The organism is Pseudomonas sp. UV AK001 (assembly GCF_046097675.1).
In the GTDB taxonomy this organism is placed as follows: Bacteria; Pseudomonadota; Gammaproteobacteria; order Pseudomonadales; family Pseudomonadaceae; genus Aquipseudomonas; species Aquipseudomonas kribbensis.
This window is the reverse complement of sequence record NZ_JBJUVZ010000001.1, coordinates 1,712,887-1,770,557: the sequence shown is the minus strand read 5'-3', so window position 1 is coordinate 1,770,557 and position 57,671 is coordinate 1,712,887. Positions and strand designations below refer to the sequence as shown.

At 60.4% G+C, this 57,671-nt stretch carries 48 protein-coding genes (2 of these 48 only partly in view); 22 read left to right on the top strand and 26 right to left on the bottom strand.

Features of this window, described 5'->3' with window-relative positions:
* Positions 1-1,061: the 3' portion of a macrolide transporter subunit MacA gene (gene macA / locus ACKLNA_RS07990; RefSeq protein WP_119426608.1), read on the top strand. Its footprint begins 88 nt before the window's first position; only the last 1,061 of its 1,149 coding nucleotides appear in the window; its start codon lies beyond the left edge, outside the window; it ends in the stop codon at positions 1,059-1,061.
* Positions 1,062-1,063: 2 nt separating this feature from the next.
* The gene (locus ACKLNA_RS07985; protein ID WP_408985532.1) at positions 1,064-3,022 is read left to right on the top strand and encodes a MacB family efflux pump subunit; all 1,959 of its coding nucleotides are present in this window, start codon (positions 1,064-1,066) and stop codon (positions 3,020-3,022) included.
* 63 nt (positions 3,023-3,085) lie between these two features.
* Here ACKLNA_RS07985 and ACKLNA_RS07980 read toward each other — a convergent pair whose 3' ends face one another.
* From ACKLNA_RS07980 to ACKLNA_RS07950, 7 genes are all read right to left on the bottom strand, one after another.
* Entirely contained in the window at positions 3,086-3,859 is a 774-nt protein-coding gene (locus tag ACKLNA_RS07980) for a helix-turn-helix transcriptional regulator (RefSeq protein WP_408985531.1), read from the bottom strand.
* 926 nt (positions 3,860-4,785) lie between these two features.
* Positions 4,786-6,018 (bottom strand): glycolate oxidase subunit GlcF, encoded by a 1,233-nt coding sequence (glcF, locus tag ACKLNA_RS07975; RefSeq protein WP_408985530.1) that lies wholly within the window; start codon positions 6,016-6,018, stop codon positions 4,786-4,788.
* Positions 6,019-6,021: 3 nt separating this feature from the next.
* Entirely contained in the window at positions 6,022-7,086 is a 1,065-nt protein-coding gene (gene glcE, locus ACKLNA_RS07970) for a glycolate oxidase subunit GlcE (RefSeq protein WP_408985529.1), read from the bottom strand.
* Entirely contained in the window at positions 7,086-8,570 is a 1,485-nt protein-coding gene (gene glcD / locus ACKLNA_RS07965) for a glycolate oxidase subunit GlcD (protein WP_408985528.1), read from the bottom strand. Before glcD ends, glcE begins: the two co-directional genes overlap by 1 nt.
* Before the next feature lie 38 nt (positions 8,571-8,608).
* Entirely contained in the window at positions 8,609-9,448 is an 840-nt protein-coding gene (yghU, locus tag ACKLNA_RS07960) for a glutathione-dependent disulfide-bond oxidoreductase (protein WP_408985527.1), read from the bottom strand.
* 129 nt (positions 9,449-9,577) lie between these two features.
* Entirely contained in the window at positions 9,578-11,077 is a 1,500-nt protein-coding gene (gene proP, locus ACKLNA_RS07955) for a glycine betaine/L-proline transporter ProP (protein WP_085708563.1), read from the bottom strand.
* 142 nt (positions 11,078-11,219) lie between these two features.
* Complete coding sequence (locus ACKLNA_RS07950) at positions 11,220-12,065, bottom strand: helix-turn-helix transcriptional regulator (protein WP_408985526.1); 846 nt, start codon at positions 12,063-12,065, stop codon at positions 11,220-11,222.
* A 95-nt stretch (positions 12,066-12,160) separates the two neighbouring features.
* On the opposite strand from ACKLNA_RS07950, the gene ACKLNA_RS07945 reads away from it, so the two are divergent.
* The 3 genes from ACKLNA_RS07945 (at position 12,161) to ACKLNA_RS07935 (ending at position 16,497) form a co-directional block, all read left to right on the top strand.
* Positions 12,161-13,117, top strand: a complete 957-nt coding sequence (locus ACKLNA_RS07945) for a threonine dehydratase (RefSeq protein ID WP_408985525.1) — start codon at positions 12,161-12,163, stop codon at positions 13,115-13,117.
* Positions 13,118-13,219: 102 nt separating this feature from the next.
* Positions 13,220-14,764, top strand: a complete 1,545-nt coding sequence (locus tag ACKLNA_RS07940) for a class I SAM-dependent methyltransferase (RefSeq protein WP_408985524.1) — start codon at positions 13,220-13,222, stop codon at positions 14,762-14,764.
* Between the two features lie 197 nt (positions 14,765-14,961).
* Complete coding sequence (locus tag ACKLNA_RS07935) at positions 14,962-16,497, top strand: diguanylate cyclase (protein WP_408985523.1); 1,536 nt, start codon at positions 14,962-14,964, stop codon at positions 16,495-16,497.
* 48 nt (positions 16,498-16,545) lie between these two features.
* Here the strand turns inward: ACKLNA_RS07935 and ACKLNA_RS07930 are convergent, their stop codons facing one another.
* Together ACKLNA_RS07930 and ACKLNA_RS07925 are read right to left on the bottom strand one after the other, a co-directional pair.
* Complete coding sequence (locus ACKLNA_RS07930; RefSeq protein WP_408985522.1) at positions 16,546-17,667, bottom strand: alkene reductase; 1,122 nt, start codon at positions 17,665-17,667, stop codon at positions 16,546-16,548.
* 107 nt (positions 17,668-17,774) lie between these two features.
* The gene (locus tag ACKLNA_RS07925; RefSeq protein ID WP_408985521.1) at positions 17,775-18,452 is read right to left on the bottom strand and encodes a type 1 glutamine amidotransferase domain-containing protein; all 678 of its coding nucleotides are present in this window, start codon (positions 18,450-18,452) and stop codon (positions 17,775-17,777) included.
* A 211-nt stretch (positions 18,453-18,663) separates the two neighbouring features.
* On the opposite strand from ACKLNA_RS07925, the gene ACKLNA_RS07920 reads away from it, so the two are divergent.
* Positions 18,664-19,248 (top strand): TetR/AcrR family transcriptional regulator, encoded by a 585-nt coding sequence (locus tag ACKLNA_RS07920; RefSeq protein WP_408985520.1) that lies wholly within the window; start codon positions 18,664-18,666, stop codon positions 19,246-19,248.
* Positions 19,249-19,252: 4 nt separating this feature from the next.
* On the opposite strand, the gene ACKLNA_RS07915 is transcribed toward ACKLNA_RS07920, so the two are convergent.
* On the bottom strand, positions 19,253-20,509 hold the full coding sequence (locus ACKLNA_RS07915; protein WP_408985519.1) for a PucR family transcriptional regulator: 1,257 nt from the start codon (positions 20,507-20,509) through the stop codon (positions 19,253-19,255).
* A gap of 248 nt (positions 20,510-20,757) precedes the next feature.
* Between ACKLNA_RS07915 and ACKLNA_RS07910 the strand changes: the two genes are divergently transcribed.
* From ACKLNA_RS07910 to ACKLNA_RS07900, 3 genes are read left to right on the top strand one after another with little or no spacing between them, the layout of a single operon-like run.
* On the top strand, positions 20,758-21,027 hold the full coding sequence (locus tag ACKLNA_RS07910; protein ID WP_408985518.1) for a YtcA family lipoprotein: 270 nt from the start codon (positions 20,758-20,760) through the stop codon (positions 21,025-21,027).
* A gap of 9 nt (positions 21,028-21,036) precedes the next feature.
* Entirely contained in the window at positions 21,037-22,089 is a 1,053-nt protein-coding gene (gene mdtN, locus ACKLNA_RS07905) for a multidrug transporter subunit MdtN (protein WP_408985517.1), read from the top strand.
* Positions 22,086-24,095: an FUSC family protein gene (locus tag ACKLNA_RS07900; RefSeq protein WP_408985516.1), complete on the top strand. Its 2,010-nt coding sequence runs from the start codon at positions 22,086-22,088 to the stop codon at positions 24,093-24,095. The genes mdtN and ACKLNA_RS07900 overlap by 4 nt, the downstream gene beginning before the upstream one ends.
* Here ACKLNA_RS07900 and ACKLNA_RS07895 read toward each other — a convergent pair.
* Together ACKLNA_RS07895 and ACKLNA_RS07890 are read right to left on the bottom strand one after the other, a co-directional pair.
* The gene (locus ACKLNA_RS07895; protein WP_408985515.1) at positions 24,092-25,030 is read right to left on the bottom strand and encodes an AraC family transcriptional regulator N-terminal domain-containing protein; all 939 of its coding nucleotides are present in this window, start codon (positions 25,028-25,030) and stop codon (positions 24,092-24,094) included. The genes ACKLNA_RS07900 and ACKLNA_RS07895 overlap by 4 nt on opposite strands.
* A 21-nt stretch (positions 25,031-25,051) precedes the next feature.
* On the bottom strand, positions 25,052-25,885 hold the full coding sequence (locus ACKLNA_RS07890) for an oxidoreductase (protein WP_408985514.1): 834 nt from the start codon (positions 25,883-25,885) through the stop codon (positions 25,052-25,054).
* Between the two features lie 188 nt (positions 25,886-26,073).
* On the opposite strand from ACKLNA_RS07890, the gene tspO reads away from it, so the two are divergent.
* Both tspO and ACKLNA_RS07880 read left to right on the top strand, forming a co-directional pair.
* Positions 26,074-26,517 carry a tryptophan-rich sensory protein TspO gene (gene tspO, locus ACKLNA_RS07885; RefSeq protein WP_085708550.1) on the top strand — a complete coding sequence of 148 codons (444 nt, stop codon included), beginning with the start codon at positions 26,074-26,076 and terminating at the stop codon, positions 26,515-26,517.
* 10 nt (positions 26,518-26,527) lie between these two features.
* A complete protein-coding gene (locus ACKLNA_RS07880) occupies positions 26,528-27,511 on the top strand; it encodes an alpha/beta hydrolase (protein WP_408985513.1) in 984 nt (327 codons plus the stop codon).
* 515 nt (positions 27,512-28,026) lie between these two features.
* On the opposite strand, the gene ACKLNA_RS07875 is transcribed toward ACKLNA_RS07880, so the two are convergent.
* The 5 genes from ACKLNA_RS07875 to ACKLNA_RS07855 form a co-directional block, all read right to left on the bottom strand.
* Positions 28,027-29,376 carry a serine protease gene (locus ACKLNA_RS07875; RefSeq protein ID WP_408985512.1) on the bottom strand — a complete coding sequence of 450 codons (1,350 nt, stop codon included), beginning with the start codon at positions 29,374-29,376 and terminating at the stop codon, positions 28,027-28,029.
* Positions 29,369-30,151, bottom strand: coding sequence for a CHAP domain-containing protein (locus ACKLNA_RS07870; protein WP_408985511.1), 783 nt, complete (start codon positions 30,149-30,151; stop codon positions 29,369-29,371). Before ACKLNA_RS07870 ends, ACKLNA_RS07875 begins: the two co-directional genes overlap by 8 nt.
* A 396-nt stretch (positions 30,152-30,547) precedes the next feature.
* Positions 30,548-31,318 (bottom strand): hypothetical protein, encoded by a 771-nt coding sequence (locus tag ACKLNA_RS07865; protein ID WP_408985510.1) that lies wholly within the window; start codon positions 31,316-31,318, stop codon positions 30,548-30,550.
* Positions 31,319-32,645: 1,327 nt separating this feature from the next.
* Complete coding sequence (locus tag ACKLNA_RS07860; protein WP_408985509.1) at positions 32,646-33,296, bottom strand: hypothetical protein; 651 nt, start codon at positions 33,294-33,296, stop codon at positions 32,646-32,648.
* A gap of 222 nt (positions 33,297-33,518) precedes the next feature.
* Complete coding sequence (locus ACKLNA_RS07855) at positions 33,519-33,971, bottom strand: hypothetical protein (RefSeq protein ID WP_408985508.1); 453 nt, start codon at positions 33,969-33,971, stop codon at positions 33,519-33,521.
* A 549-nt stretch (positions 33,972-34,520) separates the two neighbouring features.
* Here ACKLNA_RS07855 and ACKLNA_RS07850 point away from each other — a divergent pair.
* Complete coding sequence (locus ACKLNA_RS07850) at positions 34,521-34,883, top strand: DUF6124 family protein (protein WP_102621811.1); 363 nt, start codon at positions 34,521-34,523, stop codon at positions 34,881-34,883.
* Positions 34,884-35,020: 137 nt separating this feature from the next.
* Here the strand turns inward: ACKLNA_RS07850 and ACKLNA_RS07845 are convergent, their stop codons facing one another.
* Entirely contained in the window at positions 35,021-35,977 is a 957-nt protein-coding gene (locus tag ACKLNA_RS07845) for a GlxA family transcriptional regulator (protein ID WP_408985507.1), read from the bottom strand.
* Between the two features lie 106 nt (positions 35,978-36,083).
* On the opposite strand from ACKLNA_RS07845, the gene ACKLNA_RS07840 reads away from it, so the two are divergent.
* Together ACKLNA_RS07840 and ACKLNA_RS07835 are read left to right on the top strand one after the other, a co-directional pair.
* Positions 36,084-36,878, top strand: coding sequence for an SDR family NAD(P)-dependent oxidoreductase (locus tag ACKLNA_RS07840; protein ID WP_408985506.1), 795 nt, complete (start codon positions 36,084-36,086; stop codon positions 36,876-36,878).
* 189 nt (positions 36,879-37,067) lie between these two features.
* The gene (locus tag ACKLNA_RS07835; RefSeq protein WP_408985505.1) at positions 37,068-39,950 is read left to right on the top strand and encodes an ATP-binding protein; all 2,883 of its coding nucleotides are present in this window, start codon (positions 37,068-37,070) and stop codon (positions 39,948-39,950) included.
* Here ACKLNA_RS07835 and ACKLNA_RS07830 read toward each other — a convergent pair.
* The 3 genes from ACKLNA_RS07830 to ACKLNA_RS07820 all read right to left on the bottom strand — a co-directional run bounded on the left by ACKLNA_RS07830 (position 39,937) and on the right by ACKLNA_RS07820 (position 42,598).
* Positions 39,937-40,551: a response regulator transcription factor gene (locus ACKLNA_RS07830; protein ID WP_134827209.1), complete on the bottom strand. Its 615-nt coding sequence runs from the start codon at positions 40,549-40,551 to the stop codon at positions 39,937-39,939. The two genes, ACKLNA_RS07835 and ACKLNA_RS07830, sit on opposite strands and share 14 nt — an antisense overlap.
* Before the next feature lie 77 nt (positions 40,552-40,628).
* Positions 40,629-41,000 carry a response regulator gene (locus ACKLNA_RS07825; RefSeq protein ID WP_085733930.1) on the bottom strand — a complete coding sequence of 124 codons (372 nt, stop codon included), beginning with the start codon at positions 40,998-41,000 and terminating at the stop codon, positions 40,629-40,631.
* Positions 41,000-42,598 (bottom strand): PAS domain-containing protein, encoded by a 1,599-nt coding sequence (locus ACKLNA_RS07820; RefSeq protein WP_408985504.1) that lies wholly within the window; start codon positions 42,596-42,598, stop codon positions 41,000-41,002. Before ACKLNA_RS07820 ends, ACKLNA_RS07825 begins: the two co-directional genes overlap by 1 nt.
* Before the next feature lie 331 nt (positions 42,599-42,929).
* Between ACKLNA_RS07820 and ACKLNA_RS07815 the strand changes: the two genes are divergently transcribed.
* Positions 42,930-43,895 carry a quinone oxidoreductase family protein gene (locus tag ACKLNA_RS07815; RefSeq protein WP_408985503.1) on the top strand — a complete coding sequence of 322 codons (966 nt, stop codon included), beginning with the start codon at positions 42,930-42,932 and terminating at the stop codon, positions 43,893-43,895.
* Here the strand turns inward: ACKLNA_RS07815 and ACKLNA_RS07810 are convergent.
* Complete coding sequence (locus ACKLNA_RS07810) at positions 43,882-45,111, bottom strand: MFS transporter (protein WP_408985502.1); 1,230 nt, start codon at positions 45,109-45,111, stop codon at positions 43,882-43,884. The genes ACKLNA_RS07815 and ACKLNA_RS07810 overlap by 14 nt on opposite strands.
* A gap of 216 nt (positions 45,112-45,327) precedes the next feature.
* Between ACKLNA_RS07810 and ACKLNA_RS07805 the strand changes: the two genes are divergently transcribed.
* The 4 genes from ACKLNA_RS07805 (at position 45,328) to ACKLNA_RS07790 (ending at position 49,152) form a co-directional block, all read left to right on the top strand.
* Positions 45,328-46,674 (top strand): epoxide hydrolase family protein, encoded by a 1,347-nt coding sequence (locus ACKLNA_RS07805; RefSeq protein ID WP_408985501.1) that lies wholly within the window; start codon positions 45,328-45,330, stop codon positions 46,672-46,674.
* 150 nt (positions 46,675-46,824) lie between these two features.
* Positions 46,825-47,817, top strand: coding sequence for an alpha/beta fold hydrolase (locus ACKLNA_RS07800; RefSeq protein ID WP_408985561.1), 993 nt, complete (start codon positions 46,825-46,827; stop codon positions 47,815-47,817).
* Positions 47,818-47,841: 24 nt separating this feature from the next.
* Positions 47,842-48,351: a cytochrome P460 family protein gene (locus tag ACKLNA_RS07795; RefSeq protein ID WP_408985500.1), complete on the top strand. Its 510-nt coding sequence runs from the start codon at positions 47,842-47,844 to the stop codon at positions 48,349-48,351.
* Between the two features lie 24 nt (positions 48,352-48,375).
* Positions 48,376-49,152, top strand: a complete 777-nt coding sequence (locus ACKLNA_RS07790; RefSeq protein ID WP_408985499.1) for an alpha/beta fold hydrolase — start codon at positions 48,376-48,378, stop codon at positions 49,150-49,152.
* 46 nt (positions 49,153-49,198) lie between these two features.
* Here ACKLNA_RS07790 and ACKLNA_RS07785 read toward each other — a convergent pair whose 3' ends face one another.
* Positions 49,199-50,410 carry a CynX/NimT family MFS transporter gene (locus tag ACKLNA_RS07785; RefSeq protein ID WP_408985498.1) on the bottom strand — a complete coding sequence of 404 codons (1,212 nt, stop codon included), beginning with the start codon at positions 50,408-50,410 and terminating at the stop codon, positions 49,199-49,201.
* 134 nt (positions 50,411-50,544) lie between these two features.
* Between ACKLNA_RS07785 and ACKLNA_RS07780 the strand changes: the two genes are divergently transcribed.
* Together ACKLNA_RS07780 and ACKLNA_RS07775 are read left to right on the top strand one after the other, a co-directional pair.
* Positions 50,545-51,360, top strand: coding sequence for an AraC family transcriptional regulator (locus tag ACKLNA_RS07780; RefSeq protein WP_408985497.1), 816 nt, complete (start codon positions 50,545-50,547; stop codon positions 51,358-51,360).
* 134 nt (positions 51,361-51,494) lie between these two features.
* Positions 51,495-52,244 carry a creatininase family protein gene (locus tag ACKLNA_RS07775; protein WP_408985496.1) on the top strand — a complete coding sequence of 250 codons (750 nt, stop codon included), beginning with the start codon at positions 51,495-51,497 and terminating at the stop codon, positions 52,242-52,244.
* Positions 52,245-52,314: 70 nt separating this feature from the next.
* Here ACKLNA_RS07775 and ACKLNA_RS07770 read toward each other — a convergent pair whose 3' ends face one another.
* From ACKLNA_RS07770 to ACKLNA_RS07760, 3 genes are all read right to left on the bottom strand, one after another.
* Positions 52,315-53,748: a catalase gene (locus tag ACKLNA_RS07770; RefSeq protein WP_408985495.1), complete on the bottom strand. Its 1,434-nt coding sequence runs from the start codon at positions 53,746-53,748 to the stop codon at positions 52,315-52,317.
* A 151-nt stretch (positions 53,749-53,899) separates the two neighbouring features.
* On the bottom strand, positions 53,900-54,316 hold the full coding sequence (locus ACKLNA_RS07765) for an organic hydroperoxide resistance protein (protein WP_408985494.1): 417 nt from the start codon (positions 54,314-54,316) through the stop codon (positions 53,900-53,902).
* A 21-nt stretch (positions 54,317-54,337) separates the two neighbouring features.
* The gene (locus ACKLNA_RS07760) at positions 54,338-54,763 is read right to left on the bottom strand and encodes a hypothetical protein (RefSeq protein WP_408985493.1); all 426 of its coding nucleotides are present in this window, start codon (positions 54,761-54,763) and stop codon (positions 54,338-54,340) included.
* A gap of 815 nt (positions 54,764-55,578) precedes the next feature.
* Here ACKLNA_RS07760 and ACKLNA_RS07755 point away from each other — a divergent pair.
* Positions 55,579-57,671, top strand: the 5' portion of a protein-coding gene (locus tag ACKLNA_RS07755; protein ID WP_408985492.1) for an amino acid adenylation domain-containing protein. The gene runs 6,907 nt beyond the window's last position; the window shows 2,093 of its 9,000 coding nt (coding positions 1-2,093); the start codon lies at positions 55,579-55,581; its stop codon lies beyond the right edge, outside the window.

Sequence of the window (57,671 nt, the reverse complement as noted above, 5' to 3'; positions counted from 1 at the left end):
CCGAAGCACCGCAGTACCTGACCGCCACGGTTGAACGCGGTGATATTGAAAACGCGGTGCTGGCCACCGGATTGCTGGAAGGCATCAAACAGGTGGACGTCGGTGCCCAGGTCTCGGGGCAGTTGAAGTCGCTGAAGGTCAAGGTCGGCGACAAGGTCAAGAAGGGCCAGTGGCTGGCGGAAATCGACCCGCTGGTGCTGCAGAACACCTTGCGTCAGGCGCAGGTCGACGAGGAAAACCTGCAAGCCCAGCGCCGGGCGACTCAGGCTCAGTTGCGCCAGACCAAGGCAATCTACGAGCGCTATCAAAATCTGCAGGAAGACGCCTCGATCTCGCGGCAGGATTTCGAAACCGCGCAATCGAACTACGAGGTGCAGCAGGCCAACCTGTTATCGCTGGACGCGCAGATCAAGAGCGCGCATATCCAGATCGACACGGCCAAGGTCAATCTGGCCTACACGCGGATCGTCGCGCCCATCGACGGCGACGTGGTGGGCATCGTCACCCAGGAAGGCCAGACCGTGATCGCCAACCAACTGGCGCCGATCCTGCTGAAACTGGCGGACCTGGACACCATGACCGTCAAGGCTCAGGTGTCGGAGGCTGATGTCATTCATATCGCGCCGGGGCAGGAGGTGTATTTCACCATTCTCGGCGAGGACAAGCGTTACTACGGCAAGCTGCGCGGCACCGAGCCGGCGCCGCAGAACTTCCTCGAAACCCCGCCCGCCGGCACGCCGAAACAGAACACGGCGGTGTTCTACAACGCGCTGTTCGAGGTGCCCAACCCGGATCATCGCCTGCGTATTTCCATGACGGCGCAGGTGCGCGTGGTGCTCGACACCGCCAAGTCGGTGCTGACGATTCCGGTGGCGGCACTCGGTCCGCGCAACAACGATGGCAGCTTCCCGGTGCGGGTGCTGGACGCCAAGGGCCAGGCGCAGTCGCGCAATGTGCAGACCGGGATCAACAACAACGTCAAGGTGCAGGTCAACGACGGTCTGGCCGAAGGCGACCGGGTGGTGATCGGTGATCCGGTGGCGAAAGTGGCAGGGGCATGAGCATGACCGAACCTCTGCTGCATCTGAGCGGCATCAGCCGCAGTTTCACCGCTGGCGACCGTGAATTTCTGGCGCTGAAGAACATCGACCTGACGATCCATGCCGGGGAAATGGTGGCGATCATCGGCGCCTCGGGTTCCGGCAAATCGACTCTGATGAACATCCTCGGCTGCCTCGACTACGCCACGGCCGGCAGCTACAAGATCAACGGCCGGGAAACCCGTGATCTGGACAACCAGGCGCTGGCCGAACTGCGACGCGACTATTTCGGCTTCATCTTCCAGCGCTATCACTTGCTGCCGCATCTGAGCGCGATGCACAACGTCGAGATGCCGGCGATCTACGCCGGCACGCCAGAGCCGCAGCGACACGCCCGGGCCCGTGAGCTGTTGGCGCGCCTGGGGCTGGAAGGGCACCTGACGCATCGCCCCAGCCAGCTCTCTGGCGGCCAGCAGCAGCGGGTGAGTATCGCCCGGGCCTTGATGAACGGCGGTGAAGTGATCCTCGCCGACGAGCCCACCGGCGCCCTCGACACCACCAGCGGCAAGGAGGTGATGCGCATTCTGCTGGAGCTGCACGCCGCCGGGCACACGGTGATCCTGGTGACCCACGACCCCAAGGTCGCAGCCAACGCTGAACGCATCATCGAAGTCAGCGACGGCGAAATCCTCAGCGACCGCCGCAATGAGCGCGACACCACGGCACTGACCAACGAAGACGCCGTGTCGCGCAAATCCGGTGCGGCACGACGTCTGGTGGCCAGCTTCGGCCTGTTCAAGGAAGCGTTCAACATGGCCTGGGTCGCGCTGATCTCCCATCGGATGCGCACCTTGCTGACCATGCTCGGGATCGTTATCGGTATCACCTCGGTGGTGTCGATTTCGGCCATCGGCGAAGGGGCCAAACGCTATGTACTCAAGGACATTCAGGCCATCGGCAGCAACACCATCGATATCTATTCCGGCACCAGTTTCGGCGACAGCCGTTCGGCGGCCATCGAAACCCTGGTGCCGGCGGATGTCACCGCACTCAATCAGTTGTACTACGTCGACAGTGCCACGCCGGTGGTCGGGCGCAACCTGTTGCTGCGCTATCGCAATATCGACCTCGATGCGCAGGTCAACGGCGTCAGCGATCTGTATTTCCAGGTGCGCGGAATCAAGATGGAGTCGGGCATCCCGTTCAGTGAAAGCGATGCCCGGCGTCAGGCGCAGGTGGTGGTGATCGATCACAACACCCGCCATCGGTTGTTCGGCGAGGGCGTCGATCCATTGGGGCAGGTGATCCTGATCGGCAACCTGCCATGCACCGTGATTGGTGTGGCGGCGGAGAACAAGAACATCTTCTCGTCGAGCAAGTCGCTCAATGTCTGGGTGCCCTACGAAACCGCAGCCGGGCGGCTGTTGGGCCAGCGTTATCTGGACAGCATCAGTGTTCGGATCAAGGACGGCCAGCCGAGCAAAGTGGTGGAAGACAACGTCAACAAACTGATGCTGCAGCGCCACGGCACCAAGGATTTCTTCACCAACAACCTCGACAGCGTGATGCAGACCGTACAGAAAACCAGCCGCTCGCTGGCCTTGCTGCTGTCGCTGATTGCTGTGATTTCGCTGGTGGTGGGCGGTATCGGCGTGATGAACATCATGCTGGTGTCGGTCACCGAGCGTACCCGTGAGATCGGCATCCGCATGGCGGTCGGGGCGCGGCAGTCGGACATCCGACAGCAGTTTCTGGTGGAGGCGGTGATGGTCTGCCTGCTCGGTGGCGCTATCGGCATTTCCCTGTCCTACGCCATCGGCCACCTGTTCTCGCTGTTCATCAAGGAATGGGAAATGGTGTTCTCGCTGACCTCGGTACTGACTGCCGTGATCTGCTCGACCCTGATCGGCATCGTGTTCGGCTTCGTGCCGGCACGCAATGCGTCGCGTCTCGATCCGATCGAGGCGCTGGCCCGGGATTGAGGTCGGCACGAAAAAACCGCCGTCCTTTGCAGGAAGGCGGTTTCGTCAGAGATGTGTGAGCCTTCAGGCCGCATTCGAAGGGCCGCAGGCTGTCGGGCAGTCCTGCGGCGAATACATCCAGCGCATCAGCGAGTGACGTCCGCTGATGCCCAGTTTGATGGCTGCGCGTTTGAGGTAGCTTTCCACGGTATTGACCTTCAGTTGCAACTGTTCGGCCAGTTCAGGCGCGGTGCGCCCGGCCAGCAGGCCGACACACACTTCCATTTCGCGGTTCGACAGGCTCAGCCCCAATTGCTCCACTCGTTCGCAAAAGCGCAGGCGCAGGGTTTCCAGGCCCAGCAGGGTGGAATCCGATTGTTCCTGGGATTGTCCCAGGACGTCAGTGTTTGCCGGTTGCAGGGCGTTGATGTGTTTTTCCACCATCGGCAGCAGCACTGGGGAAATGTCTTGCAACAAACTGCGCTCGTGAGCGGAGAAGCGTTTTGCCGGACCGCAACGGTAGACCGAGATCACATAGCGGTAACCGTCCTTGCGTCGGGTCAGGTGCAATTGCGAGGCGTCGGTGACCGTCGAGGGTTCGGGAGCGGGCAAATCATTGGCACTCGGCAGGGTGCTCAGTTCGGAATACACCGTTTCAGCCGGCAGTGGCGCTTCCTTGATGCATTCGGGTTCGCTGCGCGGTTGCGTGCGTCCGACCGGTTCCACGCGCATCTGCCGGATGTGTGTGGCATCCACCGCCAGTTGGGTCAGGATCAGGTCATGCAGCATCCGTGGGAAATGTCGGCTGCCAGTGCTGGCGATGACCTTGCCAATGTGAGGAAACAGCTGTGAGTTCATGTCGTTCATCCATGAGTTGCAGTGTGGTACTCGTGTTCCTGAACCACCGGAAAACAGCTCCATGCCCGGCGACAGCGAATCAGGAAATTGGATCCTATCCTAGTACAACGTTTCAGCGACGGTTTAATGAAGGCGCTATTAGCTCATAACTGACGGTGAGGAGGATGTCGGGATGACAGGTGTCAGAGAAATGCCTTACAGCTGAACAGGATCAATTTTGTAAAAAATCCTACAAATGACAGTGTTTGTGAACAAAAAAAGCCCGTTTCAGCCGAAGCCAAAACGGGCTTTTTCCCGCATCGACAACCGTTATTTCAGGTTGTCAAAGTGGTCTCGCAGGAACTCGTAAAAGCGAAACGCTTGAAACGATCTCCATACGAGGCTCAGCGTACGCAGCAAAAGCTTCATACGTTTTGGCCTCCAGGTCGGGGGCCAGACCTCCAGCGCACTTACCGGACCATGCGTGCCTTCGGACATGCACGTCAATGTTGTCCATGAGGCGGCCGGTTGTGATCCCTCCGAGCCATCATTCCGGCACGGGTGCAAAACCGTGTCGAAGGGCATGAAACCGTTATGGTTCCAGCCAAACCTCATGGACGCACTGGCGAGTGAGCGTCGGCATATTAACCTGTCTTGTGACGTGATTCTGAGGGGTATGGATAAAGACTCAATGAGTTTTGTAATTCGTTGTTTCTGTCAGTATTATCTCGGTCTGTCAAAGCCTCGTCAGGGCTGACCTTGTCATTGCATGACGTCATTCAACACACACAAAATAACGTTGCAACGAATACCAAAGATTAATAGTATTTCCGCACGTCAGTGTTGTCCGTGAGACACCAGGCCCCAGCCGCAAACTGAGGCCTACCGAAAAACCGCCCCGCTAAGGCGGTTTTTTTTCGCCCATCGTTTGACCACCGCCAGCAATCCTACGCGTCTCGCACCAAGGGCATCGCGGCATCCACCAGCTCGATCCAGTGCCTGACCGGCGTGCGTCCCGCGCCGTCGAGGTGGGCCTGGCAGCCGATATTGGCGGTAGCGATGGCATCCGGATGACCGCTTTCCAGTGCATTGAGTTTTTGGTCGCGCAATTGTCGGGCCAGTGCCGGCTGCGTTATCGAATAGGTGCCCGCCGAGCCACAGCACAGATGGGCGTCCGGCACGGTCGTGAGGTTGAAGCCCAGCCGGGTCAGCACCGACTCCACCGCACCGCCAAGTTTCTGTGCGTGTTGCAAGGTGCAGGGGCAGTGGAAAGCCAGGCGCTGATCGGCATGGATGCCAAGGGATTCGAGCGGTTCCTCACGTAACACTTCCACCAGATCCTTTGCCAGCTCACTCACGGTTTTTGCCTTCTCGGCATAGGCTGGGTCGGTGCAGAGCAGATGCCCGTAATCCTTGATGAACGCACCGCAGCCGCTGGCGGTCTGCACGATCGCTTCGGCGCCTTGCTCGATGGCCGGCCACCAGGCGTCGATGTTCTTGCGGGCGCGCTCAAGTCCTTTGGCCTGGGCGTCGAGGTGATAGTCCACGGCGCCGCAGCAGCCGGCATTCAGCACCGGAGTAATGCTGATTCCCAATCGATCCAGCACCCGTGCTGTCGCGACGTTGGTGTTGGGCGACAAACCCGGTTGCACGCAGCCTTCGAGCATCAGCACCTTGCGGGCATGCCGCGCTACCGGACGGGGTGCGATTGCAGAGGTGCTGCGCGGCAGTTTTGCTTGCAGAGTCTCGGGTAGAAGCGCGCGGAAGATCCGGCCAGCACCGAGCAGTCCCTTGAACAGAGAGGCATCGGGCGCCACCGCGCGCAAACCTTCGCGCAACAAGCGTTGGCCGATGGGCCGCGGCACAGCGGCATCCACCACGGCGCGGCCGATATCGAGCAGGTTGTGGTAATCCACCCCTGACGGGCAGGTGGTTTCGCAATTGCGGCAGGACAGGCAACGATCCAGATGCAGTTGGGTTTTGCGGGTGACCTCGTTGCCTTCCAGCACTTGCTTGATCAGGTAGATGCGGCCCCGTGGGCCATCGAGTTCATCGCCGAGCAACTGATAGGTCGGGCAGGTCGCGTTGCAGAAACCGCAGTGCACGCAGGTGCGCAGGATGCTTTCGGCTTCTTCGGCGCGGGGCAGTTGTCGGGCTTCTTCGCTGAGAGTGGTCTGCATGGCTCAAAGCTCCGCGTACAGGCGACCGGGGTTGAAGATGCCCTGAGGGTCGAGCCGCTGCTTGAGGCAACGGTGATAATGCAGGAGGGCGGGTGGCAGCGGATGAAACGGCGCGTCGATCAAACCATGGCTGTAGCAGGTCGCATGCCCGCCAACAGCCGAAACCACCTGGCGAATCAGAGCAGCTTCGGCCCCTGATTTCAGCCAACGCTGGGCGCCGCCCCAGTCGAGCATTTGTACACCGGCCAAGGCCAGCGGCGGGGTGTTGTTCGGCACCGACAGGCGCCACAGGGGCTGGTCCTCATCAAAAAAATCCAGGCGCTGTTCATTCAGATCTGACCAATAGGCGCCATCAAGCAGTTCGCCACCGAGACGATCACGGGCCGCCGCCACCGAACCTTCGCCACCTTCCAGACGCAAGTGCAGCCGCTGGCCATCGTGGCAGGCGGCGCTGATCGGCAACGGTTGTTGGCCCCATTCCGCCAGGCGCTGCAAGGCACGCTCGCTGTCTATTTCCAGGCTGATACTCAGGCACTCTCGCGGTTTGGGCAGGACCTTGAGTGAGACCTCGGTAATCACTCCCAGCGAACCGTAACTGCCGGCCATCAGCCGCGACAGGTCATAACCGGCGACGTTTTTCATGACTTCACCGCCAAAGCGCAGGTGTTTGCCATGACCCGTGATGATCCGCGTACCCAGCACGAAATCCCGCACCGACCCCGACCACGGGCGCCGCGGGCCGGACAGTCCGCTGGCGATCATCCCGCCCACCGTCGCATCGTCGGCGAAGGCCGGTGGTTCGCACGGCAACATCTGTTGTGAAGCGTCCAGCACCGGAAGCAGTTCGCTCAGCGGTGTGCCGCAACGTGCGGTGATCACCAGTTCCGTCGGGTCGTAGCTGACGATGCCGCGATGGGTGCGAGTGTCGAGGATTTCTCCGGCGACAATGCGCCCCAGAAATGCCTTGCTGTTGGCGCCCTGAATCCGCAGGGGCGTGGCGTCCTGCAATGCCTGATTGACTTGATCGAGCAGCGCGGCGCTGTCGTCGACATCCTTTTCTCGGACCATCAAAAACGCTCCAGCTCGGGGAAGGGCAGTTGCCCGGCGTGAACATGCATGACGCCGAATTCGGCGCAGCGGTGCAGGGTCGGGATGTTCTTGCCCGGATTGAGCAGGCCGTCGGGGTCGAACGCCGCTTTGACGGCGTGGAACAGGGTCAGCTCGTCGCTGTTGAACTGCGCGCACATCTGATTGATTTTCTCCCGGCCCACGCCGTGCTCGCCGGTGATGCTGCCGCCGACCTTCACGCACAATTCGAGGATTTTGCCTCCCAGGGTTTCGGCGCGTTCCAGTTCGCCAGGCTGGTTGGCGTCGAAAAGAATCAACGGGTGCATGTTGCCGTCGCCGGCATGGAACACGTTCGCCACCCGCAGGCCGTATTCGGCGGATAACTGCGCAATGGCTTGCAGCACACCGGGCAGTTCGCGGCGCGGGATGGTGCCGTCCATGCAGTAGTAGTCCGGTGACAAGCGGCCCACGGCCGGAAAGGCATTCTTGCGACCGGCCCAGAAGCGCACGCGCTCGGCTTCGTCCCTGGCCTGGCGCACTTCGCTGGCGCCGGCGTTTTCCAGCACCTGGCGCACGCGAATGCAGTCATCGTGGACGTCGGCTTCAACGCCATCGAGCTCACAAAGCAAAATCGCTTCGGCATCCACCGGGTAGCCGGCGCGGATGAAGTCCTCGGCGGCGCGGATGGCCAGGTTGTCCATCATTTCCAAGCCTCCGGGGATGATGTCAGCCACGGCGCGGCAGGCGTTTTCCACGGAATCGAATGCGGCCAGCAAGACTTTGGCGGTCTGTGGCTTGGGCAGCAGTTTGACCGTGACTTCGGTGATCACGCCCAGCAGGCCTTCGGATCCGGTGAACAGCGCCAGCAGATCGAAACCGGGAGAATCGAGCGCATCGGAGCCGAGCGTGAGGTGTTCGCCCTCGACGGTCAGGATCTCGACCTTGAGCAGGTTATGCACGGTCAGGCCGTACTTGAGGCAATGCACGCCGCCGGCGTTTTCCGCGACATTGCCGCCGATGGAGCAGGCGATCTGCGAGGAGGGATCCGGCGCGTAATACAGGCCGAACGGAGCGGCAGCCTGGGATATCGCCAGATTGCGCACCCCTGGCTGAACCCGCGCAGTGCGGGCAGCCGGGTCGATGTGCAGAATATTGTTGAAGCGCGCCATCACCAGCAGCACGCCTTTTTCCAGCGGCAACGCGCCGCCGGACAACCCGGTGCCCGCACCCCGTGCGACCACCGGCACGTTCATCTCATGACAGGTGCGCAAGATGCCCTGCACCTCATCCAGATGCCGGGGCAAAACCACCAGCAGCGGCGTGGTGCGATAGGCGGACAAACCGTCGCATTCATACGGGGCGAGATCCTCGCGCTGGTGCAGGATTTCCAGTGCCGGACACCGGGTTTGCAGCGCCTGCAACAGCGCGGTTTTATCGACGCCCGGCAGGGGGCCGTCGATCTGTTCGTCGTAGAGAATGTTCATGCGGGCGCCCCTTGGTTTTTGTTATCGGGTGCGAGCGATCAGTCGAGATCAGCAGCCTCATGTCGTTCCGGCACCTGGCTCGCCTCATCGCCCCAGGTACGGTTGACGCGTTGCCCACGAATGACCGCAGGCCGTTTGGCGATCTCCTCGGCCCAGCGTTGCAAATGGGTGTATTCGTGCGCCGAAAGAAATTCGGCCGCGCCGTACACGTTATTGCGCACCAGTTGCCCGTACCACGGCCAGACCGCGATGTCGGCGATGGTGTAACTGTCGCCGGCAAGGTAAGGACTCTCGGCAAGACGCCGGTCGAGCACATCCAGCTGACGCTTGGCCTCCATGGTGAAACGGTCGATCGGGTATTCGAGTTTCTCCGGCGCATAGGCATAAAAATGCCCGAAACCGCCGCCCAGGTAGGGCGCCGAGCCCATTTGCCAGAACAGCCAGTTCAGGGTCTCGGTGCGGCCGGCGAGGTCGGTGGGCAGGAAGGCGCCGAATTTTTCGGCGAGGTAAAGCAGGATCGAGCCCGACTCGAAAACCCGGATCGCCGGCTCGGCGCCGCGATCAAGCAGCGCCGGGATCTTGGAGTTCGGATTGATCTCGACAAAACCGCTGGAAAACTGATCGCCTTCACCGATACGAATCAGCCAGGCATCGTATTCGGCCCCGGCATGCCCCAGCGCCAGCAACTCTTCCAGCAGGATGGTGACCTTCACACCGTTGGGCGTGGCCAGCGAATACAGCTGCAACGGATGCTTGCCGACGGGCAGGGTCTTGTCGTGGGTCGGCCCGGCAATCGGGCGATTGATGTTGGCGAACTGGCCGCCGGACGGAGCGCTGTGTTTCCAGACCTTGGGTGGTACGTAAGGCGTTTTGCTCATGAAACGAACCTCATCGTCAGCTGCTGAACAGGCGTGAGCCGGCAGAAAAAACCACCGGCTCCTGACGAACAGAACACCACAGAAGGGCGTTTGAATTCCACCCCGTTGTCCCATCAACTCTTTATATCGTTATTCGATTCGCGGGTGCTGCTGCACGAGGTGCTCGCGTTTGGCTTCCAGCTCGGCGATTTCGGCGTCGATGTCTTCGATCTTCTGTTCGATGTTGTCGTGATGTTCCTGCAGCAGTTCCCTGGCTTCCTCGATATCGGACGCTGCAGGTGCTGCGCCGCGCAGCGGTTTGTTGGCGGTTTCTTTCATGGTCACACCGGTGATCAGCCCGATGACGGCGGTCACCATCAGGTAATAAGCCGGCATGTACAGGTTCTGCGTGCTTTCCACCAGCCAGGCCACAACGGTCGGCGTCACACCGGCGATCAGCACCGAGACGTTGAAGGCACTGGCCAGCGCGCTGTAGCGGATATGAGTCGGGAACATCGCCGGCAGCGTAGACGCCATGACCCCAATGAAGAAGTTGAGCACCACGGCCAGTATCAGCAGGCCGGAAAAGATCAGGCCGATCTTGCCGCTGTTGATCAGCATGAACGCTGGAATGGCGAGGATGAACAGACCGATGCTGCCGAAGATGATGAAGGGACGACGGCCGATCTTGTCACTGATGAAGCCGATGGCAGGCTGCACGAACAGCATGCCGACCATGATTGCGATGATGATCAGCACCCCGCGATTTTCGCTGTAGTGCAGGTTGTGCGACAGGTAGCTCGGCATGTAGGTGAGCAGCATGTAATAGGTGACGTTGGTGGCAGCCACCACGCCGATGCAGGTCATCAGGCTGCGCCAGTGCTTGGTCGCGACTTCCTTGAACGACACTTTCGGGCCGCCGGCCAGGCCTTCGCGGTCGCCTTGTTCAAGCTTTTCGACATGCTGCTGGAACGCCGGCGTCTCTTCGAGCGCATGGCGCAGGTAGAGCCCGATCATGCCCAGCGGCAGGGCGAGGAAGAACGGCAGGCGCCAGCCCCATTCCTGGAATTTTTCTTCGCCGATGATCGCGGAAATCAGCACCACCACACCGGCACCGAGAACGAAACCGGCGATGGAACCGAAGTCCAGCCAACTGCCGAGGAAACCGCGTTTGCGATCCGGCGCGTACTCAGCGACGAAGATCGAAGCACCGGTGTACTCGCCTCCGACCGAAAAGCCCTGGGCCATTTTCGCCAGCAGCAGAAGGATCGGCGCCCAGATGCCGATCGAGGCATAGGACGGGATCAACCCGATGGCAAAGGTGCTGAGCGACATGATCACGATGGTTGCCGCGAGGACTTTCTGCCGTCCGTACTTGTCACCCAGCGCACCGAAGAACAGTCCGCCCAGCGGCCGGATCAGGAACGGCACCGAGAAGGTCGCCAGTGCTGCGATCATCTGTACGCCGGGATCGGCGCCGGGGAAGAAGACCTTGCCCAGCACATAGGCGACGAAGCCGTAGACGCCGAAGTCAAACCACTCCATCGCGTTGCCCAGCGCGGCGGCCGTAATGGCTTTGCGCATCTTGGCATCGTCGACAATGGTGATGTCTTTCAGTCCGATCGGGCTGACGCTTTCCTTTGATTCCATGGGATTCACTCTGCATCTGATCTGTCTTTGTGCAAACCGCGAGGCCCGGTGAGGCTTGAGTCAGCGCGGTTTGCCGTGACCGATGCCATCTCTGTGATGGCACGGCTTCTTCCTGATCAGATACAAGTGGACACGAAAAAATTCACCACTGATTTGGTTTTTTGCCAATGGCCGGATTATGACGCGATCCTGCGCGCAATTGCGCCGGACTCACGCCAAGTCGCTGCTTGAACGCACTGGTCATGTGCGCCTGGGAATTGAAACCGCAGGCGAGGGCGATTTCCGCCAGGCTGGCCTTCGAGTCACGCATCAGTGCCCGGGCCCGGGCCAGGCGGCGGTCGATCAGGTAACTGTGGGGACTTTTGCCGGTCGCCTGCTTGAAGGCTCGAGTGAAATAGCCTTCGGACAGTTCCAGCAGTTGCGCCATGGTGTGTAGGCCGAGCGGGCCGTCGAGACCGGCGTCGATGAACTCGTCGAGCAGGCGCATCCGGTTGCCGGTGATCGAGCCCTGGAGCGGCAAGGTGTCTTTGCCTGCGGTGCGCTCGGCCAGGGCGAGCGCCCAGGTTTGCCAGTCATCGTCCACCGAGGCATTCAACAAGGCACAGCGCATCCGCGAGGCGAGGTGGATGGCCTGTGGGTCGATGCGATTGTTGAACGCGTACTCACCAGCCAGTTCGATGCCGTCGGTGCGGATCACCCGCAGGTATTCACCGCCCATGGGCGATTCGGACATCACGTCACAGCCGGCAGGCACAAACGCCAGGCCATTGGGCATGGCATCGAAAGGGCGCACCCGGTCGCTGCCGATCGCGTGTACGCCGCGCTGGCTGTCGAAGGCGAAACCGATCGCAGACTGGCTCGCCACATATCGGGTGGCGTAGGCGGCGCCGGGCAGCAATTCGATCGCCCATGGGCCGGCCTCGATACGACGGACCGGTTCCGGGACGACGACTGGCTGCTGACGGTTTCGATGGCTCATGAGCGCCATAGTAGTGAAGAGTGCAGGTGAAAGTCAGGTCAGTTTTTTGAAAGCCGACGTGATGTGCCTGTGCCTAGACTGGGGCCAGGCACAAGGAGATTCCCATGCATTCACTCACTCGCGAAGAAATCGAACAGGCTGCCCGTCAGGTTTATCAGGTGATGCCGGCCACCGCTCAATATCGCTGGCCATTGCTGGCCGAGCGGCTGGGCTGCACGGTGTGGGTCAAGCACGAAAACCACACCCCGACCGGTGCGTTCAAGGTACGCGGCGGCATCACCTTCATGCACTGGCTGCGGCGCGAACATCCCAACGTCAAAGGCATTGTCTCCGCGACGCGTGGCAATCACGGGCAAAGCCTGGCGCTGGCCGCGCAAGCGGTAGGGTTAAAGGCGTTGATCGTGGTGCCGCTGGGCAATTCGCTGGAGAAGAACAACGCCATGCGCGGCTTTGGTGGCGAAGTGGTCGAGTACGGACGTGATTTCGACGAGGCCCGCGAGGAAGCGGCGCGTCTGGCGCTGGAACATGGACTTTATCTGGTGCCACCCTTCCACACCGAGCTGGTCAAGGGCGTAGCGACCTACGCGCTGGAACTGTTCAGTGCGGCGCCGGATCTGCACACCGTCTACGTTCCCATCGGATGCGGCTCGGGCATTTGTGGCGTGATCGCTGCCCGCGATGCGCTGGGCCTGGATACCCAGGTGGTGGGCGTGGTGTCCACGGAAGCGGCCGCCGCCAAGCTGTCCTTCGAGGCGAAAACGATCTGCGAGACCGCCTCCGCCAATACCTTTGCCGATGGCCTGGCCGTGCGCAAACCGATTGCCGAAGCGTTCGATGTCTATGGGGCCGGCGCTGCACGAATCGTGTCCGTCAGTGAGGACGAAATCGCCGAAGCCATGCGCGTGTATTACACTGACACCCACAACCTCGCCGAAGGTGCCGGAGCAGCGGCACTCGCGGCATTGATGCAGGAACGGGACAGGATGCAGGGCAAAAGGGTGGGGGTGATTCTGTCCGGGGGCAACATCGACCGGGCTGTGTATGCGCGGGTTATTGGCTGATAGACGACGGCTGGCGGCGGGGCGCCGCTTTTCCGCTTGTGATTCGTCCTGACTACCCCTTATAAGATCGGCTTTCACTTTCGATATATAAGGGTGTCACGCATGAGCAATGCCTGGAACGAAGGTTATTTCACGGACGAAGGCTACACCTACGGGTATAGCCGCGAGATCAATCCGGTTTTCCAGCGCTATTGTTTGTTGTTGCGTGGTTTCGCCACGCTGGAGGGCACCGACGGTTATCACTGCGAGCTGGGTTTTGGTCAGGGCGTTTCGATCAATATCCATGCGGCGGGTAATCCGGGCACCTACGTCGGTACGGATTTTCATCCCGGCCAGGCCGCCCATGCCATCGGGCTGGCGAACGACTGGGGCAGCGATGCTCGGCTGTATGACGACAGCTTCGAGCAGCTGCTGGCCCGCCATGACCTGCCGCAGTTCGACAGCATCAGCCTGCACGGCATCTGGACCTGGGTCAGCCGTGACAATCACAAGCTGATCGTCGAGTTCATCCGTCGTCATCTGAAGCCGGGCGGTCATGTGTACATCAGCTACAACTGCTTCCCGGGCTGGTCGCCCATGGCGCCGTTGCGCCAGTTGTTCAGCCTGCATGATCGTTTTGCCACACAGACTTCGGCACGCCCGGACCAGCGGATCGACGCCGCGCTGCAATTCTCCGAAGCGCTTCTGGCCGCCAACCCCAACTACGCCAATTCGGTGCCGGGTCTGGACGCGAAGCTGCAGAGCATCAAGGGCCAGAACCGTCAGTACGTTGCCCACGAATACTTCAACCGCGACTGGAATTGCATGTACTTCACCGATGTGGTCGAAGCCATGGCCCCGGCCAAGCTCGACTACGCCACCACTGCCGTGCCTCTGGATACAGTGGACCCGCTCAACCTGAGCGCCGAAGGCATGGATTTTCTGGAAGGCATCGAGCATCCGGTCATGCGTGAGCAAGCGCGCGATTACTTCGTCAATCAGAACTTCCGTCGGGACCTTTACGTGCGTGGCGCCAACCGGTTGTCCGCCTCCGAACACCGCGAGCGCATGCTCAGTACCCGATTCGTTCTGATGCAACTGGCGGACAGTGTCGCGGGCAGCGTCACGGGCCCGGCAGGCTCCGCGACGTTGCAGGCAGATATTTACGGCCCGGTGCTGGACGCGCTGGCCGATGATGCCTACGTACCGAAGACCTTGCGCCACTTGCTGGAAGCTTCGCCTTCATTGGGCTATGGCGATGTGGAGCAGGCTCTCAACGTGCTGATCGGGATGGGCGCCGTGGCACCGTGCCAGAGCGAAGCGGCCGAGAAGCTGGCACAGGCACGCTGCAACACCCTCAACCTGCAACTGTGCAGACGCTCGCTGTTCGATCACAAGATCCAGGTGCTGGCCAGCCCGGTCACCGGGGGTGGCGTAACGGTCAGTCGCTTCCAGCAGTTGTTCCTGATTTCGATCAAGCAAGGCAAGACCCGTCCGGCCGAGTGGGCATTGCTGGCGTGGGGCATCATTGGTGGTCAGGGTGAAGGTCTGCTGAAAAACGGCAAGGCACTGACCACCGCCGAAGAAAACATTGCCGAACTGACCGAGCAGGCCGAGGCATTTGCCGAGCGTTCGCTGGTCATTCTCAAGGCCCTGAAAATCGTCTAGCGGCAAAAAGTCTTTTGGGGTCCGGTTTTTTCATCGAACCGACCGATCAGCGAACACTTCATCGAGGGCCCGACACGCCGTTGCTGCGTCTTCGATGGACTGCTTGTATCCTGCGCGGCCCGGGACATACGGTCGCTGTTGTGGCCCCGGTCCGACAACGGCCGTGACGGAAAACGGACTTTCCAAAAGGTACTGATGTGAAGCGTGATACCCACCTCGTGATGTTGTTGCTGTTGGTGATCGGCTGCTCCCTGGCGTCGCTGACCATCTGGAAGGTGCTGGGCTCTCGGGAGCGGGCGCTGGACGAGGTGAACGTCCACGGGTTGAACCTGACCCAGGCGCTCGCGACCTATTCCGAAGGCATCGTCCGGCAGAGCTCGCTGCTCTTGCTCGGGCTCGTCGAACGTCTGGAAACCGAGGGCAGCGGCCCCGCGCAGATCGAACGGTTGAATGCGCTGGTCAACCGTCAGCAGCCACTGATGCCGCAGCTCAGTGGCATCACCGTCTACGATAATCGCGGCCACTGGCTGATGTCCTCCAACCGACCGATTCCGGCCGGGGTCAACAGCAGCGACCGGGACTATTTCATCCATCACCGTGACGATCCTTCCCGCGAGCCCTTCATCGGCCCGCCCATCCGTAGCCGTTCGAATCAGGAGTGGGTGATTACCGTCAGCCGCCGCTTCAATGACGCGCGCGGTGAGTTCGCCGGCGTGGTGGCGGTCACCCTGGGAGTCGAAAACTTCCTGCGACTGTTCGGCAAGCTCGACGTGGGGCAGGAGGGTGCCATCGGTCTGTCCTACACCGACGGTACGTTGCTGGTGCGATATCCCTTTCGCGAACAGGACATGGGGCGCAACTTCTCCAAGTCGCCCATTTATGCGAAGTACCTGGTGGACCAATCGGTGGGCACCGCGTCCTTCACGTCCAGCCTCGACGGCGTGGAGCGGCTCTACGCGTTTCGCAAGAGTGAAAAGCTGCCGCTGATCACCACGGTCGCGCTCGGCAAGCGCGAAGCATTGGCGGCGTGGCGATTGGAAGCGCTGCTGTCCATCGTGGTGGTCGCATCGCTGCTGGGGCTCACTGGCGTGATCGGCTGGTTTCTCATTCTCGATATACGTCGGCGGACCCAGGTGGAAGGGGAGTTGCGGCTCACTCAACAGCAGTTGCTCGGATCAAACCGGCAGCTGGAATTGCTGGCGATGAAGGATGCGCTGACGGGCCTGGCCAATCGCCGCTGTTTCGATGAAACACTGGCCATGGAAGCGCGCCGGGCTCAGCGGGACGGGGTTTCGCTGGCCTTGCTGATGATCGATATCGACTACTTCAAGCTGTTCAACGATTCCCAGGGACATGTTGCCGGCGACGCCTGCCTGCAACGGGTGGGGAAGGTGCTTGAGGCCTGCGTGCGGCGACCGTCGGATCTGGTGGCGCGCTATGGCGGGGAAGAGATGGCGATCATCATGCCCGACACCGATGGCGAGGGGGCGGCGGTCGTGGCGCAGCTGATTCTGGAGCGACTGACGCAAGAGCACATTGCTCATCCGGCGAGCCCGTTCGGTCGGGTGACGGTCAGTATCGGCGTCACCGCGGCGGCTGGCCCGCAACTGGCCGTGGTGCAAGCGCTGATCGAGACGGCAGATCAGGCGCTGTACCAGGCGAAGACCACAGGGCGGAACCGGATGGCAAGGAAAGCTCCCGGCGACAGCATCCCTTCAGCACAGCCAGTGTGAGCGGTGCTGAAGGGGCGGGTGTCGCGCCTTACCGAGTATCGGCAGTCATCACGCGTACTCGGGGTAATCCACATACCCTTCGGCATTGCCACCATAGACCGTGGCCGGATTCAGTGAATTCAGCGGCCAGTCATTGGCGATGCGCGCCGGCAAGTCCGGGTTGGCCATGAACGGACGACCGAAAGCCACGAAATCCGCCAGCCCGGAATCAAGCAACTGCGCACCGGATTCTGCGGTGTAGCGCCCGGCGTAAATGATCGCGCCACTGAAGGTGTCGCGCACTGCCTGACGGAACGTGAGTGGCATCGCCGGCGCATCGTCCCAGTCGGCTTCGGCGATGGACAGATAAGCGATGCCCACGTCCTGCAGCACCTTGATCGCTTCGATGTAAGTGGTGTGCGGATCTTCCTCGACCATACCCAGGTAGGTGCGCGCCTCGTCGGTGGTGGTGAACAGCGGGGCGAAACGCACACCGACTTTTTCACGACCGATGCACTCGGCAACACCGGCCACCACTTCACGCAAAAAGCGCAGGCGATTGTGCAGCGAGCCGCCGTACTGGTCGGTGCGCAGATTACTGTGGGCCGAGATGAACTGGTTCACCAGATAGCCGTTGGCGCAGTGCAATTCGATCCCGTCGAAACCTGCTTCCATGGCATTGCGCGCGGACTGGATGTACAGCTGAATCAGTTCCTGCACTTCATCGGTGGTCAGTGCGCGCGGGGCGGACGGTGGCACCAGGGCGCCAGCGCCGGGCGCGGTTTCGATGAACACGCTGACCCGGTCGGTGGCCACCGCAGAGGCCGAAACCGGTGCGGCACCGTCGGGTTGCAGAGCCGTATGGGACACGCGCCCCACATGCCAGAGCTGAGCGAAGATCACGCCGTCCCGCGCATGGACAGCCTCGGTGACTTTGCGCCATCCGGCAATCTGCTCCGGGGTATGAATGCCCGGCGTCCACGCATAACCCTGGCCACGCGGCTCGATCTGCGTGCCTTCCGTCACCAGCAGACCGGCGCCGGCGCGCTGCTGGTAATACTCGGCCATCAACGCGTTGGCGATGTTGCCCGGTTGTGTGCTGCGCTGGCGGGTGAGGGGCGGCAGCACGATGCGGTTTTTCAGGGTGTGACGGCCCAAAGTGCCGGGTTTGAAGAAACTGCTGTGATTCATGGATGTGCCTTGATTGGGGTTTAATAGACCAGTCGACTAGTTGCCGGGCCAAAAAAAGACGCCGTGCAACACGCGCACGGCGTCCGGGTGGATGACGGCTGAAAATGTCAGCCGAGCAGGTTCAACAGTTTCTCGGCGACAGCGGCGGAACTGGCCGGGTTCTGGCCGGTGACCAGTTTCCCGTCAGTCACCACGTGCACCTGCCAGTCGGCGACTTTGGAATAACGGGCGCCGAGGCGCTGGAACTCGTCTTCAACCAGGAACGGCACCACATCCGTCAGACCGACCGCCGCTTCTTCGGAATTAGTGAAGCCGGTGACGTCACGATCCTTGACCAAGGCTTTGCCGTCAGCGCTGAGCACATGCCGCAGCACGCCCGGGGCGTGGCAGACGAAACCATGAGGCTTGTTGCTGCGGGCGAAGGCCTCGATCAGGGCGATGGAGTGTTTGTCTTCGGCCAGATCCCAGAGCGGGCCGTGGCCACCTGGATAAAACACGGCATCGAAATCCTCGGCGCTGGCATCGGTCAGGCGCCCGGTGTTCGCCAGCGCCTGTTGCGCCGCCGAATCCTTGCGGAAGCGGTCGGTTTCGGCGGTCTGGGCGTCGGGTTCGTCGCTTTTCGGATCAAGCGGTGGCTGGCCGCCGGCGGGCGAGACCAGCGTGATGTCGGCGCCGGCGTCTTTGAAGGCGTAGTAGGGCGCGGCGAATTCTTCGAGCCAGAAGCCGGTTTTCTTGCCGGTGTTGCCGAGCTGATCGTGGGAAGTCAGAACCATCAAGATTTTCATAGAGCACCTTGGTTGGGTCGGGTGTCGTGGCTGTGCGAGGGATTCGCACACGATCGACACCGGCGAAAAGGTTTGTCGGGGCGCAGCATAGATTCCAATTAGACCAGTCGTCTAGTAATTTTTTATCCGCATGTTTTTCATGGACCGGTGTGGCAAACTCCCGTTCCTTCGAGTTAAACGACTGGTCTATTGCCTGGTAATCTGCGCCCCGATGAAACCGACCTACGACGACACCCGCCAACACCTGCTCGACACCGGCCACCGGATGATGGCCGAAAAGGGCTTCACCAGTGTCGGCCTGAACGAGATCCTGCAAACCGCCGGCGTGCCCAAGGGCTCGTTCTATCACTACTTCAAATCCAAGGAGCTGTACGGCCAGGCGCTGCTCGAGGATTACTTTGTCTGTTACCTCGCCGACATGGAACGACGCCTGACGCTGCCCGACCTGAATGCCCGCGAGCGGCTGATGGACTACTGGCAGGGCTGGCAGGATCGCTGCACGCTGGAAGGGCACGGTGACGAATGTCTGGTGGTGAAACTCAGTGCCGAGGTGGCCGATCTGTCCGAAGCCATGCGCCTGACTTTGCGCGATGGCGCCGAGCGAGTGGTGGCGAGCATCACTACTTGCATCGAGCAGGGCCAGGCCGATCATTGCCTGCCCGACGGCGATGCCCGGCAACTGGCGGAAACCCTGTATCAGCTTTGGCTGGGGGCCAGTCTATTGAACAAGTTGCAACGGACCGGGCAGTCGCTGGACACGGCGATGGCGACCACCAGGCGATTGTTGGACGCCTGAACTTTCAGCGCTCCTGCCCCTTGCTGATCGAATGCCGGCGAAGTTTCAGGGCCGTGTCGAGCCGGCTCACCCAGTTGATGTCATTGAGATCCGCCCCCAGCAGATTCTCGATGCGTCCGGTCCGGTAATTGAGGGTGTTCGGGTGGATGCCGAGAGTCTTGGCGGTCTGCGCGCGGTGACGGCCGCTTGAGAAAAACGCTTCCAGTGTCAGCAGCAGGTCGGGTTCGTGGCTAAGTTGCTCGATGAGCGACATCAGGTACCTGAGGGTGTTGTCGTGGCTGCGCACGCTGTCTTCGATCAGCACGCTGGAGTAGCGTCTGACACGTGCTTCGGCCTCGTCGAAAGGGAACAGGTCGATGGCTTTGATCGCTTCTTCCGCCGTGCCGATCCAGCCGGCGATCCCCTGATTCAGCAGACCGATGCCGATACCACGCAACGACGGCAGCAACGCCGGCAGTGACGCGGCGCTGTCGCTCATGCGCTGGTCGCATTGCGTGAGGGTTTCGCCTTTGATGCCCGGCAGCCAGATCACCAGTCTGTCGCGGTACCAGACGCGGATCAGTTCCTTGACGGGAATCTTCAGATGCCGGGCAACCTGCAGGGTCATACGGTCGAATTCGTCCTCGCGCTGCAACGGCTGGACAGGGCGCAAGGGCAGTTCCAGTGCAAGTGCCACCCGGGGCGTGCTGGCGTCCAGGCCGAGCGCCGACAGGGTGTCTTCGAAGCCCTCGGTATCGTGCGGCGAGTGCAGCAGGAAGTGATAAAGCCGCTGGTGCAGATGTTCCCTCCAGCGAACTTTCTGAATCTGTTCTTCCAGATACGCCTGGACCACTTCTTCGGCAATGTCGTCGAAGAAGTCGAACATGTAGCCGGAGATCTGCAACAACAATTCCTTGCTTAATGCATCGTCGTCTCTGGCAAGTTCCAGATAGCCGCTCCAGATCTCGCGAACGCCCAGGCTGAAGCCGCGCATCAACGATTGCAGGGGCACGCCCTGATGGACGCGCCGGTAACCGATCTCCTTCAGCGTACGGCGCGTGTCCTGCGACAAGCCTTCGCCGGTCAGCAGTGTTTCGCACCACAGGCGTGCGGTGTAGCTCAGGGAGCTTTCCAGATCCCTGCGGGCTTCGGGCGTGAGGTCCTTGTAGCCCGCCATCCCGTTCAGCTGACTGTTGATCTTTGCGGTGAGCAGGGAAGGGGTGTTCGCAAACTCTCGGGTGATCGTTGCAAGTCGAGCGCTGAGGGTGGGAATGGGCGTCATTGCGTTCACCTTTTTGCGCCTGGAAGTGTCGGTTTCACTCGCCGGCGAGTGTCTGTGCGCGCTCTATACTCTTACGTTCACCAGGCCAGTTCAACAGCACTTTCAGCCCGGTTTTGCGGTTGTTTACTGTCACAACGAAGTTATGTTTTTTTCCAATATCGGGGCCGTGGTCGGATCGGTAAGGTGCGCAGGTCAATTCCTTGCCCAGAGGTTCCGGTTTGCGTCAGTCGTCACTTGCGGAGGTAGACATGCCTTCATCCGATCCCGTCAGGCTGGCACTGATACCTGTCGTTCTCCTGCTCAGTGGATGCTCCACGTCCCCCTCGCTTGTACTGTTTGGTGCGGCTTTTCCCGACTGGCTGTTCTGCATTGTCGGCGGCGTTCTGGCGACCACGACGATCCACGTGATATTGGGCAGATATTCGCTGCGCGAACGCATTTCTCCTCTGGCACTGAGTTATCCGGCGCTGACCGGACTCCTGGCGATGCTGTTGTGGCTCGTCGTCTTCCACGGATGAATGCCCGCCATGAATAAACCCGACGCAAAACCGCATTCAAGCCGTTTGCCGGCGCTGCTGATCGTTCTGGCGGCTGTTCTGCTGCTGGGTTACGTGCTCTGGCAAACCGAAACCCGGCCCAGTACCGATGATGCCTACGTGTACGCCGATACCATCGATGTCGTTCCGGAAGTGAACGGCCGGATCGTCGAGATGCCGGTGCGCGACAATCAGTTGGTCAAGCAGGGCGATCTGTTGATCCGCATTGACGCACGCCCGTATCAGGACGCGCTGGATCAGGCCCGGGCGCGGCTGGTGACCCTCAATCATCAAATCGGCTTGACCCAACGCAGTGTGAACGCCCAGCAATACGAGGCCGCATCGGCTGTGGCGTCGGTCGAGCGGGCGAGGGCGCAGGCCACGCAGTCCAACGACACCCTTCAGCGTCTGGAGAAGTTGCTCGCCAAGGGCTACGTGTCCGTGGAAGCGGTGGATCAGGCGCGAACGGCCCAGCGTTCGACGGCCGCTGAACTCAATGCCTCCCGATTGCAGGCGCAACGGGCCGGGGCTGCCGTCAGTGGCGTGGATGCGCTGGTGGCGCAGCGGGCCGAGGTCGAGGCGCAGATTTCCCTGGCCGAACTGAGTCTGGAATTCACCGAAGTGCGCGCACCTTTCGACGGGCGAATCGCCTCCTTGCGCACCACCGTCGGCCAGTTCGCCTCGGCCTACAAACCGATCTTCACGTTGATCGATACGCGCCACTGGTACGTGGTGGCGAACTTTCGCGAGACCGATCTGAAAGGCATCAAGGCCGGCACGTCCGCCACCCTTTATCTGTTGGGAGACACCGGCAAGCGCTTTCAGGGGCGGGTCGATTCGCTCAGTTTCGGTGTGCTGCCGGATGACGGCGGGACCGTCATCGAAGGCCTGCCGCGCGTCCAGCGCACCATCAACTGGGTCCGGGTTTCGCAACGTTTTCCGGTGAAGATCTCCGTGCAGGATCCTGACCCGGAACTGTTTCGCATCGGCGCTTCTGCCGTAGCGGTGTTGCGTCCTGACGAGCCGGCCAAGGCCGGCCAATGAGTCGCTCGGCGGAAGACTGGAACAGGGGTGGTCTGGAGCGCCTGTACCGGTTTCTGTTCGATGAACTTCAGCCCTATCCCGGTCGTATGAACCTGTTGCTGCGCACACTGCTGGGCAGTGCGCTGGTGATCATCATTTCGATGACTCTGCAGGTGCCGTTGCTGGCGCTTTCGCTGATCGTGGTCTTCTACGTGACGCAGACCAACGTGGTGCTGACCCGCATGGTCGGGATGCTGTTTCTGGTCGGCGCGACACTGGCCATCGGCTTGACCATCCTGCTTCTGAAGTTCACCTACGGATACCCGCTTCTGAGAATTCTGGGGGCGAGCGTGCTGTTTTTCTGCAGTGCGTATCTGATTCGGGTCACGCGGATCGGCGTGGTGTTTTTCGTGGTCGGCATTGTCGTGATCTATGCCCAGACCTTCGTCGACCTGACCGATCAGGCCGAGGCCGTTTTGCGTCTGGTGCTCTGGGTATGGGTGGCAGTCAGTTACGCCATCGGCCTGACGCTGTTGGTCAACACGTTGCTGTTGCCGGCGGAGCCTGTCAGGCAATTGCAGAATCATCTGCGCTCCCAGTTGCTCACGGTTGCCCGGTGTCTGAGCGGCGAGCAGAGCGGGGCGGTGCTGGGTGCCGCCACAATTCAGCGCAGCGTGCTGGCTTCGCAGCAACTGTTGCGATTCGCCTGCATGCGCGACGCCGATTATCGAAGTCAGCAGGCCGCGCATCTGGCACGCATCAGCAGTATTTCCCGGCTGTTGACGCTGGCGGCTCAATTGCCACCGCCAACAGCCAATGCCCGGGCCACCGAGTTGTTGCGTCAGGCCGTGCTTGATCTGGAGGCCTCTCTGGAGACGGGTCAAGTGCCTGAAGGATTGTCCGCACTTGATCAGATCGATACGACCGGTCTGCCTGGCGTGTACGAGGAAATGCGCCTGGAGTTGCTGTCTTTTCTCAATGTGCAGGCGGCTGACAGCACCCCGGAAACCAAGCCGAAGGGGCCGCCGATGTGGGTGCCGGATGCCTTTGAAAACCCGGTGTACACGCAGTTCGCCGTCAAGACGCTGGTGGCTGCGTCGCTGTGTTACCTGTTCTACATGGGCACGGACTGGCAAGGCATCCACACCATCATGCTGACCTGCCTGATCGTCGCTCAGCCCAGCCTCGGCGCCACCGGGATGCGCGCGACGTTACGTGTCGGTGGTGCGCTGGTGGGCAGCGCTTTGGCATTGGCGATGGTGATTCTGGTGGTTCCGCACATCGACGGGATCGTCGGTCTGCTGTTCATGTCGTTGCCGGTGATCGCGCTGGGTTCCTGGATCGCCGCCGGCTCCGAACGAATCAGCTATGCCGGTGTGCAGATCGTGTTCACCTTTGCGTTGGCATTGCTGGAGGAGTTCGCGCCCAGCACCAATCTCACTGAGATTCGCGATCGCATCATCGGTGTGCTGTTGGGTGTCGGGATTTCCCTGTTGATTCACGCCTTTCTATGGCCCGAGGCAGAAGGTGAAACGCTGCGCCAGCGATTGGCGACGCTGGTTGGCCGGCTTGCAGATTCGCTGAAAACCAGACGAACAGCTGACGACGCGCCCCGTGATTTGCGGGTGTGGAGTGAGTTGGCCGATTGCCAGGCGATGGTGGCCCGCGTGGCGCTGGAGCCCGGTTGGCAAGTCGCCGAGAGTCATCAGGAAGTGTTGGTCTTGCGCATGCAGGAACTGCTGGTGCGACTCAGAACCATCGCCATGGCAATCGATGCGTTGCAAGTGGAGTTGGCTCACGGTCAGTCCCAAGGCGAGGCCTGGCTGGCATCGCTTGAACTGTGCAACGCAACGTCCGCCGTGCTGGTTGACTACGCGCAACAACTGAAAGGTCAGCAGGGCTTTGCGGTCGCGAGCGGGGAGCTGGAACGCTTGCGGGAATACGCCAGCGCAAGGCTGGCAGACGATGGACTCAAGGCGCGTTTTCTTCAATTGCTGGCAAGCGTGGAAAACCTCCCCGCCAGTTAATGCGACGAAACATACTCCGAGGGTGTAGTCGGCGCAGGCAACGCGTACGTCGCCTTCATCCACTCGATCTCCGCCTGCGGTGTTCTGCCAAAGAAGCGTTTGAACTCGCGACTGAATTGCGAGGCGCTTTCATAACCCACGTTGAACGCCGCTGCCGAAGCGGTCATGGCATTGCGCAGCATCAACAGCCGCGCCTGATGCAGACGTGTCGACTTCAGATACTGCATGGGCGAGGTGTCCGTCACGCCGCGAAAGTGCAGGTGAAAATTCGGCACGCTCATGCTCGCTTCGTGGGCGAGTTGCTCGACGTCGAGGCGCTCCTGATAGCAGCTGTGAATTTTGCGGATCGCTCGAGTCACCTTGCCGAAATGCCCCTGTCGATTGAGCGCGGCACGCATCGATCCGCCTTGTTCGCCGGTCAGAATGCGGTAGTAGATTTCCCGCAGCAGCGATGGCCCCAGTATCTGCGCGTCCCCCGGAATGCTCATCGCTTCGAGAAAACGCAACGTCGAAGTGCGGAGCTTGTCGTCCATCGGCGAAGCGTACATGCCCTTGGGTTGCGCATCGCTCGGGCCGTGCAGGTCATCCACTTGCTGCATCAACTCGCTGGCCAGCTGGAAGTCGAGGTGCATGTAGATCGCGAGCATCGGCTCGGCCTCCGTGGCATCGGTTTCCATGGTGAAGGGGATGGGCACGGACACCACAAGATAATGCTGGGCGTCGTAAACGTAGACGTCATCGCCCAGATAACCACGTTTCTGGCCCTGACAGAGGATCACGATGCCCGGGTCGTACAGCACCGGTGTGCGGGTCAGTGGCCGGTTCGAGCGCAGGAAACGCACGCCTTCAAGCGCACTGAGGTTATAACCCTCGACCGGTGCGAGGGTTTCCATGAGCTGCACCATGCGCGAGGTGCCTGCGTCGGCCTGCTTCATTGCGTTCTCTCTATTGGCCGCTCAATGGTCGGTGGAGCGAGTCAACGTTTCCCACTGGTCGATCTCGCTGGCGGCGTGTTCAAGCTTTTCACGCACCAGGCGCAACGCGTCACTGCCCAGGAGCACGTGTGCCGGTGGTGTCGGGCTGGCGATGATCTGCAACATCGCTTGAGCCGCTTTTTGCGGATCGCCGAGCTGCTTGCCGCTCTTGTCTTCGCGCGCCTTGCGCACCGGATCGAAACTGGCGTCGTAGTCGGCAATGCTGCGCGGCGTGCGCTGCATCGAGCGACCGGCCCAGTCGGTACGAAATGAACCCGGCGCGACGGCGGTCACGAAAATATTGAAGGGCGCCAGCTCCTTGCTCAGCGTATCGGAGATGCCTTCGAGCGCAAACTTGCTGCCGCAGTAGTACGCGATCCCCGGCATCGTGATCGTGCCGCCCATCGAGGTGATATTGATGATGTGGCCGGCACGGCGCTTGCGAAAGAACGGCAGGAATGCCTTGATCACAGCGACCGCACCGAACACGTTCACGTCGAACTGACGGCGCATGTCTTCCAGCGGCGACTCTTCGAAAATGCCTTCGTGACCGTAACCGGCGTTGTTGATCAACACATCGACCGGGCAATGAGTCGCTTCAACTTCGGCAATGACGCCATCGATCCGGTCGAAGTCCGTGACATCCAGCATCACCCCGTAAGCGTTATCCACGGAGAGCGCTTGAAAGGCGTGCAAGTCGGCTTCCTTACGTACGGTGCCAATGACGCGATGGCCGGCAGCGAGTGCTTCCCTGGCAAGCGCATGGCCGAAGCCGCTGCTGACGCCGGTAATGAACAGGGTTTTGGTGGTGGACATGACGGGCTCCGGTGAATGGGGTTCAGCTCATGGTATCCATCGAAGAAACGCCCACCTATGTCGGTTTGTCTTTGAGCATTGCCTATTCCTATCAACGAGGCGAGATAACGCCCGATGAACTTTTTGCATGGCTCCGGGCATCCAAGCAGGAACAGACCCAACGCGCTGATATCAGCCAAGGACAGACGATGACCTTTCTAATTTTCCTGTTGGCCTGCGGTGCGGCAGCGAGCACCGGGATGATTTTCCAGCCGGGCCCATGGTACCAATCGCTGGTCAAACCGCGCTTCACACCGCCCAACTGGGTGTTTCCCGTTGCCTGGACAACGATCTACCTGTTGCTTGCGTGGGTCGGTTATCGCCTGACCCTGACACCCGGCAGCGAAACCGTACTCGCCTTGTGGGCGGCGCAAATTGCATTGAACACCTTGTGGACACCGGTATTCTTCGGCGCCCACCGTATCTTCGCCGGCATGCTGATCATCACGCTGCTGTGGCTGGTGGTCGCCGCGATGGTGGTGTTGGCCTTGCGCCTGGACGTGATTACCGGATTGATCCTGTTCCCTTACCTGGCATGGCTGTGCGTCGCGGCGGCGTTGAATTTCTCCATCCTGCGTAACAACCGCGAATAAAAAGGACGAAATGAAGACATCAATGGACTGGCCCGCCGACGAAAACGAGCTGGCGCAACTACGCGCGTTCAACAAGAAACTCGCCCGGCTGCCGCGCTTTCGCATCCGCAATCGCATCACGCCGCGAGTGATTCAGTTGCTGCTGCGCCTCAGCCAACTGGGCGGCGCGAGACAGTTGCGCAAGCACGGGCTCGAGGCCGAACGCAAAGTGGTGGGCGTCGACGGCGCATCAGTGCCGGTGCGGATCATCCGACCCAAGACAAAACCCAAAGGCGTGGTGCTGGATTTTCATGGCGGCGGCTGGGTCATCGGCAACGCGCAGATGAACGACCACCTCAACATCGGCATGGTGAAAGCCTGCGACGTGGCCGTGGTCTCGGTCGATTATCGGCTTGTGGTCTCGACCCCGATCGAAGGCGTCATGCAAGACTGCCTCACGGCGGCCCGCTGGCTGCTGAGCGATGACTGCCACGAGTTTGCGAACCTGCCCGTCATTGTCGTGGGCGAATCCGCCGGCGGCCACCTCGCCGCCGCAACCCTGCTGCAACTCAAACAGTGGCCGGACATGCTCGAACGGGTGAGCGGGGCGCTGCTGTACTACGGCGTCTACGACCTGACCGGAACCCCCAGCGTACGCAACGCCGGGCCCGAGACCTTGCTGCTGGATGGGCCGGGGATGGTTGAAGCGCTGCAAATGCTCACCCCGGGATTGAGCGATGAAGAACGTCGGCAGCCGCCGTTGTCTCCGTTGTACGGCGACTTCAGCGGGTTTCCGCCGGCATTGATGTTTGCGGCGGAGCTGGATCCGCTCAGGGATGACACGCTTGAGTTGGCGGAGCGTTGGGGTAGGGCGGCGGAGGTGGAGGTGCATCTGCTGCCGGAAACGGCGCATGGGGTGATTCATTTTCCGCTGGGGTTGGCGGGGAGGGTGGTTGGGTATGGTCGGGCGTGGGTTGTGGGGCGGGTTGTTGAGAGGGAAGTGTTGGAGAATTGATTCGCTGCTGATTGTTGGGTTTCAAGGCGGGCAGCTTTCGGCCAAAAACGGTCGTCCCGTAACTACGAAAACCAAAGGCAAATTATTTATTCAGAGTAACAAAGGAAGCTGCCAGCTACCGCTGAAGCCTTCTCGATGCGCTGTGGTAAGGGGAGCGTAGGCAAGGCGATGGGGAGCGCATCCGTCACCGCAGCATCTGCATGATGCAAGCCGAACCGGGTCGCTGGAATCCGACAACATCTCCAACTCCCCAATCGGTACCTGCAGCTGCAACTAAAAAGCTCGCAATGCGGGCTCGTGTTGATACAACGCCTTTTCCTTGTCCTGATCAGTGCTGCGCTTGCTCATAGGCTGCACGTACGTATAACGCCAATTCAGTCGCGCGTCTTTCGATATCAGTGACCGTGAAATGAAATCTGGATGGTCTTCGTTCACGCGGAGTGCCAGATCGCGAAGTCGCATCCAACGCTCTGTTGGTATGAACGAATGCCGGCTGCGCTAATGTACGTTGTATATCATTTACGGACTACTGAGGCAGTGATGAGCGCATCGACCCAGCCGCGCCATTGGTCAAGTGCTGGTCCGCTTTGAAGGGTGTAGTTGAGCATCAGTGCTGCGCCGTCGGCGGCCACGCTTACTTTCAACCCATTCGACGGGGAGTGATTCAGGCTCTGATACTCCACCTTCGTCACTTTTTCAAAGCGGAAACCCTCAGGAGCGGAAATCTTATCGTTGAACTCTTTGGTGGTTACTATGAAACCATGATCATCCAGGGTTCTTGAGAACGGGAATATCCGATTCTGGGAGCGAATCGTAATTTCTTTCTTAACCACTTGTTCGAGAACTACCGGCAAGCGGGCATTCACTGTACGTGAACCTATACCTATATCCTCACCGCCGATAGTGATAAATCGCCCGCTATTGGACACCTGCACGCTCCCGTTGACCTGCTGACCGCCGAAGTCAACGTCACCCGTATGAATGACACGGTAGCCATCTGGAACCTTGCTTTTAACGTAGCCACGGCCCACGGTCCGCGGCGCGGTCCCTAAGAGAACTCCGCCACTTGGTCGCTCGATCAGAATTTTGTCGTTCAATGCCGTTGAGATTTTTGGATTGAGGGGTTTCTGACAGTCTGGGTCGTAACTGAGTCCCATTAATTGCCTGGCTTCATCCCCCAATGTTGTGATCGCTTTCGCCATAGGGACAGCTAACCCTGATAGCTGCATCCGTTGGCCGGCGACTGTTCGTTCTCCGATCGCTATACCGAACACCATTCCTAGTTCATTGAACAGGGGGGCACCGCTGTTACCGGGGTTGATCGGTATCTGGACTATGAGGTTGCTTGAAGCACCCGCCCCCGACGACAAAGGACCGCCGATAACCGTGAGTTGCCGATCTCCGCCCGGGTACCCCAATACAAGAAACTCAGGTCGCCCCTCTTTTTTGTAGCCATCGCATAATCGCAAAAACGGTTTCACTACTTGTAGGTCAGCAATTTGCAACAAGGCAACGTCATAGGGGGATTGGGTCGCTTTAATGACTTGGAGCCGCACTGGTGGATCGACAGCAGCCAGTGCGTCATCATCTCTCTCAGGGAAGTAGCCTTCGACTTGGACACCATCTTCGTCGAACATTTCTTTGTTCGGGATGATGTGTCCTGCGGTTAAAACTAACCCGTTGGGAGACACCAAAAACCCTGTACCCCGTTCGTTGAAATCTACGGTATCGGTGCCTGGAAGAGGTTCTTTCAAAATACCGTGAACATGGAGCAAGACGATAGATGGCCAGGAATCACTGTAGGGATCTGCATGCACAGGCAGCATGGTCAGCGCCAAGATGGCAGGAATAAGCTTGTTATACATGAAGCTGTTCTTCCGTTCGGTAGGAGTGGAGCTTCAGTACTTTCCCATCCTTCAGCAACGACTTACGGTTTATCGTATGCCGAGAGGGCGTGCCCTCAAATTGATTGCCGCCGAGCACAAGAACTTTCTCACCTTGATCTGCCAAAAAGAAACCAACATGGCCATTGCCAGGTGATTTAACGTTTTTGAACACGACGATATCGCCCGGCTTTGGATTCTTGGTCTCTTTGCCCCAGTTTCTGAATGACAAAGCAGCCGCACTCTTCGTCCGAGGACTCGAGCCCGCGGGTAAGGTTTTTCCATCTGCGGCTGTCATCAGGCAATAATTCACGAACGCCGCGCACCACGCGGTGGTATCGCCACTGGGCTGTAGCTTGGTCGCTTTGAAGAACTCTACGATCACAGGGTTCCAACGCACCGGCCACGCTGTAATGTATGGCTTACGCTCATCACCATATTTTCCCTGTCCGACATCGTGGAAATACAATGCCACCTCGATAGCGGTGCAGTTTCTGGGGGCAGCCTCCAACACTTTTTTTGCAAGCGCTTCTTCATCGCTCGTCGCAGCCTGCGTACCAAAAGGCACGTAACCAGTAAGAACACCCTGATTGAGCGAAGGTTGATCTTTGAATGCAGTCAAACTCTCTGGAATAACGGGAGGTTCAGTGTCTTCCTGGGATAGAGCAGTCCAGTCAGGAACTGTTGCAAAACCAAATCTGGGAATGAAAAGGGCAACACTGCTTGCGATAAGAATGTCACGTCGTGAAAGAGCCATAGTTTGCCCCTAAGTTTATACACTGCTGCGTATGGTCCCACACGACTGGAGAAGGGCCTCCTGAAGATTGGTATAGCAGAGGTGGGAAACTTCGCTAGTTCCATCTCAGCATGCTGCTGGCGGCCACGGTAGCGGCTGTTTGAGCATCGATAGTCAGGACTCACATCCTACCAAAACGAAATGGGAACACCGATACGCCGAAGGTAGCCTCCAGCGCGGGGCAATTCTCTTTCGGAACACACATGAGCGGACCGGCCCGAATGACCAAGGCCACCGCGCAGCGGCGCATACACAAACCTGAAAAACCGCGGATGAGCAATGTGATCAATCCGAGGAAGAACAGTCGAAGCATCGTCGTAAAAGTCCTTTTCCGAAACCGGTTGAACTGGTTGGCATTTAATACCCTGCAGTGCACTCCGTAATTTTTGCCTCCATACCGACAATATCCACCCCAACGATATCTCGAAGTACGAGTGGTACCAGAGCATTCTCTGTGTCAATTCTCAGCTTATCGCTGGTATCTGTAGTCAGGATATTGGCCTTCTTGGATGGATCAGCGAGCCGATCTAAAACCACGCGATCAGCATCCGCTTGATCCTTCAGCTCTTGAGATGCCTCTTTCTTTCGATCCTGCGCTGCCTTTTGAGCTCGGTAGGCATCGCCCAGCTCTGACGCTTTGATCGGCTCACTGGAGATAGCACCGAGCCTTGTAATGAGGCTTAGCCTGACTTTGGTCGTCGCCGCAACGATGATCCCAGGCAACGCATGAGCCGCCTCGGCCGTAACTTGGCTACCCGTTTGAGAACCCGCCCAGGCAACGTATGTATCGTTTGTGGACTGAATAGTCGTAAGCATGCAGTCCAGTGCATTCTGAGCACCGGCGTACGCGGCCTGCTGATTGGTGTATTGGTAACGCTCACGAGTAGAGACACCTAGAACCGACATCCCGGCACCGGTGTTCAAAAGCCCTGTTTGGCCAGCTAGCGCACCAGCCACAGCCCCAACGACACCTATAGAGGTGAAGTCACTTGTCGCCCAGTCACGATTTTGCCGATCGATGGACTGGTTGACGATTAGGCTTCGCAGTCCATTGGCATGCTCAGTGGCGATTGAAATCATCTGATATTTTGCCGGGTCAGGCGCAAGAACCGGCGGGGGGTACTTCACGATAGCCTCAGGGGGAGTCGGCCAACTCTGTTTGGCTGGCGACCATGTGCAGCCCGCGAGACTCACAACCGCTATGAGAAAGAGGATTTGAGCTGGTACTGGTGAAAGCCCCATAGGCACCTTCCTTGTTTGCCTTGATGATTTAGCACAACCTAGCGTAGTTCGACAGATGTCAAATAGCCATTTTCATATCTGACATTGCTTTAAATGCAGGAACTCAAAGGCAGCTCTTGGCCGAAAGCAGCCGCTCACGAACAACCACAACCGGCCAGAAGCAACTAGTTAAATCGAGCGCCCATCGACATACATGCCCAATACCGCGACAGGCTTTATCAAAGGGATCAACGCTTTATTCCACGCACTGCATTCCGGCAATCCAGTAACAAGTCATCCAGAAAGTAGAAATAAATCAGTCCCCTTTTTCCCTTTTTCCGCTGTCCCCTTTTTCCGCTTTTTCCGCGTCCGCTTGTGTAGTATCTGCTTCTCTTTTGACCTGTATAAAGGTGCCCGATGTCTAGCCGACACTCCCCATCCCCTACAAGAGCTGTCCTAGACCTGCAAAACGCACGTTCGCTTTTGGGAAAGCGGCTGGGTGCGCTGCTGCACGACCAGTACTATTTCAACTACGAGAAGGAACTGGGAGACATAGGTTCTCTAGAGTGGCATTTTGGCGAGCGAGAACTTCTATCCATGTATCTCTTGAGTGATGGAGCAAGAGTAGGCGCGGACTTGTTGCCTTCTGATACGCCGATTTCCTTCGAGATAGAGCCGAACGTGACATGCTCCTGGAAAACGGAAAATCTGCTTGCAGGTCTATCAGCAACCCACCTTGAGAACACAAAAAAATTGCGCAGTTGAGGGAATTCTTGACTCTTTCAAAGGGCAAAAGCCTTTGCCCGCCGGATTCAGAGTTGCGTTCGAGACCGGTGACTCATTGATCTATCTTAACCAGGGCGACGATGCCGTAGTATTGATTAATGCGCTACTGCCAGTAAGTGTAGGCCTCGAAACCCGCTTCGTTACCTCGGTTTAATCACAGCTATGAGTCGGATGCAGCCCTTCACGACAGCCAGAAATCGGCCAAAAGCGGCTGCTTTCGACCCAAAGCTGACGGTTGCGACAGCCAGAAATCGACCTTAAGCGACCATGCGTGAGAGGCAGCCGCCACTGGTCAGTGGGCGGCCTAAAGAACTACCCGCAGCCGATATTCCACTCAACGGCGTAGCATGCCTCCGCTCGCACCGAGCAGCTTGAAGCTGGCGGTGCTCATTCGCGTGCAACCTGCTTTGTGATCAAAGGTTTTTCCAAATAAACGTTCTAGCCCGGCCTATGACTTAACACTATCGGGTGTCACTTGAGATTCGTTGACCGTCTGCGCAGAATAATACTCTTTATCGCTTACAGGACGTGTACCTTCTGACGGGATATCATCGGTAGAGACGCTCAACGCGGTAAAAGGGTCTGGTTCATTACTAGTTTGATTTGACGATGATGGCTTTGCGTACCAGTCAAAAATATCTGCGGACGCTAGGGTGAATCGCAGAGCTAATGCAAAAGCAAGCACGAAGGGGTACAGATACACCATGGCCCTTTCAAACAAACTCTTACTAAGACTTTGCTCCGCTTCAGATTGCAGCTTGAAATTTTCTGTGAGGTTCTTATCGAGCACTACGCTTTTCTTGGCTATTTGATCTAGCCTCGAGTGATCGTATTTGGAAAGGTCTTTTTGGTTGACAAAGTTTATGAGTTCATCGGTTGCTAATTGGGCAGTGAGCTCTCTTTCCTTGAGAGTATCTATCAAAGCAACGTTTGTAGATTGTATAACATCATCCGATATTGCTTTTCGTAACTCGTAACCTCCCCCAATAAGTGCAAAAATGGCCATGAACAGCCAAATGTAATCTCCAGATTTCCATATTTTTCGAGAGATCTTCCCTTTCAGTCGAATTCCCACTATGTGGAATACCAAAAGCAGCAAGGAAAACAATCCTGTTATTAATAGTGTGTACATCTAACTTCCTAGTTAATTCTTCAGTGTTTGGATACCTCAATGATATCGCAATGATGGCAACGCTCTCAACACAAAGCTTCTACTGGGCAGAACGAAGGCCTCAATTTCGCGCGGCCCTGGTTTGGAGTTTTACGGAGGCTTAAGTGCGATAATGAGAAAGTGCTCAAGCGGAAAAGGGGACAGATTTATTTACCGCTCCTCTGTCAGCTTCTGGCGGAAAGCAGGCGGGTAATAACTTGTTTCAGCTGCGTCAGGAGGCCAGCTCTCATAGAAAGAGCCACCTACAGGGATCGGGTTACCATCCATATGGTATGCGGCCCATGCCAGTAGGTGTTCCATGCGTTCGGCAGCAACTGGCGACAGCCCGCAAGACTCTCTGACTTCGTCTAGCCGTACTCGGCAAACATCGAGATGGCGTCGAACCCCGAAAAATCCGCCAAGATAGAGATAGAACTCGTCGAGAAGGATACCCACGCCTGGAACACCATAGGTGCCGGCCACACCTGGTGCCTCCTCATATATGGCCTTCACATCATGGCCTTCCAAGGTCGCGACAGCGGTGAGTATCTCGCAAAAAGTATCTTTCATGCTGTTGCTGACCCAGAGGTCATAGCTGTTGCCGATAATGATGGGCGCGCCCATGAGTCTTACTCTGATTTCGATAATGGAATGCTGAAGAAGAGACGTATTCAGCCATGTAGCTAATTTTCAATAGGCCGTCTCCGCTCCGATTATTATCTTTTTGGGCTGGAAAAGGCCATGCGTGGGCGGTTGCTTTTGGCCGAAAGCAGCCGGTCAAAAACAAAGGATGAGGGCCGCTCCAGATCCACCCGTTTAACTTTCCAAAAATCCCCGTTTAAAAGACACCATCCGTAACGCCCTCAAGGCTACGTCACCTTGCGTCATTGCCTACGACTACGCCAGAATCCGCCGGCTTGTGCGTCTAGGGCGCGGGTTTTATCGTTCCATGGTCACTGAAAAACAGTGATCGGGTTTGGTAGCCCGAGTTAACTAGTCGCATAGCGCATCGTTCGCAGACCTCTTCGGGTCTCTGCTTAATGGTGGCCATGCGCAGGGCACCTTCGGGTGCGCCGGGTTCCTAGTTACCGGTCTACCAACCCGCGTATTGGCCGCCACCCTTCGTTTGGTAGCGAGGGTGAAGGCTCCTTATCAATAATTAGGAGTTTCACCATGATCAAACCAACACCCAACCCACCCGAAACCGACCCGGTTTCCCCCTACCAATTCCCCGATTCCCGCACCCTCAACGAGGCCGCCGAGCGCGCCCTCGATCATTACCTCACCCCACAACAACGCATCATGGGCAGTCACACCAAGCACGACCCCATGTTCCTGGCCAACCCGGCCTACAACAGCGAATCCCTCCTGGCCAACGCCAGCGAGTCCCTCGATTCCGCCAGCGAAATGCTCAGCAACTTCGCCGCGATCCTGGAACCCGGCCACCGCAAAACGGCGCTGGGCATTGCGCAAGTGGTGATGGTCGCAGGGTTGGCGGTGAATCAGGCGCTTGATCATGTCGAGGTGAAGACGTGATCGGTTGATGGCTGTCGCTCAATAGCCGAAAGGAAAATGGCCGAGGTTGTCAGGTGTAACTGACGACCTCGGCCATTTTTCTTTTTACTGCACTTATCAACGCTCAACAAAGGGGAGGCCTCGTCAGTCCGCGATATCTACACTTTCCCCACCACTTGCCGCGCATCCCGCCGCACCGCCTGCGGAGGCACGCCGAAGCCTCGGATAAACGCTTCCCGCATATGCCGCCGATCACGAAAACCGGATTCGCTGGCGACCACATCGAGGGAGTGTCGGCTCTGCTCAATCATCAATCGAGCGGCCTCCAGGCGCAGGCCTTCGATGGCTTTGGCGGGAGACTGTCCGGTTTCCGCACTGAATATGCGGGTGAATTGGCGAGGGCTCAGGTGCGCCACACCAGCCAGTTCTTCGACACTGAGCGGCCGGTTCAAATGCTGTCGTGCATAGTTCAGCGCGCTTTGGATGCGGTCGGATTTGGGTGCGAGGTCGAGCATTTCCGAATGCTGCGACTGGCCGCCGGAGCGGTGCTGGTGCATCACCAGTTTATGCGCCACCGAGCGCGCGACCTCGGCGCCCAGATCTTTCTCCACCATGCCGACGGCGAGGTCGAGGCCGGCGGTCATGCCCGCCGAAGTCCAGAAGGGGCCGTCGACGATATAGATGCGGTCGACGTCGACGCTGATTTCGGGATGACGTTTCTGCAAGGCCTGCGCGTAGGCCCAGTGGGTTGTGGCGCGGCGTCCGGTCAGCAGGCCGGCTTCGGCGAGGATGAAGCCGCCGGTGCAGATGCCGACGGTGCGCCGTGCCTGGTTGCCGGCCTGGCGCACGAAGTCGAGCACAGCGGAGGCTGTGTCGGTTTTTTCCGGATCGTTGACCCCGACAACGATCCAGGTGTCGGCCAGTCCGGGTGCCTCGAGCGGGCGGGTTTCCATGGCCAGCCCCAGTGAGGAGCGCACCATGCCGCCATCCGGCGAGAAGTTCTCGACGCTGTAGAAGGGCGCTTCGGCGATCTGATTGGCGAACTCGAAAACGGCTTGAGTCGCCAGGGAGAGCACCTGAAAACCGTCGGTGAGCAAATAGCCGATGCGATGCATGGTGAATTCTCGGATGTCCTGAATCCATACCATATACGTCATTTGAGATATGGCCAAGCCGTCGCATTCTGTTCTCCAGTACTTCCCACAACCCTGGAGACTCGACATGACTCAATCCCGCCTCGGTACCGCCCTGATCACCGGCGCTTCGTCCGGCATTGGTGCCATTTACGCTGAACGCCTGGCCCGCCGTGGCCATGACCTGATCCTGGTCGCGCGAAATCGTGATCGCCTGAATGTTTTGGCCAAGCGCCTGAGTGAAGAAACCGGCCGTCACGTTGAAGTTCTGGCTGCCGACCTGTCCGACCGGGCCGATCTGGCACGGGTCGAAGATCGCCTCAAAACGGACGCCAACATTTCTCTGCTGGTGAACAATGCCGGGGTTGGCGCGACTCATCCTTTGCTGGAGTCGGACGTCGACAAGCTCGACGACTTGCTCACGCTCAACGTGAACGTGCTGATGCGGCTGACTTACGCGGCGGTCCCGGGCTTCGTTGCCCGTGGCGGCGGCACGCTGATCAACATCGCCTCGATCGTGGCCATTGCCCCGGAGGTGTTGAACGGTGTTTACGGCGGCTCCAAGGCTTTCGTCCTGGCGTTCAGCCAATCCTTGCGTCATGAACTGGCGGACAAAAATGTCCGGGTCCAGGTGGTGCTGCCCGGCGCAACGGCCACCGAATTCTGGAGCGTGGCCGGCACACCGCTGGAGCATCTGCCGGAGGCCATTGTGATGCGGGCGGACGACATGGTGGATGCTGCGCTGTCCGGCCTCGACCAAGGCGAGTTCGTCACCATTCCGGCACTTCCCGAAATCGCCGACTGGAATGCCTACGAGGCGGCGCGCCAGAAGCTGATGCCTGATCTGTCGCGCAGTGCGCCGGCTGCTCGCTATCGCGACTGACGTTCGACGCAGGCATTGATTTGCGAACGAAGGGGGCTACGAACATAGGGGCCGAAATTACGGGGTGAAGTTCTCACTCCGCACGCGTCAGGCTTGAACGACCGTGCAAAACTCCTATGATGCAAAGGGCCTGCGCCTGTGGCTTGCAACCGGCGACGCCCCCTTCGTTTCCCAGTGAGATCGCCCCTCGTGGAGTCTATTCCAGACGCTTTGCATGAATCACTCATGACCCGGTTCGTGTTCGGGCCGTTTTGCGTCGTTCCAGGCAAAAGGCTGCTGACCAGAAACGGGGTTGCGGTGGAGATCGGCGGTCGGGCGCTGGATCTGCTGATTGCCTTGCTCGAGCAGCCGGGGCGGGTGCTGTCCAAATACGATCTGATCGAAAAGGTGTGGCCCGACAGTGTGGTCGCCGAAGGCAGTCTGCGCTTTCACATGACGGGCCTGCGGCGGATTCTCGGGGATGGCGAGGAGCACGCGCGTTATATCGCGACCCAGGTGGGCGTGGGTTATGCCTTCGTGGCGCCGCTGGAAAGGCAACTGTCCGGGGTTCAGCCGACACCTACCGAGACCGGGCATCTCAGGGCCGCCTGCAGTTTGCCGCCGCGGGCGAAGTTGATCGGTCGTGAAACCGACCTGCAACTGGTCGTCGATCACCTGCAGCAGCCCAGGTTGTTCACCCTCGTCGGTCCCGGCGGTGTCGGCAAGACCAGCCTCGCCATCGAGGTGGCGCATCGCATCGCGGCCCAGGGTTACGAACGCGTCTGCTTCGTCGACCTGGCCCAGGTGGAAGACAGCACGCTGGTGCCTTCAGCACTGGCCAGGTCGCTGGAAATCGCCGTGCAGGCCGAAGATCCGATGTTCGTGTTGCTGGCGCATTTGCGCGAACAGCGGCTGATGCTGGTCATCGACAATTGCGAACACCTGATCGACGCCGTTTCGACCCTTCTGGAACAGATCAGCGACAGCGCGCCCGACGTGGGCATTCTGGCCACCAGTCGCGAGCCGTTGCGGGTGCGTGGCGAATACGTGCATTGGCTCAATCCGCTGGAGTTTCCTCGCGAGTCCCGGCACCTGTCCACTCAGGAGCTGCTGGCATTCGCAGCGATCAAACTGTTTGTCGAGCGTGCGTCATCGAGCAATGCGGCGTTGCTGCTGGAGGCGGATGGCGGGCAAATGATCGCGGACATCTGCCAGCGCCTGGAGGGCATGGCCCTGCCGATCGAACTGGCGGCGATGCGGGTTGCCAGCCACGGCCTGAAGGCCACGCACGCCTTGCTCGGCGAGCGGTTTTCACTGGGCTGGTCGGGGCGCCGGACGGCGGTCCCGCGGCATCAGACGCTGCGTTCCATGCTCGACTGGAGTTACGACCTGTTGTCGGCACCGGAGCGTCTGGCGCTGGAGCGGTTGTCGGTGTTTGTCGGGCCGTTCTCTCAAGAGGCGGCGTCCCAGGTGGTTGCCGAGTCTCAGTCCGAAGGCCCTGCGGTGGCAGCGATCCTCGATGATCTGGTGTGCAAGGGGCTGGTCACGGTCGATCACAGTGATTCGACGGACTCCTATCGGCTGCTCGAAATGACACGCGCCTACGCCCGGGAAAAACTGGCGGCCCGGGGCGACACAGAAGTGAACTCGCTGGCCTTCAGGCATGCGGCGTATTACATGGATCTGCTGGGGCATCCCGGCAACTCGCCCGATGAGTTTTTCCGCAACTTTGCGCGCCTTGCCAGTCAGTTGGGCAACGTACGCAGTGCGCTGGAGTGGAGCTTCGGGCCCCATGGCGATCCAGGCCTGGCGTTGCCCCTGGCAGCGGCGAGTGCACCCTTGTTTTTGCATTTTTCCTTGCTGGTCGAGTGCCGGACCTGGTGTGCCCGGGCCGTGGAACTGCTCGAACTGGGGTACTACGGCACGTCGACCGAAATGGAACTGCAGGCGGCGCTCGGGCTGGTGCTGATGTTCACTCAGGGCAACAGCGAAGCCGCCGAGAAGGCCTTGCTCCGGGCGCTGGACATCGCCGTTGCGCTGGCTGACCACGGCTCGCAGTTGAGGCTGCTTGGCCGCTTGCAGATTTTCTACGAACGCATTGGTGATTTCCCATCTTCGCTGGCGTGGGCGGAGCAGGCAGCCGTGGTCGGCAACCTGCTGAATCAGCCGGCGGCCATCGCAATCGCTTCATCGCTGACCGGCATCTCCCATCATCTGCTGGGTGATCAGCGTCTGGCGCGCCAGGAGCTGGAACGTTCGCTGCGCAACAGTTTGCCGTCCCATCCCAGCCACACCATCTACTACGGCTTCGATCACCGCAATCGCACCGGGCTGGCGCTGGCCCGTTCGCTGTGGTTGCAGGGCTTTCCCGATCAGGCCCGACACTGGGCCGAACTGATCGAAGCCGAAGCGTCGGCGCTGCAGCATCCGGTCACCTACTGCATCGCCATGGTCTGGATTCTGTGCATCTATATCTGGACCGGCGATCTGGAGAAAGCGGCCGCCAGCCTTGAACGGTTCAGTGCCGTGGCCGAGACCAACGCCCTGGGCCCTTATATTGCCGCCGCCCATGGCTTGCGGGCGGCGATTGCGATCCGCGCCGAACAGCCCGGCGATGCGGTGCCGCTGTTGGAGGAGAGCCTGGCGCGCCTGCGTGGCATGCGCTACGAACTGCTTACGACATCGTTTGAAATCGCGCTGGCCGAGGGCCTGATTCTGGGCGGGCAACACGCGAAGGCGCTGATGCTGGTCGACGGCACCATCGATCACTGTCGTCAGAGCGGCGACGCCTTCGCGCTGCCGGAACTGCTGCGGATCAAGGCCGGAATTCTCAAGGAAATCGATGGCGAAAATGTTCAGGCCATCACGACTCTTCTTGAGGCGTCCATCGCGCTGAGCCGCGATCAGGGGGCCTGGGCATGGGAGTTGAGGACTTCGATGGATCTGGCCAGGCTCTGGCTGGAACAGGGCAGGGCGGAGCAGGCCAAGGCGTTGCTCGACGCGTGTCGCGAGCAGGTTTCGGAGGGCTTCGACACCCTTGACCTGCGCCGGCTGGAAAACCTCTGGCAAAGCGTTCGCGTCACGCGGGGGTGATCAGCGCCGCCATTTTTACCAGATCTGCCAGCGAGCGGGCTTTCATCTTGCGCATGACCTTGCCCCGGTGGGCCTTGACCGTGATCTCGCTGATCTCGAGGTCTGCGGCGATCAACTTGTTCAGACGACCGCTGACCACCGCGGCCATGATTTCCTGTTCGCGGGGCGTCAGGGTCTTGTAGGCCTCAAGTACGGAACGCAGGGCTTTTTCACCTTCCAGAGCCGCGCGGCTGCCTTCGAGCGCATCGCCCATGGCGGTCAGCAGCTCATCATCGTTGAACGGCTTGGTCAGAAACTCCACCGCACCGGCTTTCAAGGCCCGCACCGTGCGCGGAATGTCTCCGTACCCGGTGATGAAGATGATCGGCATGTTGTAGCGCTCGTCAGCCAGTGACGTCTGCAGATCCAGACCGTTCAAGTCCGGCAGGTTGATATCCAGTACCAGGCAACTGGGTACTCGCGCTCGGGGCTCGGCGAGAAAATCCTGCGCGGATTCGAAGAGTCGTGGCTGCCAGCCGGCGCATCGGATCATCAGTTCCAGCGACTCGCGCACGGAGACGTCGTCATCCACAACGAAAACCACAGGCGTGACATCACTCATCGGCAATGCTCCGTGGCCGGGGGACACTGTGTGATTCGAGTTCAACATGTCGATTCCTTTTCTTTACCGCTTCACGTTCAGTCGAGGGGCAGGGCAGCGCTCAGGGCCTTGATCAGTTGCGCTTCACTGAAAGGCTTGAACAGACACTCCACCGCGCCGGTGTTCAACAGCTTTGCCTGTTGGCTGGCGTCGGCGTGAGCGGTGATGAAAATCACCGGAATGCGATAGCCGCGCCGCAGCAGCTCCTTGTGCAGATCCGGCCCGGACATGCCCGGCATGGCCACATCGAGAATCAGGCAATCGGTCAGGCCGAGATAAGGCGAGGCCAGAAACGCCTGCGCCGAGGCGAACGCCTGGACAGCGAATCCGAACTCCCTGATCAGGTCAGGCAGCGATTCACGAACCGACTCGTCATCATCGACAACCGATACGAGCAAGTACTTACCCATCAGTGATTCTCCATGACGCGATCACAGGCCTCGTGGTTGTCGGCATTCGGGATTGAAAAGGCGAACGTCGCACCCGGGCCGTCGTGGGCTGAGGCCCGGAGTTGCCCGTCGTGGTGTTCGATGATGGAGCGACTGATCGACAGACCGACCCCCATGCCCGAGCTTTTGGTGGTGTAGAAGGCATTGAAAATCCGTTCCATGTCCTGTGGATCGACCCCGGTGCCGCTGTCCTTCACCGCCAGATAAACGCTCCGGTCTTGCTCCTGGCCGGTGCTGACGATCAATTCTCTGGAGCGACCGGTGATGCTGCTCATGGCCTCGACGGCGTTCATGATCAGGTTGAGGATCACCTGTTGAAGCTGGACCCGGTCACCCCTGACCGGCGGCAGGGCCTCGGCGAATCGAGGATGAAGCACCACGCCGTTGCGTTGCAGCTCGCCCAGCAACATGGCGATGACTTCCCGTGCGGCGTCATTGAGGTCGACGTTTTCAATGGTGATGCTTTTTTTCGAGAACAACGCTCGCAAGCGGTTGATCACATCGGCGGCCCGATTGCCGTCGCGAATGGTGCGGCGCGCGGTTTCCAGGGCTCCGTCGACATTCGGCGGATCGGCTCCGAGCATGCGCAGGCAGGTGCTGGCGTTGGTGATGATGCCGGCCAGCGGCTGATTCACCTCATGGGCAATGGACGCGGTGACTGCGCCCAGGCTGGCGACTCTGGCCAGATGCGTCAGTTCGGAACGGGCCTTGGCCAGAAAGGCTTCCGCCTGTTTGCGGTCTTCGATGTCGGTGTTTTCGCCATACCAGCGCACGATCCGGCCCGCCTCGTCGCGCTGGGGGACGGCGCGGATCAGAAACCAGCGATAAATGCCGTCGAAGCGCTTCAGGCGAGCCTCATACTCACCGGCATTGCCCGAGTGCAGAAGTGCCTGCCAGTAACCGCCCAGTCCGGGGGCGTCGTCGGGATGGATCGATGCCACCCAGCCATCGCCGCACGCCTCTTCAAGCGACATGCCGGTGTAATCGCACCACCGCCGGTTGACGAATCCGACGCTGCCTTCGGGCGAAGCGCTCCAGACAAACCCGGGAACAGCATCGATGATGCCGCGCAGGCGCTCCTCCGAGCTGCTGACCTCCGCGAGGGCTTTGGCGATCAAGACCTTGTCCCGTCGGCGCTCATCGATATCGACCTGCAACACGCACCAGCGAGTGATGGTGCCTTCGCTGTTCCTGACCGGCAGGCCGCGCACATGAAACCAGCGATAGACACCGTCGGCGCGCCGAATCCGATGCTCGATATCGTAGGGTGTGCCGGTGCTGACCGAATGCATCCACGCCGCGCTGACCGATGGCAGATCGTCGGGGTGCAGGGTGTCGCTGGCCTGCCAGTTTTTCAGTTCATCGAGGGGGATGCCGATGTAGTCCAGGATTTGCCGGTTGACCTGCTCAAGTTCACCGGACGGTGTCATGAAGGCGACCATGGCCGGAATGCTGTCGATGATCGAGTCGGCCTCGGACATTGGCAGGCCCCCGTCATTGACGTGGCCTGGACCGTCTTCGATGACGCGCTCCCGCTCGTTCGCCATGTCGATTCTCATTGTGCAGTCACCGTTGAACAAAGATGCGCCTTCTGATGGCACTCGCCCATCATACTTTGGTGTCGCTTTCCGCGAATATCGGCCGCCGTCACGCATTGCGATGCGCATCACAGACCGCCCGGGGCTTTTGTAAGCCACTGTATCTACGGCCCCTCAAGCCACACAAGCATGCAAATGAGCCTGTTCGCGAAACTGCGCGGATACACCGCCCGGCCACCCTTGGCGCTGGTTTCAACGCCCTCCGGCGATTGAATGAAGACAACGTGACGCCCGCGCTCCTGCCACCCGAACGGCAGCAGGACAGGTCGTCCCTGTGGCAGGGCAGAACACAATGAAAGCAGTCGTGATCCAGGCCTTTGGCGGGCCCGAAGTCTTGACGGTGCAAGACATTCAACTGGCTGAACCGGGACCCGGACAAGTCCTGGTCAGGGTCATGGCGGCGGGCGTCAATTTCATGGACACCGGTGTCCGTCGCGGCCTCGGCGCTGCCTGGGAGCTGCCGCTGACGCCGGGTGCGGAAGGCGCCGGCATCGTTTTAGCCACCGGACCGCAGGTGACGGAATTCGCTGTCGGTGACCGCGTGGCCTGGCATTACGTGCCGGGCAGCTACTCCGAACAGGTGATCGCCCCGGTCAGCCAGTTGGTGCCGTTGCCGGACGAGATCGACTTCGCCACCGCCGCCAGCCTGATGATGCAGGGCCTGACCGCCAGCAATCTGGTGGACAAGGTGCACGCGATCCAGCCGGGCGATGTGGCATTCGTGCACGCGGCGGCGGGGGGCGTGGGGCTGATGTTGACTCAGTTGATCAAGCTGCGGGGCGGCAAGGTCATTGGCCGGGTGTCCCAGGCCGACAAGGTGGAGGCGGTGCTCGCGGCCGGGGCTGACTACGTAGTGATCGGGCGTGCGCACAACATTGCCGGACAGGTCATGCGCCTGACGGAGGGGCAGCGAGTGAATGTGGTGTACGACGGGACGGGCGCGGAGGGCTTCGCCGAATCGTTGAACCTGCTGGACCATTTCGGCACTCTGGCCTTGTACGGGCCGTTCATGGACCCGATCCCGCCGATCGATATCTTCAGCGTGCCGCGCAGTATCAAGCTGACGTATCCCTCGGTCATGCACTACGTGCGCAACCGCGAGCTCCTGCTGGAAAAGTCCCGGCAACTGTTCGCGTGGGTCAGCACCGGCAAACTGAAAATCTCCATCGGCCAGCGTTATTCACTGGACGGCGCGCAGCAGGCCCATCGCGATATCGAGTCGCGCAATACGACGGGCAAGCTGATCATTGTTCCTTAGTGCCACGCCAGATCAGCAGCGCTGCCAACAGCTGGCTGCCGGCGAAGAACGTGAACAGCTCTTGCGCGGTCCATCGGGCATCCAGCAGAAAACCGGCGACTATCGGCGAAATGATCGCCCCCAGGCGCCCCATCGCCAGCACCACGCCGACGCCGGTCGTACGGACTGACGTGCAGAACGCCTGAGGGGCCAGGACATACAGGGCGGCGACTGCACCGTTGAGCATCAGGCCAAGCGTGACGGCCACGAGCGCGGCCAGACCGGGCACCTGCGAGGCCGGCACCATCAGTGGCAGCAGGGCGGCGTTGAGCAGCAGGAAACCCGACGACAATCGCCGGCAGCCATACCGATTGGCCGCCAGTCCCAGCAACAGGGCGCCGAGCATGCCCCCCGACGCCAACAGAACGCCGATACGGGCGCCTTGCCGATCGGTAAAACCGTTATGGACCAGAAGACTCGGGGTCCAGCTCATCACGAAGTAAAAGCAGAACATCAGCAGAAAGAGTGCCAGCGCCAGCGACGTGGTCTGTTGCCACTGACCCGGCGAAAACGGCCGGCCGGCATTGTCTGGCGACGTTGTCGTGGCAGGCCCACGGCGTTCAAGCGCCAGAAATGACGGCGACTCTCGCAGCCAGAAGACGCCCGCCAACGCCGCCGCCAGCGTGATACAGCCCCCTGCGAGAAAGACATACCGCCAGCCCATGAAATCATTCAATACGTGAGCCAGTACCCCGCCCAGGCTGGCGCCCATGGCGAAGGCGAGGGATTGCAACGCGATGGCCAGGTTGCGCCGCTGCGCGCTGGCGTGCTCGAACGTCAGCACGTTCGCCCCCACCAGCACCGCCCCCGTGCCGATGCCGGTCAGCAATCGCAAAAGCATCAATACGTGATGATCCTGGCTCCAGAACGACAGCAACATGCTCAGTCCGCCGAGCAGCAGGCCGGCGAGCAACAAAGGCCTGCGCCCGAAGCGGTCGGCCCGGGGCGCGGCCAACAGCGAACCGAGCGCCATCCCGACCAGGCTGGCGCTCAACAACAGGCCCGTTTGCGCGCCGTTCAACGTCCACTCCGCTGACACCCGGCTGGCGGTGAAGGCCATGGCCATCACGTCCAGACCGTCGATCACGTTGAACAACATGCACAGCCCGATCACCCACCACTGCGAAGTGGTCGATGTTGTGCCGCACGGGCGTTCGAGCGCTGTTTCCCCACGCATCCGCAATCCTTGTTCTGCCAGGTCATTCGAATGGGCCGGCTCGCCGAGCCGTATCCCCGCCGCATTTTGCCCGTTAACCGCTGCTGAATTCGAGCGCGATTTTGCGCGTCATACCAAGGTATCGACCGACACCATCGTGTAATCGCTGCGAGGGTGGCGGGGTGGTCTGATCCGATTGGCGATGCCTTTCGAATAATGACTACAAGGAGATCCAACATGGTTGCGGTTACGTGCGGTTCCACATGGCGCCATTGCCTGGCGTCAGCCATCAGAAGAGGGGCCCTGGGCCTTGCTGTGCTGGCAGGCAGCAGCGGCGCCTGGGCCTCCAGCCCGACAACCGATCAGTCGCAAGCCATTCGCCCGTACCACGTTCATGTGGATGAGGCGAAATTGACTGATCTGCGCAAACGCATCGCCGACACCCGTTGGCCCGACAAGGAAACGGTCAACGACGTGTCCCAAGGCGTGCAACTGGCGCAGGTCGAGGCCCTGGTGAAGTATTGGGGCAGCGGTTACGACTGGCGCAAGGCAGAGGCGAAACTCAATGCCTTGCCGGAGTTCGTGACCACGATCGATGGCGTCGACATTCAGTTCATCCACGTGCGCTCACGCAACCCCAACGCGATGCCGCTGATCCTCACCCATGGCTGGCCGGGTTCGCAATTCGAGTTCCTCAAGACCATCGGCCCGCTGACCGACCCCGTGGCCTATGGCGGCAAGGCGGAGGACTCGTTCGATGTGGTGATTCCGTCGATTCCCGGTCACGGCTTTTCCGGCAAGCCGACCGAACTCGGCTGGGGTCCGGACCGGGTGGCGAAGGCCTGGGATGTGCTGATGAAACGCCTGGGTTACACCCACTACGTGTCTCAGGGGGGCGACCACGGTTCGGTGATCTCTGATGCACTGGGCCGTCTGGCACCGCCCGGTTTGCTGGGCATTCACTTGAACATGCCCGCCACCGTGCCACCGGAACTGGTCAAGCCGATCAATGGCGGAGATCCGGCTCCGGCAGGGCTGAGCGGCCCGGAACTGACGGCGTTCAACTCGCTCAGCAAGTTCTTCGGGCGCAACGCGGCCTATGGCGCAATGATGGTGACTCGACCACAGACCATCGGTTATCTGCTGGCGGATTCGCCTGCCGGCACGGCGGCGTGGATGTATGAAAAGTTCGCCGCCTGGACCGACAGCGACGGTCAGCCCGAGAAGGTGCTGAGTCGCGATGAAATGCTCGATGACATCAGCCTGTACTGGCTGACCGACAGCGGCGCCTCGTCCTCCCGTTTCTACTGGGAGAACAACAACAATAACTTCAGTGCCGCCGCGCAAAAAACCGCGGACATCAAGGTGCCGGTGGCGATCACCGTGTTCCCCCACGAAATCTACCGTGCCCCCAAGGTCTGGTCGCAACGTGCCTATCCGTCATTGGCCTACTTCAGCGAGGTCAGCAAGGGCGGTCACTTCGCGGCATGGGAGCAACCGCAATTGTTCAGCGAAGAACTGCGCGAAGCCTTCCGGCCACTGCGCGCGACTGCGCAGAAAACCGCGGCTCAGGCAGCGCGCTAGCCCTTCAATCGGCAATTCCTTCAACGCTAAGCCCTTCAACGCAAGCCCTTCAACCAAAGCCCGGAACCGCCGCCCGGCGGTTCTCGAGGGAGACTCGGCATGACTGACCATAACGCTGTAACTCAATCCCGGCGCGTGCTCGCCGTTTCGATGCTGGCGCTTGCGCTGGGCATCGCCTCGGCCTACGCCAGCGCCGCCGAAGTACCCGGCGGCAAGATCGACGCGATCACCGCCGGCAGCACCGTTTCATTCGGCGCGCTGAAACACGTCAAGGCCGGACTGCTGGACGTGTCGTACGCCGAAGTCGGCCCCGCCGACGGGCCGGTGGTGATCCTGCTGCACGGCTGGCCCTACGACATTCACAGCTACACCGACGTGGCCCCGGCACTGGCGCAGAAAGGCTATCGGGTACTGATTCCCTATGCGCGCGGTTATGGCGATACGCGCTTTCTGTCGGCCAAAACCGTGCGCAACGGCCAGCCCTCGGCGCTGGCGAAGGATCTGATCGACTTCATGGACGCCTTGAACATCAAGCAGGCGGTGCTCGGCGGGTACGACTGGGGTGCACGCACCGCCGATATCGTCGCCGCGCTCTGGCCGGAACGGGTGAAAGCGCTGGTGGCGGTGAGCGGTTACCTGATCGGCAGCCAGGACGCCGGCAAGACCCCGTTGCCGCCGGCTGCGGAGTTGCAGTGGTGGTATCAGTTCTACTTTGCGACGGAGCGCGGTCGTCTGGGTTACGAGAAAAACACCCATGACTTCGCGAAACTGATCTGGCAATTGGCGTCGCCGAAATGGAACTTCGACGATGCGACCTACGACCGCAGTGCCGCCGCCTTGCAGAACCCGGATCACGTCGCCGTGTCGATCTTCAACTATCGCTGGCGCCTGGGGCTGATCAAAGGGGAGGCGCAATACGATCCGCTGGAGAAAAAACTGGCGACGTTCCCCTCCATCAGCGTTCCGACCATCACCCTCGAAGGCGATGCCAATGGCGCGCCGCACCCGCCGGCCGAGGCCTACGCCAAACGCTTCACCGGCAAGTACGAATACCGCTTGGTCAGCGGTGGCATCGGCCACAACCTGCCACAGGAAGCGCCGCAGGCGTTCGCCCAGGCGGTGATCGATGCCGATCATCTCTGATTGCCGGCCTGAGGGGATCCGACGATGAAACTCAACCATTGGGCCGTGTTGCCGTCGGCCATTGCACTCGCCGCGCTGGCCGCCACCGGTGTCGCGTTGGGCGAGGCCGATGACGGCGACGCCTCGCCGATCTACGGCGTGAAGCTGCCGAAAAACTATCGCCAGTGGGCGCTGATTGCCCCGGCCCAGGAAGCCGCGCCGTTGGATGAACTGCGGGCGGTGCTGGGCAATGACCGGGCGATCAAGGCTTACCAGAGCAAGACGATGCCGTTCCCCGACGGCACTGTGCTGGTCAAGCTGGCCTGGAAGCACGTGCAGTCCCCGGAGTTCGAACCCGCCTCGATTCCGGGGCCGGCCACCACCGTTCAGGTGATGGTCAAGGACTCGCGCAAATACGCCTCGACCGGTGGCTGGGGATTCGGCCGTTTCATCAATGGCAAACCTGCCGATGAAGCCCAGCACCAGACCTGTTTCGCCTGCCATCAGGCGCGGGTGCAGAACCATGACTATGTCTTCACCCGATACGCCCCCTGATCCCGTCACACAAGGAGTTGTCACATGAAAAGAACATTGACTGCATTGACCCTCGCTGCCGGCCTGTGCCTGGGCGTGAGTGCCTTCGGCCAGTCCGCCAAACCGACCGTGGTACTCGTGCACGGCGCGTTTGCCGACGCGTCGAGCTGGAACGGCGTGGCGAAAATTCTCGAGAAGGATGGCTACACGGTGGTCGCCGCCGCCAACCCATTGCGTGGCGTCAAGAGCGATGGCGCGGCGGTTTCCGCCTTGCTGAGCAGCATCCAGTCGCCGGTGGTGCTGGTCGGGCACTCCTATGGCGGCAACGTCATCAGTGAGGCGGCCAACGATCATGCCAATGTCAAAGCGCTGGTTTATGTCAGTGCCTTTGCGCCCGAGGTTGGCGAAACCGTTGCCGGACTCGCCGGCAAGTTTCCCGGCAGTACCCTCGGCCCGACACTGGCGCCACCTGTTGCGCTGGCCGACGGCGGCAAGGACTTGTACATCCAGCAGAGCGAGTTTCACGATCAGTTCGCCGCCGATGTCCCGGCCGCACAAGCGGCGCTGATGGCCGCGACCCAGCGCCCGGTCACCGAAGCGGCGCTCAACGAGCAGGCCGGCACGCCCGCCTGGAAGCACATTCCGTCGTGGTACATCTACGGCGACAAGGACAGGAACATCCCGCCCCAGGCGATGGCGTTCATGGCCAAACGTGTGGATGCCAAAGCGGTCGAGGTGGTGAAGGGCGGCTCTCACGTGGTGATGGTGTCGAACCCGGCACCGGTGGCCCGATTGATTGAGAAAGCCGCTGCGGCCAACTGAAACCCTGCGACGTGCCGAGGCGCGTCGCAGGTCTTTCACTTCCCGCTCAGGCAGCGGACACCTGTGGCGATGCTGCCGGTGCCACTCTGAGCAGCGGGGTGATGCCGAGCATCAACAGCAGGACCGCGAACAGCAAGGTGTACGCCGGGCCATAGTGTCCGGTGTATTCGCGCAGGGCACCGAACAGCAACGGCCCGAGCGCGGCGATCAGGTAACCGATGAACAGCATGAACACCGTCCACAATCCGGCCTGCTCGCTGGTGCTGGCGTGATCCAGCGGCAAGGTCATGGCCACGGTGAAACCCATGCCCAGCCCGATGGCTGCGAGCACCACATAAAGCATCGGCCAGTACGCCGGCAGGAACGTCATGCCGCCCAGCCCCAGCAGGGCCAGCAACGCCGACAGTCCGAGCAGGCCGCGCCGGTCGTGGGCCTTGCCTGGAATCAGCCCCGCACCCACGCTGGCAACGGCGAACACCGCCGTAAAAATCCCCAGCAGAATGCCCGGGGACACACTCGACGTGGCCGCTTCCACCGACGCAGGCGCCATCCAGGCGAAGAGGGCGTAGACCACAAACTGACCGGCACCGAAATTCAACGCGATCAGCCACGCCTGCGGATTGCCCCACGGCAGGCGCTGGCCCTGGTGCGACGACTTCACCACTGGCGCCGATGTCGCAAAACGGCGTGCCATCCACACCCAACTGGCGATGGCGGTGAGGCACAGTACGCTCCAGAACCCGGCGCTGACCCGCCAGTCCTGCGCCAGTTCGGCAAGCGGCGCGCTGAACACTGCCGCGAGGGTCGCGCCCAGGCTCAGTCCGCCGGCATAGATGCCCATGAACAGTGCCGGCCGTTGTGCAAAGTGAGTCTTGATCCACGCACCGGTCATTGCCCCGGCGATCGCAATGCCGACGCTGGCGAAGAACGTACTGCCGAGCAGGAAAAAAGCATTCGGCGAGAGCGCCCGCAGCAAGGTCGAGGCCCCCAACAGCGTCAGTGCGACAACCACACTGCGATCGATCCCGAAGCGTCTGGCCAGGCTTGGAACCACCAGCGCGAACACGCCCATGCAGACGTCGGGGATCGAGGTCAGCAGCGCGGCCTGGGTGTAGCTCAAATGGAAGTGCTGCTGAATCAACAGCAGAATCGGCCCCACCGAAATGATCGGCGGCCGCAGGGCGATGGACAGGATCAGCAGGCCGATCACCGCCGTAATGGCCTGCTGGCTGCTGGAGAGATTGCGGGTGATTGCCATGGGGAAAACCTCATTGATGAACGATGAGCGCAAGGCTAACAATGGGCCGGCCATGGCAAATGCCAGGGTTTGTCGTCAAAGTGACAATCCTGGCCTTACGACGATCAAGGGCTGATTTCAGGAGACTCCACGCGATGAAACGAGAGGTGCGCAAGGTCGTCGCCAGGCGTGAGTCCGCGCCGCGCAGCGAACGTTATCCCGACTATCAGGATGTGCCGCGAGTGATGACCGTGCTGGTGCGCGATCAGGCCACCGGTGAATACAACGAGCCGCACGTGCATCGGCACGGACAGTTGCTGTATGCCTCGAACGGCGTGATGCGGGTGGCCACCGAGCGTGGGTTGTGGATCCTGCCGCCGAAGCGGGCGCTGTGGATTCCGCCCGGGGTGATCCACGATCAGTTGATGCTGAGCGCGGTCAGGATGCGCTCGATCTACATCGAGCCGCAGGTCTGCGCCGGGCTGGGCGATCACTGCAAAGTGCTGGAGATCCCCGGACTGCTGCGCGAGCTGATTCTGGCCCTGGCCGACCAGCCGATCGAATACCCGCAGGAAGGGCGCAACGCGCACATCGTGGCGTTGATACTCAGTGAACTGCAGGCGGCGCGGACGTTGCCGATCGAAGTGCCGTGGCCGGTCGACAGGCGACTGGTCACGGTGTGCGAGGCGATTCTGCAGGATCCCGGACAAGACCATTCGATCGGCTATTGGGCAGACCGGGTTGGCGCCAGCTCTCGCACGCTGATTCGCCTGTTCGTCAACGAAACCGGCCTGAATTTCCGGCACTGGCTGCAACAGGTGCGGCTGGCGACCGCCATCGACCGGCTCGACAAAGGCCAGTCCGTCGGGGTGATTGCCCGGGACCTGGGTTACGCCAGCCAAAGCGCCTTCAGCGCAATGTTCAGACGAGTGATGGGTGAATCGCCCCGTGAGTTTCTCGTCCGTGACTAGGGCGTTTTGGCGATTCCGATACCTTCGTATTCTGTCGTCGAAGGGAGGCGGGTGTTATCAATGACGCTGCTGTTGCAGGTGCATTGAACGCCAACCCTCGTTCCGCGAGGAACCTTAGAAGAGTGAGAATCCTGATGCTTTTATACCTATCGACCTGGTCCGAAATCGCCCAATTCCTCGAACGCAGCCGCACCATCGTCATCCCGATCGGTTCCAACGAACAGCACGGGCCGACCGGCCTGCTGGGCACCGACTGGATGTGCCCGGAGATCATCGCCCATGAAGCGCAGAGAAGTGCAGACATCCTGATCGCCCCGACCTTCAATATCGGCATGGCGCAACATCACCTCGGTTTCCCTGGCACCATCTCGCTCAGACCTTCGACCTTCATCGCCGCTATCTCGGACTGGACCCGTTCACTGGCCGCCCATGGCTTTGAAAAGATCTTTTTCCTCAATGGCCACGGCGGCAACATCGCCTCGATCGAAGCGGCGTTTTCGGAGCTGTACGCCGAGGCGAGTTTTGCCCGGCGCAAGGCCGGGTTCGCCCTGAAACTCTGCAACTGGTGGGATCTGGAAGGCGTGAATGAGCTGGCGCGTGACCAGTTCCCGACCGGCCACGGCATTCATGCGACACCTTCGGAAATCGCCGTGACCCAGTGGGCCTATCCCGATTCCATCAAGTCGGCCGACTACTCGCCGCAGATCGCCAACTGGGGCCCGATCCGCGAAGCCGCGGACTTCCGCGCCCGTCACCCCGATGGCCGCATGGGTTCGGACCCGGCCCAGGCTTCACCGGAAAAGGGCCGGCAACTGGTGGAAATGGCCGCGCGCGGTCTGGTGCAGGAGGTGCAGGCCTTCAGTCGCGAATCATTGCCTGACTGACCCGTACAAACAACAACGCCCGGTTAATCCGGGCGTTGTTGTTTCGGCTCCCTGCCAGCGTCATCGCAGATCAGCCCAGTGCCTCGATGGCGTGCGCAACCCCAGCGCCATAAGCCGGATCTGCCCGGGTGCAGTGGTCGATGTGTCGTTGTTTCGACTCTGCGCTGGCACCATGAATCGAGCGTGCGGTGTTATCGAACAGGGCCTGTTTCTGGGCCATGGTCATGGCCCGGAACAGCGCGCCGGGTTGCGAAAAACAGTCGTCGTCCTCGCGGTGATCCCAGTGCCCGGCGCTGCCTTTGAGGGCCAGCGGTGGCTCGCTGAAATCCGGTTGTGCGGCCCATTGGCCATGGCTGTTGGGCTCGTAGCCGAGGGTGCTGCCCGCGTTCGCATCGGTGCGCATTTGGCCGTCCCGGTGATAGCTGTTGACCGGGCAGCGTGGGGCGTTCACCGGGATCTGATGATGATTGACGCCCACCCGATAACGCTGTGCATCGCCGTAGGAGAACAGGCGGGCCTGGAGCATCTTGTCCGGTGAGAAACTGATGCCGGGCACGACGTTGGCCGGGTTGAAGGCTGCCTGTTCGACGTCGGCGAAGTAGTTGTCAGGGTTGCGGTTGAGTTCGAGTACACCGACTTCGATCAACGGGTAATCCTTGTGGGGCCAGACCTTGGTCAGGTCGAAGGGATTGATCGGGTACGTCTCGGCGTCCAGCTCCGGCATCACTTGCACGTAGAGCTTCCATTGCGGGAAGCGGCCTTCCTCGATGCTGGTGTACAGGTCGCGCTGGGCACTTTCGCGATCATCGCCGATCAGTGTCGCGGCTTGCTGATCGGTCAGGTTCTCGATGCCTTGCCCGGTCTTCCAGGTGAATTTCACCCAGAATCGCTCGTTCGCCGGGCTGATGAAACTGAACGTATGACTGCCGAAACCATGCATGTGGCGGTAGGTGCGCGGCAACCCGCGATCACTCATGACAATCGTCACCTGGTGCAGCGCCTCGGGCAGCAGCGTCCAGAAATCCCAGTTGTTGCGGGCGCTGCGCAGGTTGGTGCGCGGATCGCGTTTGACCGCATGGTTGAGGTCGGGAAATTTCAGCGGATCGCGCAGAAAGAACACCGGCGTGTTGTTGCCCACCAGATCCCAGTTGCCTTGCTCGGTATAGAACTTGATGGCAAACCCGCGAATGTCACGCTCGGCATCGGCGGCACCACGCTCGCCGGCCACGGTGGAAAACCGGACGAAGATATCGGTGGTTTTGCCCACGCTCGAAAACAGTCTGGCCTTGGTATAGCGGCTGATGTCACGGGTGACGGTGAAGGTGCCGAACGCCCCCGAACCCTTGGCGTGCATGCGTCGTTCGGGAATGACCTCACGATCGAAATGCGCCAGCTTTTCCAGCAGCCATACGTCTTGCAACAGCACCGGGCCTCGCGGGCCGGCGGTCTGCGAGTTGTTGTTGTCCACCACTGGTGCGCCGGCGGCGGTCGTCAGCTTTTTCATGCGCTACTCCTGGCTTTTGTCGGTTTGCCGCCATCACATCAAAAGCCTTGGGAGCCCTCTATTGCACCATGGTGTCGCTGCATGGCCGCCGGGCAGGGCAGGCGTGTTTTGCGTGTCGACGTTTGACCGTTCGGGAGCGGCAGATGGGGGATCAGGCGAGGGTGATGCTGACGTTGATGTTGCTGCGCGTGGCTTTGGAGTAGGGGCAATTCTGGTGCGCCGCTTCGATCAGCTGGCGTGCCACTTCCGGTTCGATTTCCGGCAAAGACACGGCCAGGCGGGCCTGCAGGAAGAACCCGTGTTCTGCGTGTACGAGGTCAACCTGAGCCTCCACCCCGGCGTTTGCCGGGAAGCCGATCCTGCGAGCGTTGCAGGCGTGGCGCAGGGAACCCAGAAAACAAGCCGACCAGCACACCGCGAACAACTGCTCGGGATTGGTTCCCGTCCCCGGTGCGCCCGGTGGAGAGAGCCTGAGATCAAGTCGACCATCGTGACTGCGTGCGGTCCCCTCACGGCCTCCCGTGGTGCGGGTCTGTGCGGTGTAGAGCGTTTTTTCGATGTTGATCATGGGCATTCCCTGGTGAAGATTTCACTGCGTCGAAAGATCGATGCAGGCTGAGCGTGGGGTATCGTGACGTTCTGCGGCAGACGCACTCGCTAGCGGCCGGGGGTGGTCCGGCGCTGTGATGCCCCGATGGCCCAGGTTGTCGAGCAACGTGGATCGTGCAATTTCGATGAGCCATGCCCGAAACGGAAAGCCGGGGTCATGCCGGGCCTGCTCGAGATAAAGGGTCTTGAAGGCTTGCTGGACGAGGCGGCCGGTGTCCTCGCGACTGATCCTTCCGGCCTGTACCTGGCCTTCGAAATAGGCGATGAGCAACGGTGTCACCGTCGCGAACAGTTGCTGGGATTCAGCCCTGTCATGCCTGACGGCGCCCGTGACCAAAGCATACAGCTCGTCGTTGCCGAGTCGGTCAGCCTCGCACAGGCAATGTTGGCGATAACCTTCAGCCATGATCGGATCCCTCGCAAAACCATCGTTCGACCGACCGCGACAACCCATGATGTCTGCAGGTTGCCTGACGCTCAGCGGTGAGCGTCAATCCTGCCCCCGGGACCTGATCGACTGCCAGTTATGCGTTGTTAGCGCTTGTTAGCGATGCCTGAAGGCTGTGTTTGAAGTGACGACTGCCTGGCTGTCAGGCCGGGGTCTTTGCGTGGTTTTCCGGCAGTGGATGCCTGAAGGACGAGCAGGTTTGCGCGGGCGCATTTATGACAACCCGGTCGCTTGGCCATCATTCCGATGGCGTAGGAAACCCCCGATATTTATTTCGCACTTTTCCTACATTTTGTTTGCCTCTCCAGCAAAAAACGTGGTTATTATCCGGCGGCGCTTCGGGTCACAAACCCGGCGCCAGAAGATTGCCGTGCGTCTACAGACCCGGCAGTCGCAGCCGATCGGGACCACCCTGGCGCTGTCACCCACCGCGCAGGTTGTTCCTCGTCGTTGACCCTCAAATGGAAGTCGAGGTTTCAATTGATCACGCGGTTTGCAATCGACGATGCAATGAGCAGGGCGACGGATGTCGTCAACGATTCTGTCATCTCCCCAGCTGCCTGCGCGGACCGCGCCGCGGTGTTCTTCGCCAGCCTTTCTCCCCCCGGTTTCCTGTGTGTGCCTGCGTGCGACGCGAGTCTGCATGCGCGTGCCGCGCCATCTTCCTGAATTCGAATGACCGAACCGGTATCTGATACCGGGGCCTGACTGGCGGGGCGCGTGCTGTCTCTGCCTGATCACAAAAATAATGCAGTCATGGACGGTAGCCTCCGATGCTCGACAACACTTCCTTGCGTGGGACGAATCCCGCGCAGCCCGACGTTTCATCCTCGATTCCGTTCGACACCGATCTGTGTGTGCACGGTCTGTTCGAAGCGCAGGTGCTGCGCAACCCCGAGGCCATTGCCGTACGCTGGCAGGAAGAGGCGATCAGTTACCGCGATCTCAATATCCGGGCTAATCGACTGGCCCATCACCTGCGCAGCCTCGGGGTCGGGCCGGACGTGCGGGTGGGGATTTGTCTTGAGCGTTCGCTGGAAATGCTGGTGGGTGTGCTCGCGGTGCTCAAGGCCGGAGGTGCCTATGTGCCGCTGGACCCGGCGTATCCGCAGGCGCGGCTGGCGCACATGCTGGCCGACAGCGCGCCGCCGGTAGTGCTGACCCACGGTCAGGCGCGGCATGTCCTGATGACTGCGCTCGAACAATCGACCACGGTGCTCGATCTGGGCGATTCAATGCATTGGTCTTCACAGTCACCCGAGAATCCTGATCCCCACACAACAGGCCTGACACCCCGACACCTGGCCTACGTGATCTACACCTCGGGTTCGACCGGCACCCCGAAAGGCGTAATGGTCGAGCATCGAGGGCTGATCGCCGTGAGCGCCGCCTGGGCGCAACTCTATGCCTTGGGCGAGCCGATCAAACACCTGCAAATGGCCGGTTTTTCCTTCGACGTGTTCAGCGCCGACCTGATTCGTGCGCTGGGGTTTGGCGGCACGCTGGTGCTGTGCCCCCGGGACACCTTGATGGACCCGCCGGCCCTGTATCGCTTGATGCGCGAAGCGCAGATCGGTTTTGCCGACTTCGTGCCGGCGCTGCTCAATCCGCTGCTGGCCTGGGCCGAAGAGACCGGCCATGACTTGTCGTTCCTGCGCACCGTGGTCTGCGGCTCGGACATCTGGACCGCCCACAGCGCACGGCAATTGCGCAGGCTTTGCGGTGAGCGAGTGCAGATCGTCCAGGCCTATGGCGTGACCGAAGCGAGCATCGACAGCACCTGTTTCGAGTTCACCCAAAGCCGTCAGATCGACGCGGTGTTGCCCATCGGCCGGGCACTGCCCAATTCCCGGATTTACCTGATTGATGAGCAAGGCTTGCCCGTTGCCGAGGGTGTCGCGGGCGAGTTGTACATCGGTGGCTTCGGCGTGGCGCGGGGTTATCTGAACCTGCCGCAACTCACTGCCGAGCGTTTCATCGACAACCCGTTCGTGGCGGGTGAACGCCTTTACCGAACCGGAGATCTGGCGCGTTATCGGGCCGACGGCCAATTGGAATTCCTCGGCCGCAACGACTTCCAGGCCAAGTTGCGCGGTCTGCGTCTGGAACTGGGGGAAATAGAAACCCGGCTGGCGGACATTGCAGGCGTGCTTGAAAGCGTGGTGTTGCTGCGCCAGGACGGCCTCGGTGAACCTCGACTGGTCGCGTATTACTGCGAAAAACCGGGCACAACGCTGAGCCCGCGTTCCCTGCGTGAACAGCTGAAAATCAGCCTGCCGGATTACATGGTGCCGACTGCATTCGTGCGTCTGGATGCGTTGCCGCTGACCGCCAATGGCAAGGTCGATCGGCCCGGTTTGCCAGCGCCGGACGTTGAGGCATTCGATCAGCAGGAATATCAGGCGCCGCAGGGGTCTTTGGAAACCGCGCTCGCCGCTATCTGGGCCGAAGTGCTCGGCGTCGAGCGGGTCGGGCGTGAAGATCAGTTCTTTGCTCTCGGCGGTCACTCGTTGCTGGTGATGCGTGTGCTGGCGCAGGTTCGCCATACGCTGGGGCTGGAAGTCGCGCCTTCGACGCTGTTTACCGCGCCCGTTCTGAAACTGTTCGCCGAACGGCTGCAAGCCAGTCAGGCGGAGGCTCGTCCAGCCATCACGGCCCTTGAACGCTCGGGCGCGCAAACGTTGTCGTCTGCCCAGCAGCGCCTGTGGTTTCTGGCACAAATGGAGGGTGGCAACGCGGCGTATCACATGCCGCTTAACCTGCGTTTGCGCGGTTTGCTGGACGTAGCGGCGCTCGAACGCAGCTTTAATCAACTTGTGGCGCGCCATGACGCGCTGCGCACCACCTTCATTGCCGTTGAAGGGGA

Excerpts from the sequence above, each read along its gene's own strand:
- ACKLNA_RS07985 (WP_408985532.1), top strand. The coding sequence starts at position 1,064 with ATGACCGAACCTCTGCTGCATCTGAGCGGCATCAGCCGCAGTTTCACC.
- ACKLNA_RS07980 (WP_408985531.1), bottom strand. The coding sequence starts at position 3,859 with ATGAACTCACAGCTGTTTCCTCACATTGGCAAGGTCATCGCCAGCACT.
- glcF (WP_408985530.1), bottom strand. The coding sequence starts at position 6,018 with ATGCAGACCACTCTCAGCGAAGAAGCCCGACAACTGCCCCGCGCCGAA.
- glcE (WP_408985529.1), bottom strand. The coding sequence starts at position 7,086 with ATGGTCCGAGAAAAGGATGTCGACGACAGCGCCGCGCTGCTCGATCAA.
- glcD (WP_408985528.1), bottom strand. The coding sequence starts at position 8,570 with ATGAACATTCTCTACGACGAACAGATCGACGGCCCCCTGCCGGGCGTC.
- yghU (WP_408985527.1), bottom strand. The coding sequence starts at position 9,448 with ATGAGCAAAACGCCTTACGTACCACCCAAGGTCTGGAAACACAGCGCT.
- proP (WP_085708563.1), bottom strand. The coding sequence starts at position 11,077 with ATGGAATCAAAGGAAAGCGTCAGCCCGATCGGACTGAAAGACATCACC.
- ACKLNA_RS07950 (WP_408985526.1), bottom strand. The coding sequence starts at position 12,065 with ATGGCGCTCATGAGCCATCGAAACCGTCAGCAGCCAGTCGTCGTCCCG.
- ACKLNA_RS07945 (WP_408985525.1), top strand. The coding sequence starts at position 12,161 with ATGCATTCACTCACTCGCGAAGAAATCGAACAGGCTGCCCGTCAGGTT.
- ACKLNA_RS07940 (WP_408985524.1), top strand. The coding sequence starts at position 13,220 with ATGAGCAATGCCTGGAACGAAGGTTATTTCACGGACGAAGGCTACACC.
- ACKLNA_RS07930 (WP_408985522.1), bottom strand. The coding sequence starts at position 17,667 with ATGAATCACAGCAGTTTCTTCAAACCCGGCACTTTGGGCCGTCACACC.
- ACKLNA_RS07925 (WP_408985521.1), bottom strand. The coding sequence starts at position 18,452 with ATGAAAATCTTGATGGTTCTGACTTCCCACGATCAGCTCGGCAACACC.
- ACKLNA_RS07920 (WP_408985520.1), top strand. The coding sequence starts at position 18,664 with ATGAAACCGACCTACGACGACACCCGCCAACACCTGCTCGACACCGGC.
- ACKLNA_RS07915 (WP_408985519.1), bottom strand. The coding sequence starts at position 20,509 with ATGACGCCCATTCCCACCCTCAGCGCTCGACTTGCAACGATCACCCGA.
- ACKLNA_RS07910 (WP_408985518.1), top strand. The coding sequence starts at position 20,758 with ATGCCTTCATCCGATCCCGTCAGGCTGGCACTGATACCTGTCGTTCTC.
- mdtN (WP_408985517.1), top strand. The coding sequence starts at position 21,037 with ATGAATAAACCCGACGCAAAACCGCATTCAAGCCGTTTGCCGGCGCTG.
- ACKLNA_RS07900 (WP_408985516.1), top strand. The coding sequence starts at position 22,086 with ATGAGTCGCTCGGCGGAAGACTGGAACAGGGGTGGTCTGGAGCGCCTG.
- ACKLNA_RS07895 (WP_408985515.1), bottom strand. The coding sequence starts at position 25,030 with ATGAAGCAGGCCGACGCAGGCACCTCGCGCATGGTGCAGCTCATGGAA.
- ACKLNA_RS07890 (WP_408985514.1), bottom strand. The coding sequence starts at position 25,885 with ATGTCCACCACCAAAACCCTGTTCATTACCGGCGTCAGCAGCGGCTTC.
- tspO (WP_085708550.1), top strand. The coding sequence starts at position 26,074 with ATGACCTTTCTAATTTTCCTGTTGGCCTGCGGTGCGGCAGCGAGCACC.
- ACKLNA_RS07880 (WP_408985513.1), top strand. The coding sequence starts at position 26,528 with ATGAAGACATCAATGGACTGGCCCGCCGACGAAAACGAGCTGGCGCAA.
- ACKLNA_RS07875 (WP_408985512.1), bottom strand. The coding sequence starts at position 29,376 with ATGTATAACAAGCTTATTCCTGCCATCTTGGCGCTGACCATGCTGCCT.
- ACKLNA_RS07870 (WP_408985511.1), bottom strand. The coding sequence starts at position 30,151 with ATGGCTCTTTCACGACGTGACATTCTTATCGCAAGCAGTGTTGCCCTT.
- ACKLNA_RS07855 (WP_408985508.1), bottom strand. The coding sequence starts at position 33,971 with ATGGGCGCGCCCATCATTATCGGCAACAGCTATGACCTCTGGGTCAGC.
- ACKLNA_RS07850 (WP_102621811.1), top strand. The coding sequence starts at position 34,521 with ATGATCAAACCAACACCCAACCCACCCGAAACCGACCCGGTTTCCCCC.
- ACKLNA_RS07845 (WP_408985507.1), bottom strand. The coding sequence starts at position 35,977 with ATGCATCGCATCGGCTATTTGCTCACCGACGGTTTTCAGGTGCTCTCC.
- ACKLNA_RS07840 (WP_408985506.1), top strand. The coding sequence starts at position 36,084 with ATGACTCAATCCCGCCTCGGTACCGCCCTGATCACCGGCGCTTCGTCC.
- ACKLNA_RS07830 (WP_134827209.1), bottom strand. The coding sequence starts at position 40,551 with ATGAGTGATGTCACGCCTGTGGTTTTCGTTGTGGATGACGACGTCTCC.
- ACKLNA_RS07825 (WP_085733930.1), bottom strand. The coding sequence starts at position 41,000 with ATGGGTAAGTACTTGCTCGTATCGGTTGTCGATGATGACGAGTCGGTT.
- ACKLNA_RS07820 (WP_408985504.1), bottom strand. The coding sequence starts at position 42,598 with ATGAGAATCGACATGGCGAACGAGCGGGAGCGCGTCATCGAAGACGGT.
- ACKLNA_RS07815 (WP_408985503.1), top strand. The coding sequence starts at position 42,930 with ATGAAAGCAGTCGTGATCCAGGCCTTTGGCGGGCCCGAAGTCTTGACG.
- ACKLNA_RS07810 (WP_408985502.1), bottom strand. The coding sequence starts at position 45,111 with ATGCGTGGGGAAACAGCGCTCGAACGCCCGTGCGGCACAACATCGACC.
- ACKLNA_RS07805 (WP_408985501.1), top strand. The coding sequence starts at position 45,328 with ATGGTTGCGGTTACGTGCGGTTCCACATGGCGCCATTGCCTGGCGTCA.
- ACKLNA_RS07800 (WP_408985561.1), top strand. The coding sequence starts at position 46,825 with ATGCTGGCGCTTGCGCTGGGCATCGCCTCGGCCTACGCCAGCGCCGCC.
- ACKLNA_RS07795 (WP_408985500.1), top strand. The coding sequence starts at position 47,842 with ATGAAACTCAACCATTGGGCCGTGTTGCCGTCGGCCATTGCACTCGCC.
- ACKLNA_RS07790 (WP_408985499.1), top strand. The coding sequence starts at position 48,376 with ATGAAAAGAACATTGACTGCATTGACCCTCGCTGCCGGCCTGTGCCTG.
- ACKLNA_RS07785 (WP_408985498.1), bottom strand. The coding sequence starts at position 50,410 with ATGGCAATCACCCGCAATCTCTCCAGCAGCCAGCAGGCCATTACGGCG.
- ACKLNA_RS07780 (WP_408985497.1), top strand. The coding sequence starts at position 50,545 with ATGAAACGAGAGGTGCGCAAGGTCGTCGCCAGGCGTGAGTCCGCGCCG.
- ACKLNA_RS07775 (WP_408985496.1), top strand. The coding sequence starts at position 51,495 with ATGCTTTTATACCTATCGACCTGGTCCGAAATCGCCCAATTCCTCGAA.
- ACKLNA_RS07770 (WP_408985495.1), bottom strand. The coding sequence starts at position 53,748 with ATGAAAAAGCTGACGACCGCCGCCGGCGCACCAGTGGTGGACAACAAC.
- ACKLNA_RS07765 (WP_408985494.1), bottom strand. The coding sequence starts at position 54,316 with ATGATCAACATCGAAAAAACGCTCTACACCGCACAGACCCGCACCACG.
- ACKLNA_RS07760 (WP_408985493.1), bottom strand. The coding sequence starts at position 54,763 with ATGGCTGAAGGTTATCGCCAACATTGCCTGTGCGAGGCTGACCGACTC.